Annotated in this window: 61 protein-coding genes (2 of these 61 running past the window's edge); 31 read left to right on the forward strand and 30 right to left on the reverse strand. The window is 60.6% G+C overall.

Translation table 11 applies throughout. The features are described 5' to 3' along the window. The 9 genes from mdcH to ACA059_RS29715 form a co-directional block, all read right to left on the reverse strand. On the reverse strand, positions 1 to 126 hold the 5' portion of the coding sequence (gene mdcH, locus ACA059_RS29675) for a malonate decarboxylase subunit epsilon (protein WP_497631948.1). It extends 786 nt beyond the left edge of the window; the window shows 126 of its 912 coding nt (coding positions 1-126); its start codon is at positions 124 to 126; the stop codon falls past the left edge of the window. Further along, entirely contained in the window at positions 123 to 743 is a 621-nt protein-coding gene (locus ACA059_RS29680) for a malonate decarboxylase holo-ACP synthase (protein ID WP_497631949.1), read from the reverse strand. Before ACA059_RS29680 ends, mdcH begins: the two co-directional genes overlap by 4 nt. Further along, complete coding sequence (mdcE, locus tag ACA059_RS29685) at positions 737 to 1540, reverse strand: biotin-independent malonate decarboxylase subunit gamma (protein WP_497631950.1); 804 nt, start codon at positions 1538 to 1540, stop codon at positions 737 to 739. Before mdcE ends, ACA059_RS29680 begins: the two co-directional genes overlap by 7 nt. Then, positions 1537 to 2379 carry a biotin-independent malonate decarboxylase subunit beta gene (locus ACA059_RS29690; RefSeq protein ID WP_497631951.1) on the reverse strand — a complete coding sequence of 281 codons (843 nt, stop codon included), beginning with the start codon at positions 2377 to 2379 and terminating at the stop codon, positions 1537 to 1539. The genes mdcE and ACA059_RS29690 overlap by 4 nt, the downstream gene beginning before the upstream one ends. Next, positions 2372 to 2671, reverse strand: coding sequence for a malonate decarboxylase subunit delta (locus ACA059_RS29695; RefSeq protein WP_497631952.1), 300 nt, complete (start codon positions 2669 to 2671; stop codon positions 2372 to 2374). Before ACA059_RS29695 ends, ACA059_RS29690 begins: the two co-directional genes overlap by 8 nt. Further along, the gene (locus ACA059_RS29700; RefSeq protein WP_497631953.1) at positions 2671 to 3546 is read right to left on the reverse strand and encodes a triphosphoribosyl-dephospho-CoA synthase; all 876 of its coding nucleotides are present in this window, start codon (positions 3544 to 3546) and stop codon (positions 2671 to 2673) included. Before ACA059_RS29700 ends, ACA059_RS29695 begins: the two co-directional genes overlap by 1 nt. Continuing rightward, on the reverse strand, positions 3546 to 5216 hold the full coding sequence (gene mdcA / locus ACA059_RS29705) for a malonate decarboxylase subunit alpha (RefSeq protein WP_134420658.1): 1671 nt from the start codon (positions 5214 to 5216) through the stop codon (positions 3546 to 3548). The genes ACA059_RS29700 and mdcA overlap by 1 nt, the downstream gene beginning before the upstream one ends. A 236-nt stretch (positions 5217 to 5452) precedes the next feature. Beyond that, positions 5453 to 5878 (reverse strand): hypothetical protein, encoded by a 426-nt coding sequence (locus tag ACA059_RS29710; protein WP_497631954.1) that lies wholly within the window; start codon positions 5876 to 5878, stop codon positions 5453 to 5455. Continuing rightward, entirely contained in the window at positions 5841 to 6470 is a 630-nt protein-coding gene (locus tag ACA059_RS29715) for a transcriptional regulator (protein ID WP_497631955.1), read from the reverse strand. Before ACA059_RS29715 ends, ACA059_RS29710 begins: the two co-directional genes overlap by 38 nt. Positions 6471 to 6942: 472 nt before the next feature. On the opposite strand from ACA059_RS29715, the gene ACA059_RS29720 reads away from it, so the two are divergent. Then, a complete protein-coding gene (locus ACA059_RS29720; protein ID WP_497631956.1) occupies positions 6943 to 7317 on the forward strand; it encodes a DUF6124 family protein in 375 nt (124 codons plus the stop codon). 114 nt (positions 7318 to 7431) lie between these two features. Here the strand turns inward: ACA059_RS29720 and ACA059_RS29725 are convergent, their stop codons facing one another. The 6 genes from ACA059_RS29725 to pilG all read right to left on the reverse strand — a co-directional run bounded on the left by ACA059_RS29725 (position 7432) and on the right by pilG (position 17401). Beyond that, entirely contained in the window at positions 7432 to 7887 is a 456-nt protein-coding gene (locus ACA059_RS29725; RefSeq protein WP_497631957.1) for a chemotaxis protein CheW, read from the reverse strand. Beyond that, positions 7880 to 13783 (reverse strand): Hpt domain-containing protein, encoded by a 5904-nt coding sequence (locus ACA059_RS29730; RefSeq protein WP_497631958.1) that lies wholly within the window; start codon positions 13781 to 13783, stop codon positions 7880 to 7882. The genes ACA059_RS29725 and ACA059_RS29730 overlap by 8 nt, the downstream gene beginning before the upstream one ends. A 37-nt stretch (positions 13784 to 13820) precedes the next feature. Further along, positions 13821 to 15878, reverse strand: a complete 2058-nt coding sequence (locus ACA059_RS29735) for a methyl-accepting chemotaxis protein (RefSeq protein ID WP_497631959.1) — start codon at positions 15876 to 15878, stop codon at positions 13821 to 13823. A gap of 136 nt (positions 15879 to 16014) precedes the next feature. Beyond that, the gene (locus tag ACA059_RS29740) at positions 16015 to 16563 is read right to left on the reverse strand and encodes a chemotaxis protein CheW (protein WP_497631960.1); all 549 of its coding nucleotides are present in this window, start codon (positions 16561 to 16563) and stop codon (positions 16015 to 16017) included. Between the two features lie 10 nt (positions 16564 to 16573). Beyond that, complete coding sequence (pilH, locus tag ACA059_RS29745) at positions 16574 to 16939, reverse strand: twitching motility response regulator PilH (RefSeq protein WP_008068134.1); 366 nt, start codon at positions 16937 to 16939, stop codon at positions 16574 to 16576. A 57-nt stretch (positions 16940 to 16996) separates the two neighbouring features. Continuing rightward, positions 16997 to 17401: a twitching motility response regulator PilG gene (gene pilG, locus ACA059_RS29750; RefSeq protein ID WP_008152601.1), complete on the reverse strand. Its 405-nt coding sequence runs from the start codon at positions 17399 to 17401 to the stop codon at positions 16997 to 16999. A gap of 234 nt (positions 17402 to 17635) precedes the next feature. Between pilG and gshB the strand changes: the two genes are divergently transcribed. The 7 genes from gshB to ACA059_RS29785 all read left to right on the forward strand — a co-directional run bounded on the left by gshB (position 17636) and on the right by ACA059_RS29785 (position 23595). Further along, positions 17636 to 18589, forward strand: a complete 954-nt coding sequence (gene gshB, locus ACA059_RS29755; protein WP_497631961.1) for a glutathione synthase — start codon at positions 17636 to 17638, stop codon at positions 18587 to 18589. Between the two features lie 77 nt (positions 18590 to 18666). Further along, on the forward strand, positions 18667 to 19566 hold the full coding sequence (locus ACA059_RS29760) for an energy transducer TonB (RefSeq protein ID WP_497631962.1): 900 nt from the start codon (positions 18667 to 18669) through the stop codon (positions 19564 to 19566). 134 nt (positions 19567 to 19700) lie between these two features. After that, on the forward strand, positions 19701 to 20273 hold the full coding sequence (locus ACA059_RS29765) for a YqgE/AlgH family protein (RefSeq protein WP_497631963.1): 573 nt from the start codon (positions 19701 to 19703) through the stop codon (positions 20271 to 20273). Beyond that, entirely contained in the window at positions 20273 to 20710 is a 438-nt protein-coding gene (ruvX, locus tag ACA059_RS29770; protein ID WP_005792259.1) for a Holliday junction resolvase RuvX, read from the forward strand. The genes ACA059_RS29765 and ruvX overlap by 1 nt, the downstream gene beginning before the upstream one ends. 81 nt (positions 20711 to 20791) lie before the next feature. After that, entirely contained in the window at positions 20792 to 21295 is a 504-nt protein-coding gene (gene pyrR / locus ACA059_RS29775; protein ID WP_033060467.1) for a bifunctional pyr operon transcriptional regulator/uracil phosphoribosyltransferase PyrR, read from the forward strand. A 27-nt stretch (positions 21296 to 21322) separates the two neighbouring features. Beyond that, positions 21323 to 22327 carry an aspartate carbamoyltransferase catalytic subunit gene (locus ACA059_RS29780; protein ID WP_007897943.1) on the forward strand — a complete coding sequence of 335 codons (1005 nt, stop codon included), beginning with the start codon at positions 21323 to 21325 and terminating at the stop codon, positions 22325 to 22327. Beyond that, positions 22324 to 23595, forward strand: a complete 1272-nt coding sequence (locus ACA059_RS29785; protein WP_497631964.1) for a dihydroorotase — start codon at positions 22324 to 22326, stop codon at positions 23593 to 23595. Before ACA059_RS29780 ends, ACA059_RS29785 begins: the two co-directional genes overlap by 4 nt. A gap of 94 nt (positions 23596 to 23689) precedes the next feature. Here the strand turns inward: ACA059_RS29785 and ACA059_RS29790 are convergent, their stop codons facing one another. Further along, positions 23690 to 24109 (reverse strand): NINE protein, encoded by a 420-nt coding sequence (locus tag ACA059_RS29790; RefSeq protein WP_497631965.1) that lies wholly within the window; start codon positions 24107 to 24109, stop codon positions 23690 to 23692. Between the two features lie 249 nt (positions 24110 to 24358). Here ACA059_RS29790 and ACA059_RS29795 point away from each other — a divergent pair, with 249 nt between their 5' ends. Further along, positions 24359 to 24979: a C40 family peptidase gene (locus ACA059_RS29795; RefSeq protein WP_415758757.1), complete on the forward strand. Its 621-nt coding sequence runs from the start codon at positions 24359 to 24361 to the stop codon at positions 24977 to 24979. A gap of 102 nt (positions 24980 to 25081) precedes the next feature. On the opposite strand, the gene ACA059_RS29800 is transcribed toward ACA059_RS29795, so the two are convergent. Next, positions 25082 to 26116 (reverse strand): type IV pilus twitching motility protein PilT, encoded by a 1035-nt coding sequence (locus ACA059_RS29800; RefSeq protein WP_497269035.1) that lies wholly within the window; start codon positions 26114 to 26116, stop codon positions 25082 to 25084. A 55-nt stretch (positions 26117 to 26171) separates the two neighbouring features. Here ACA059_RS29800 and ACA059_RS29805 point away from each other — a divergent pair, with 55 nt between their 5' ends. From ACA059_RS29805 to ACA059_RS29850, 10 genes are all read left to right on the forward strand, one after another. Beyond that, positions 26172 to 26858, forward strand: a complete 687-nt coding sequence (locus ACA059_RS29805) for a YggS family pyridoxal phosphate-dependent enzyme (protein ID WP_497631966.1) — start codon at positions 26172 to 26174, stop codon at positions 26856 to 26858. A gap of 35 nt (positions 26859 to 26893) precedes the next feature. Continuing rightward, positions 26894 to 27712 carry a pyrroline-5-carboxylate reductase gene (gene proC, locus ACA059_RS29810; protein ID WP_497631967.1) on the forward strand — a complete coding sequence of 273 codons (819 nt, stop codon included), beginning with the start codon at positions 26894 to 26896 and terminating at the stop codon, positions 27710 to 27712. A 10-nt stretch (positions 27713 to 27722) separates the two neighbouring features. Next, positions 27723 to 28313, forward strand: a complete 591-nt coding sequence (locus ACA059_RS29815; protein ID WP_017341276.1) for a YggT family protein — start codon at positions 27723 to 27725, stop codon at positions 28311 to 28313. 4 nt (positions 28314 to 28317) lie between these two features. Then, a complete protein-coding gene (locus ACA059_RS29820) occupies positions 28318 to 28614 on the forward strand; it encodes a DUF167 domain-containing protein (RefSeq protein WP_033060477.1) in 297 nt (98 codons plus the stop codon). A 288-nt stretch (positions 28615 to 28902) separates the two neighbouring features. Continuing rightward, the gene (metX, locus tag ACA059_RS29825; protein ID WP_497631968.1) at positions 28903 to 30045 is read left to right on the forward strand and encodes a homoserine O-succinyltransferase MetX; all 1143 of its coding nucleotides are present in this window, start codon (positions 28903 to 28905) and stop codon (positions 30043 to 30045) included. Positions 30046 to 30070: 25 nt separating this feature from the next. Beyond that, positions 30071 to 30691: a methionine biosynthesis protein MetW gene (gene metW, locus ACA059_RS29830; RefSeq protein ID WP_497631969.1), complete on the forward strand. Its 621-nt coding sequence runs from the start codon at positions 30071 to 30073 to the stop codon at positions 30689 to 30691. A 25-nt stretch (positions 30692 to 30716) separates the two neighbouring features. Beyond that, positions 30717 to 31151, forward strand: coding sequence for a DUF4426 domain-containing protein (locus ACA059_RS29835; RefSeq protein WP_497631970.1), 435 nt, complete (start codon positions 30717 to 30719; stop codon positions 31149 to 31151). After that, entirely contained in the window at positions 31148 to 31744 is a 597-nt protein-coding gene (gene rdgB, locus ACA059_RS29840; RefSeq protein ID WP_497631971.1) for an RdgB/HAM1 family non-canonical purine NTP pyrophosphatase, read from the forward strand. Before ACA059_RS29835 ends, rdgB begins: the two co-directional genes overlap by 4 nt. Continuing rightward, on the forward strand, positions 31741 to 32946 hold the full coding sequence (hemW, locus tag ACA059_RS29845) for a radical SAM family heme chaperone HemW (protein ID WP_497631972.1): 1206 nt from the start codon (positions 31741 to 31743) through the stop codon (positions 32944 to 32946). Before rdgB ends, hemW begins: the two co-directional genes overlap by 4 nt. 22 nt (positions 32947 to 32968) lie before the next feature. Further along, positions 32969 to 33292, forward strand: a complete 324-nt coding sequence (locus ACA059_RS29850; protein ID WP_033060485.1) for a DUF3392 domain-containing protein — start codon at positions 32969 to 32971, stop codon at positions 33290 to 33292. Positions 33293 to 33424: 132 nt separating this feature from the next. Here ACA059_RS29850 and trmB read toward each other — a convergent pair whose 3' ends face one another. From trmB to ACA059_RS29870, 4 genes are all read right to left on the reverse strand, one after another. After that, entirely contained in the window at positions 33425 to 34150 is a 726-nt protein-coding gene (trmB, locus tag ACA059_RS29855; protein ID WP_046053677.1) for a tRNA (guanosine(46)-N7)-methyltransferase TrmB, read from the reverse strand. Positions 34151 to 34159: 9 nt separating this feature from the next. After that, entirely contained in the window at positions 34160 to 34954 is a 795-nt protein-coding gene (locus ACA059_RS29860) for a thiazole synthase (RefSeq protein ID WP_008068101.1), read from the reverse strand. 60 nt (positions 34955 to 35014) lie between these two features. Continuing rightward, positions 35015 to 35215 carry a sulfur carrier protein ThiS gene (thiS, locus tag ACA059_RS29865; protein ID WP_008026157.1) on the reverse strand — a complete coding sequence of 67 codons (201 nt, stop codon included), beginning with the start codon at positions 35213 to 35215 and terminating at the stop codon, positions 35015 to 35017. Positions 35216 to 35385: 170 nt separating this feature from the next. Further along, positions 35386 to 35757, reverse strand: coding sequence for a DUF423 domain-containing protein (locus ACA059_RS29870; protein WP_497631973.1), 372 nt, complete (start codon positions 35755 to 35757; stop codon positions 35386 to 35388). A 74-nt stretch (positions 35758 to 35831) separates the two neighbouring features. On the opposite strand from ACA059_RS29870, the gene mtgA reads away from it, so the two are divergent. Beyond that, entirely contained in the window at positions 35832 to 36554 is a 723-nt protein-coding gene (mtgA, locus tag ACA059_RS29875) for a monofunctional biosynthetic peptidoglycan transglycosylase (protein ID WP_497631974.1), read from the forward strand. 148 nt (positions 36555 to 36702) lie between these two features. Here the strand turns inward: mtgA and rpoH are convergent, their stop codons facing one another. The 4 genes from rpoH to ftsY form a co-directional block, all read right to left on the reverse strand. Further along, positions 36703 to 37557, reverse strand: a complete 855-nt coding sequence (rpoH, locus tag ACA059_RS29880) for an RNA polymerase sigma factor RpoH (RefSeq protein ID WP_007897890.1) — start codon at positions 37555 to 37557, stop codon at positions 36703 to 36705. Positions 37558 to 37670: 113 nt separating this feature from the next. Next, positions 37671 to 38693, reverse strand: coding sequence for a permease-like cell division protein FtsX (gene ftsX, locus ACA059_RS29885; protein WP_008152652.1), 1023 nt, complete (start codon positions 38691 to 38693; stop codon positions 37671 to 37673). After that, the gene (ftsE, locus tag ACA059_RS29890; RefSeq protein WP_008152655.1) at positions 38690 to 39361 is read right to left on the reverse strand and encodes a cell division ATP-binding protein FtsE; all 672 of its coding nucleotides are present in this window, start codon (positions 39359 to 39361) and stop codon (positions 38690 to 38692) included. The genes ftsX and ftsE overlap by 4 nt, the downstream gene beginning before the upstream one ends. After that, positions 39358 to 40890, reverse strand: coding sequence for a signal recognition particle-docking protein FtsY (gene ftsY, locus ACA059_RS29895; protein ID WP_497631975.1), 1533 nt, complete (start codon positions 40888 to 40890; stop codon positions 39358 to 39360). The genes ftsE and ftsY overlap by 4 nt, the downstream gene beginning before the upstream one ends. A 344-nt stretch (positions 40891 to 41234) precedes the next feature. On the opposite strand from ftsY, the gene ACA059_RS29900 reads away from it, so the two are divergent. The 5 genes from ACA059_RS29900 (at position 41235) to ACA059_RS29920 (ending at position 46578) form a co-directional block, all read left to right on the forward strand. Then, on the forward strand, positions 41235 to 42590 hold the full coding sequence (locus tag ACA059_RS29900) for a M16 family metallopeptidase (protein WP_497631976.1): 1356 nt from the start codon (positions 41235 to 41237) through the stop codon (positions 42588 to 42590). Further along, positions 42583 to 44073: a M16 family metallopeptidase gene (locus tag ACA059_RS29905; protein ID WP_497631977.1), complete on the forward strand. Its 1491-nt coding sequence runs from the start codon at positions 42583 to 42585 to the stop codon at positions 44071 to 44073. Before ACA059_RS29900 ends, ACA059_RS29905 begins: the two co-directional genes overlap by 8 nt. Continuing rightward, positions 44073 to 44684, forward strand: coding sequence for a 16S rRNA (guanine(966)-N(2))-methyltransferase RsmD (gene rsmD / locus ACA059_RS29910; protein WP_033060498.1), 612 nt, complete (start codon positions 44073 to 44075; stop codon positions 44682 to 44684). Before ACA059_RS29905 ends, rsmD begins: the two co-directional genes overlap by 1 nt. 63 nt (positions 44685 to 44747) lie before the next feature. Then, on the forward strand, positions 44748 to 45746 hold the full coding sequence (locus ACA059_RS29915) for a hydrolase (protein ID WP_497631978.1): 999 nt from the start codon (positions 44748 to 44750) through the stop codon (positions 45744 to 45746). 4 nt (positions 45747 to 45750) lie between these two features. Next, positions 45751 to 46578: an AraC family transcriptional regulator gene (locus ACA059_RS29920; protein WP_497631979.1), complete on the forward strand. Its 828-nt coding sequence runs from the start codon at positions 45751 to 45753 to the stop codon at positions 46576 to 46578. Between the two features lie 85 nt (positions 46579 to 46663). Here the strand turns inward: ACA059_RS29920 and ACA059_RS29925 are convergent, their stop codons facing one another. Next, positions 46664 to 47518: a sulfurtransferase gene (locus ACA059_RS29925; protein ID WP_497631980.1), complete on the reverse strand. Its 855-nt coding sequence runs from the start codon at positions 47516 to 47518 to the stop codon at positions 46664 to 46666. Between the two features lie 44 nt (positions 47519 to 47562). Then, complete coding sequence (locus ACA059_RS29930; protein WP_497631981.1) at positions 47563 to 48234, reverse strand: TetR/AcrR family transcriptional regulator; 672 nt, start codon at positions 48232 to 48234, stop codon at positions 47563 to 47565. A gap of 146 nt (positions 48235 to 48380) precedes the next feature. Between ACA059_RS29930 and ACA059_RS29935 the strand changes: the two genes are divergently transcribed. From ACA059_RS29935 to ACA059_RS29955, 5 genes are all read left to right on the forward strand, one after another. Then, positions 48381 to 49811: a coniferyl aldehyde dehydrogenase gene (locus ACA059_RS29935; RefSeq protein WP_149628325.1), complete on the forward strand. Its 1431-nt coding sequence runs from the start codon at positions 48381 to 48383 to the stop codon at positions 49809 to 49811. A gap of 28 nt (positions 49812 to 49839) precedes the next feature. Next, the gene (locus tag ACA059_RS29940) at positions 49840 to 50385 is read left to right on the forward strand and encodes a twin-arginine translocation pathway signal protein (RefSeq protein WP_497631982.1); all 546 of its coding nucleotides are present in this window, start codon (positions 49840 to 49842) and stop codon (positions 50383 to 50385) included. A 153-nt stretch (positions 50386 to 50538) separates the two neighbouring features. Beyond that, positions 50539 to 52134 (forward strand): GMC family oxidoreductase, encoded by a 1596-nt coding sequence (locus ACA059_RS29945; protein WP_497631983.1) that lies wholly within the window; start codon positions 50539 to 50541, stop codon positions 52132 to 52134. Positions 52135 to 52249: 115 nt separating this feature from the next. Further along, a complete protein-coding gene (gene coaD, locus ACA059_RS29950) occupies positions 52250 to 52729 on the forward strand; it encodes a pantetheine-phosphate adenylyltransferase (RefSeq protein WP_008150570.1) in 480 nt (159 codons plus the stop codon). A gap of 137 nt (positions 52730 to 52866) precedes the next feature. Continuing rightward, entirely contained in the window at positions 52867 to 53118 is a 252-nt protein-coding gene (locus ACA059_RS29955) for a YfhL family 4Fe-4S dicluster ferredoxin (protein ID WP_038358877.1), read from the forward strand. Between the two features lie 93 nt (positions 53119 to 53211). On the opposite strand, the gene ACA059_RS29960 is transcribed toward ACA059_RS29955, so the two are convergent. The 3 genes from ACA059_RS29960 to ACA059_RS29970 are packed head-to-tail and all read right to left on the reverse strand — an operon-like array spanning position 53212 to position 55245. Further along, positions 53212 to 53535 carry a multidrug transporter gene (locus ACA059_RS29960; RefSeq protein WP_497269084.1) on the reverse strand — a complete coding sequence of 108 codons (324 nt, stop codon included), beginning with the start codon at positions 53533 to 53535 and terminating at the stop codon, positions 53212 to 53214. Positions 53536 to 53588: 53 nt separating this feature from the next. Continuing rightward, positions 53589 to 54401, reverse strand: coding sequence for a bifunctional DNA-formamidopyrimidine glycosylase/DNA-(apurinic or apyrimidinic site) lyase (gene mutM / locus ACA059_RS29965; protein ID WP_347802409.1), 813 nt, complete (start codon positions 54399 to 54401; stop codon positions 53589 to 53591). A gap of 28 nt (positions 54402 to 54429) precedes the next feature. Then, positions 54430 to 55245, reverse strand: a complete 816-nt coding sequence (locus ACA059_RS29970) for an HDOD domain-containing protein (RefSeq protein ID WP_497634748.1) — start codon at positions 55243 to 55245, stop codon at positions 54430 to 54432. A gap of 353 nt (positions 55246 to 55598) precedes the next feature. On the opposite strand from ACA059_RS29970, the gene ACA059_RS29975 reads away from it, so the two are divergent. Further along, positions 55599 to 55601, forward strand: partial view of a class I SAM-dependent rRNA methyltransferase gene (locus ACA059_RS29975; protein WP_046045202.1) — the 5' portion only. It continues 1194 nt past the right edge of the window; the window shows 3 of its 1197 coding nt (coding positions 1-3); its start codon is at positions 55599 to 55601; its stop codon lies off the right edge, out of view.

The raw sequence follows: 55601 nt of genomic DNA on the forward strand, positions 1-55601 counted from the left end.
AGAGTCCAGAAGAAAAGCGTCTTCCCCGAGGACTTCACTCGCCTCGATGACCGTCTCGCGAGGCAGACGATGGAGCATGCCCGGCTGCTGCGCGCCCTGGCCTGGGAACACCAGCAAACTGCTCACGCTGCTTGCTCCTGTGGATTCCACGGATCAATCACCAGAACAGCCTGACTCGCATTTTTCAGCAAAACCCGACGCGCAGAGCTGGCCCATTCGCGCAAGGCGACTGCACCGAATGGAGTCTGCAACTGCATGTCCACCGGACATACAGCGGCATCAAGTAGCTTCACAAATGATTGCGCTTGAGCACGGTCCATCGCTTGCGGTGCGCGCAAGATCAAGTCGAGATCGCTGCCCTCATGCAATGCCTGAAAACCGCTGGCCAATTCAAACCCGGCGCTGCCGCTGACACCCCAAACCCACTCACAGGAATCGAGCATCGGCCGCAGTTGATTGAGGGCGCGCACTGCCGGTAAATCCCGATCAATCGAGACATGGCAAAGCGCTTCCGGCCGGACTTGACGCTGGATTGCATCGACCGACATCACCGCTGCATAACGCTGCTCACGCAACCGTCCACGCACGCCGACCGCGATGTGATCCGCCGTGCTCAACGCACGCCGAACCACCACCGGTTGACCCGCACTGATCGACTCGATCACCCACGAAGGTGCATCCGCAGGCAACTGCTCCGGAGTCATCCCCCAGAGCAGGTCGTGGGCCAGAAGCGTGTTCACCACTGCTCTCTCAGCAATTGGCGAACCTGACTCGACGCCGCGCGGTTGCTCGCGCCCAAGCGGCTGCTCAGGTCTCGACCACTGGCGGCGACATCGCCAATCGCCTGGGTCAGGCATTCAGTCACCCGCGACAGATCCGCCGCCGTCGGCTGCTCGATCTGTTCCACCGACAAGGTTTCCCAAAGCAGTCCAAGGCTCGCGTAACTGTCGATGTCGTACGCCATCGGCGGCACGCTGGCGGCCAGTGCTTCGAGTTCTTCGACGCTGCGCAACGTCACCCGCGCCGCCGAAGCCTTGCCCATCGCGTGAACCATCACGCCCGGATCGCGCAGGGCGATCAGCCGATTGGCCTGATACCCATGAGCGAGAAACGCCCCGGACATCGCCTTGCCCACCAGCAACCCGATCACGGCATGGCCGGCCAGTCGGGCGCGAGCATAACTGTCCGCTGCACCGGCCAATGCCTGATGAATGCCGAGCGCTTCTTCGCGCCGACCGTAGGCCTGACTCGGCACATCGACGATGGCGATCAAGGCGCGTTTCTGCGGTTTATCCAGGTCAGCTGCGATGACTTCATCCACGGCTTTGGCCAGCCCCCAACCTTCCAGCAAACCGACCTCGCCATTGCGGGCACGGACGAAACGGTTATCGGGATCAGCCACCACCGCGATAAACCGAACAGGTTGGTCGCCCAACACACCATCAGCGACTTTCAACGAAGCGGGCAAACCATCAACCGGTTTCGCGCCCGCACTCAAGGCATTGAACCAGTTCAAACCTCTCAGGGAATACGAATTCATGAGCGCTCTCCTTGATACAGATCGCGAACCGTCGACGGCTCGATTTGCGGCTCGGCGTCCAGACGGGCCAACCGTTGCAGGAACCATTCGGCCTGACGGCTGCGTTGCTGTTCCGGCAAACCTTGCTTGAGCAATTCACTGACCTGCTGCTGAACCTGCGCCACGTCGTCAGCGACAAAACGATCCACCAGACCACTGGCGAAACGTTGCTCGCCACCGGTCAGGCTCCAGATGAAGGGACGATCACGGGAGTCGTATTCCTCAAGCCCGGCTTCCTGTTCGATCACTTGCGGACCGTTCAGGCCAAGCCGCGCTTCCTGAGTTACCAGCAAATAGCTGCACAACCCGGCGGCAATCGACATCCCGCCAAAGCAACCAACGCTGCCCGCGACCACACCAACCACTGGCTGGTACTGCCGCAGATCGACAATCGCCGCATGAATATCGGCAATCGCCGCCAGCCCGAGGTTGGCTTCCTGCAAACGCACGCCACCGGTTTCCAACAGCAACACGGCGCGGGTCGGAATGCCGTTGCGGTTGTCTTCGGCCGCCAGCTCCAGCGCACCGGCAATCTTCGCCCCGCCGACCTCACCGAGGCTGCCACCCTGAAATGCACCTTCGATGGCGGCGATCACCACCGGCAAACCGCCGATGCTGCCCTTGGCGATCACCACGCCGTCATCCGCTTGCGGCACCACACCCTGGCGCGAAAGCCATGGCGACATGACGCGCTGAAATGGGTCGAGCAGTTCGCGGAAGGTGCCGGCATCGAGCAAGGCTTTCGCCCGTTGCCGGGCGCCGAGTTCGACGAAGCTGTGTTTGTTGAGGAGATCAGTCATGGCCGATCTCCTCAAAGCCTTGTTCCAGACGCAAGCGCACCACGCCCGGTGTGGCGCCGAAATCGTGGATATCGATCGCCATCGCCAGCGGTGTCTGACCGTCGAACATCCGCGCGAACAGATGTTGCCAGCGTTGTTCGCTGCCATTGACCGAGGTCTGCACCTTGATCGTGAGCTTGCCGGCCTGTCCGGGTTCGATCAGCACTTCCAGATCGCCCGAGCCGACACAGCCCACCAGCGTCCGGCCGCGTGGCGGCTGCCCGGCGGGGAATTCAAAAGATAAGGTTTCCATCAGAAAGCTCCCTGGATGAGGCCGTCGCCAGACTCGATGCGGTCGATGAACAGGCAGGCGGCGAGCAAGTCAGCAGCACCACCGGGCGAGGCATTCAACGCGATGAGTTGTTGGTCAAGCTCATGCAAACGGCGGCGACCGGCGAGGCTGGCACTGCCGCCCGCATCGAGCACGGCTTGGGCGCCGAGTTGCATGGTCTGCAGGCCTTGTTCGCCGGCGCGGTAGAGCACGCAGGTGTCGGCCAGATTCGTCATGATCGCCAGCAAGGCATCGAGCCGAGCGTTCTGCTCGCCATGACCGGCGGCGCGGCTGCGTTTGAGTTGCGGCAGCGCACGTTGAATCACTGCTGGGAAGCCGAGCTGGGCTTCTTCACGGGCACCGCGTGCGCCGTAACGCTGGGCGACTTGCGCACCGTGGCTCAGAGGACGCGGCGCGTAACGGTCGTCGAGCAATGCCAGACGTGCAGCACGCAAAGTCACGGCGCTTGCCTTGGTATTCGTGGATTCCAACGCGGCAGCAGCGACCAACAGGCCCAACGCCCAAATTGCCCCGCGATGAGTATTCACACCGTTGGTGGTGGCGAGCATCACTTCCTCGCCTTCACGACCGATCAGGCCAATGGCTTCGCGCAGCGGCAGGCCGACTTCACCAAACGCGATGGCGGCCTCCGCCATTTCCTTGAACGCAGGCCACAGGGACAGCGCCGAAGCGTGCATCAGCCCGAGGTGCAAATCGGTGTGCGCGCCATTGCCACGACGGTCGACCAGCGCCGGTTTCGGCGACAGGTCCGCTTCGTCGATCAGTGCGTCCACGGCCAGATCCGCCAGCCGCTCAGCCAGGGACAGGGTTTTCGGTTGCAGGTTAAATGCGTGCATTACCAGCTCCTGAACTTGGCGGGCGGGTTGTAGAGGCCACCGGACCACTCGACCAGATCGGCCACGCTTTTGGCCGCCAGCAATTCGCGGGTGGCGTCGGTGCGGCGGATGCCGAGGTCTTCGGGCAAGGCGATCAGTCCTTCGCGGCGCATGCGTGCGGTGTCTTTCGGGTTGTGGCGCAAACCGATGACGGTGACTCCGGCGACGGCGGCGATCATCGCCTGCCGCTCTTCAAGGGAGCGGGCCTTGTACAAATAGGCGATGCCTTCTTCGGTCAGCAGGTGGGTGACGTCGTCGCCGTAGATCATGATCGGCGCCAGCGGCATGCCGCTTTTCCTCGCCACTTCCACCGCGTCGAGGGTTTCGACGAAGGTGGGTTTGCCGCCCTCCTGGAAGGTCTCGACCATTTGCACCACGAGTTTCTTGCCCCGCTCCAGCAGCGCTTCGGGCGCATCGTCATGGCGCATGTCGAGCCAGGCTGGGGTGCCGTGGCGACGGCCGCGCGGGTCGTGGCCCATGTTCGGCGCACCACCGAAACCTGCGAGTCGTCCGCGCGTCACGGTGGAGGAATGGCCGTCGCCGTCGACTTGCAGCGTCGCGCCAATGAACAGGTCCACCGCGTATTGCCCGGCCAGTTGGCAGAACATCCGGTTGGAACGCAGAGAGCCATCGCGGCCGGTAAAGAACACGTCGGGCCGAGCGGCGATGTAGTTTTCCATGCCCAGTTCGGTGCCGAAGCAATGCACGCTTTCGACCCAACCGCTTTCGATGGCCGGGATCAAGGTGGGGTGAGGATTGAGCGTCCAGTTGCGGCAGATCTTGCCTTTCAGGCCGAGGGATTCGCCGTAGGTCGGCAGGATCAATTCGATGGCGGCGGTGTTGAAACCGATGCCGTGGTTCAGGGACTGAACGTTGTGTTTTTCGTAGATCCCGCGGATCGCCATCATCGCCATCAACACGTGCACAGGCTTGATGTGGCGCGGGTCGCGGGTGAACAGCGGCTCGATATAGAACGGCTTGTCGGCCACCACCACGAAATCCACCCAGGAGGCAGGGATGTCGACGCGGGGCAACTCGCTGACATCGTCCACCAGTTGATTGACCTGGACGATGACGATGCCGTCGCTGAAGGCGGCCGGTTCGATCAATGCGGGCGTGTCTTCGGTGCTCGGGCCGGTGTAGATGTTGCCGGCACGGTCGGCCATGAAACCGGCCGAGAGCACGACGTTGGGAATCAGGTCGACCACCAGTCGCGCATAGAGCTCGATGTAGGTATGGATCGCACCGATTTCCAGCAGGCCGTCTTCCAGTAGCTGGCTGATGCGCAGGCTCTGGGTGCCGGCGAAAGAGAAGTCGAGCTTGCGGGCGATGCCGCGTTCAAACAGGTCCAGGTGCTCGGAGCGTCCGACGCTGGGCATGATCATGTGCAGGTCATGCAGCTTCGCTGGGTCAGCCTTGGCCAGGGAGCGGGACAGGAAATCCGCTTGCTTCTGGTTGTTGCCCTCCAGCACCACACGGTCGCCGGGCAGGATCAAGGCCTCCAGCGCCGCAACGATTTTGTCGGTGGGCAGGACCACACCGTCGGCGAGACCCCGTACCAGCTCGAGACGCCGCTGCTTTTCGCTGCGCCGCCGCGTCCATCGCGAGTCGGGGGATATTGTTGTTGTCATGACCACTCCACGGGTTCGCTGTCGTGGGAGTCACCTTAGGAGCGTTGGGTGGGGGGCATCAATCAAGCAGAGCGGTGAATCGTTACGGTGAGGCTAATGGTTGGTGAAGACGTGCGGTGACTGTTCCGGCCTCTTCGCGAGCAAGCCCGCTCCCACATTGGAATGCATACCCCTGTGGGAGCGGGCTTGCTCGCGAAGAGGCCAGAACAATCCCCGCAGTTTTCGATGACGGAGCATTACACTCCGGTCATCTGCTGCTGTACGCGAATCAGGAGCTGCATGGTGCTTTCCAATAGTTGCGCCAACAACGCCGGATCTTCATCCATATAGCCTTCGTACTCCGCCAGGTTTCGTCGCTCATGACACAGGGCGAATAGCCGAACCTGTACTTTGCCAATATCAGCTGTATGAATCAGGCACTGAAACACCAGATACCGCTTGTCTGAACGGTAGCCGCTCAAGCGAAGAGCCGTCAGTGCAAGGGCATGGGCAGCGTTGTAAGCCAGGTCGAAACGACTCGCGAAGGAAAGCGAAGACGTTTGCGCGTCTTTCAATCGATCCACAGCCGAACGCATGAGCCCTTCGCATTCCTTGCGATCCGGCGGCTCAGCTTTCAGTCCACCGCTACGTAACAGGTTTTCCAGGTTCTCGTTGCTGCCCATCCTTGGACTCCAAAGGGTTTCCCCCCATCAGGTTGATCTTGTCCTGCTGCGCTACCCGCACGACAAAACTATTTTCAGCCGCCAGTTTTGCGGCCCAGTCGTCGGGGGTGTAGAGCGTCGGGTTGAGGACGCGGCCCAACTGCTCCTCCGTCGGTATAAGCCGCTCCATCACTTCACTGTAGTGCAGGCCCTCGCCGATCAGCATGAGATCAATGTCACTGGATGCGTTTGCCTGATCCTTGGCGATAGAGCCATACACAAATGCCCAGGTGATCTGTTCGGCAAAGGGTTGGAGCGCTTGGCGCAGAGGCTCGGCAATACCAAAGGTTTTGCGGGCGATGCCCAGCAGTTCCGCATAGATCGGGCAGTCGGGATTGGCTTGATAGTGGGTCTGGTTGCCCTGACGGGTCATGGTCAGTACGCCTGCCCGCTGCAACCGATCCAGCTCGCGCATAAGGCTGCCTTTACCCACTTGAGCCCAGCGGGCGATCTCGTTGGCGTAAAAACTTCGGTCGGGTTTGCCAAACAACAGGCCCAGCACTTTTTGCTGGGTGGTGGTGAACAAGGCTTCGCTCAGTGACAGGTTTTTCACGGCAACGACCGATAAGTCCCAAAAAAGGAACGATAGGTCCCTTTTTGGGAATCTTCAACCTGATTGCAGAAACCTTTGTGGCGAGGGGGCTTGTCGGAAGGTCCGACAGTCTGAGGTTTTGTGTTTAAACATTTGTCCGCAGGAACGGTGTGAGGCTACGCAGTCTGGCGTCGCTGCCTACAGCAATGCCGGAACCCGCTGACTGGTGCGGTTTTGCGTTGATCTTTATCGTTTGGGGGTCGCTGCCAATTCAGCGATCGGGTCTGGAAAACCCGAAGAACAGGATCAATGCACATGACATAATGCGGCGCTTTTTTTGCTTCGTAGTTCTAAGTCATGGCGGCTGTGCGTGGGAGACCTTCGGGTCTGCCGGGTTTGATCCTTTCTCGGTTTTTCCAGTCCGCGTACAGCTGCCACCCTTTTCGTCTGGAAAACGAAAAACGGCAGCTCCATCACTACAAGGATCTTTGCCATGTTCAAACCAACTCCCAACCCGCCGGAAACCGACACCGGTTCCGAAGCATCCCTCGAAGCCGAGAAACTCAAGGAAGCCGCCGACCGCGTCTTTTCCTACTACTTCCCACCCCATGAAAAACCGGGCAAGCGCCGCAAACATCACCTCTTCAGCGTCTCCCCCGACATCGACACCGAAGCCCTTCTGGCCAATGCCTCCGAAGACCTGCTGTCCATCAGCGCCATTGCTGCCGATCTGGCGGACGATGTGGAAGGCTCACGCCGCTCTGTAGCCTTGGCACTCAGCCGGATGGCAGATGGCGTGCAGTTGTTGGTGGAGCGGGCGCTGGATCATCATGAGACGGCGCAGATGAAGGCTCAGGCCGGGGTTTAGCAGCCAGGGCTGTGATGAATTGAAGGCCGCCATCGCGAGCAAGCTCGCTCCCACAGGGTTTTTGTGTACGACGGAGATCCAATGTGGGAGCGAGCTTGCTCGCGATGGGGCCAGTCAGATCAACCCGGCACTTACGAGTAACTCCTCCAACCCCAACAAATCAGGCACCTTGGCCACTTGCTCCCCCACCTGCACCGCAGCCTGTTCCAGCGAGCACAACGGCACATCCACATAGCTCAACTGACTATCAAGCTTGTAAGACCGCGGAATCCCCTGCACCAGCAAGGCGATGAATTTCAAATCGGGCCGCCCACCGAGAGCATTGAGGATGACAATCCGCGCCCGCTCACCGATGACGATTTTTTGGCCGCACGCCGACTCGAAACTGAGCAACGGAATCTGCCGATTCCGCCACGTTACCCGCCCGAGGTACCACGGCGGAGTGTCGAGGTCGAAGGCGCTGGGTTGGTAATCAATGAGCTCCGCCACAGCGACATTGGGCAGGATCAGGTTGCGGTCGGCCAAGGGCAGCAACAGGCCGGTGAGGTTGCTGGTGCGGTGCTCAAGCATGGGTTTTGCTCCACAGGGCGATGCTTTCGAGCAGCACCGATTCCTGGTACGGCTTGCCAAGGTAGTCGTTGACGCCGATGGCCATGGCGCGGTCGCGGTGTTTCTGCCCGGTGCGGGAGGTGATCATGATGATCGGCAGGTGCTGCAGACGTTCGTCGGCGCGTACCTGGGTCGCGACTTCAAAACCGTCCATGCGCGGCATCTCGATGTCCAGCAGCATCAGGTCAGGCATGTGGTCTTCAAGCAGTAACATGGCGTCGACACCGTCCTTCGCGGTCAGCACGTTCATGCCATGGCGTTCCAGCAGACGGCTGGTGACCTTGCGCACGGTGACCGAGTCATCGACCACCAGCACCAGCAGCGGTTTATGCGGTTCGACCTCCGCCTCCTGAGTCGCTGACTGTTGCGGCACACGGGCCTGCATTGCGCGGATCGGCGCCAGCAAATCGAGAATCAGCACCACCCGCCCATCGCCGAGAATCGTGGCCCCGGACAACCCCTGCACCGCCGCAAATTGTGGGCCGAGGCTTTTGACCACGATCTCGCGAGTGCCAGCCATGGAGTCGACTTGCACCGCGATGTGCCGCTCGTTGCACTGCACCAGCAATACCGGCAGCGGTAGGCTTTGGCCCAGCAGTTTCGGACGGTGGCTGGTTTTCAGCAGTTCACCGAGGTAGCACAGTTCATAGTGTTGCCCGGCGTATTTGTAGGTCGGCGGATCGAGCCGGTAATGCCCTTCAAGCTCGTTGGGCAGCACGCGAACGATGCCATCGATGGTGTTCAGCGGGATCGCGTACTGATCATCAAAGCACTGCACCATCAGCGCCCGGTTAACCGACACGGTAAACGGCAGGCGAATCCGGAAGTGCACGCCCTGCCCCGGCACAGAGTCGATGCTCATGCTGCCGCCGAGTTGCCGGACTTCTTCGTGCACCACGTCCATGCCGACGCCGCGTCCGGAAATCTGGGTGATTTTCTCAGCGGTGGAGAACCCCGGTTGCAGGATGAATTGCAGCACATCGCGGTCGCTGATGTCGCTGTCCGAGGCCAGCAACCCGCGTTTGATCGCCTTGCGCCGCACCGCGTCCAGCGGCACGCCGGCACCGTCGTCGCGGATGTCGAAAATGATGTCGCCGCCCTCTCGCGACAGGTCGAGGGTGATTCGACCCTGAGCCGGTTTACCCGCCGCGATACGCACCTCGGCGGATTCCAGGCCATGATCCACGGCGTTGCGCAGCATGTGTTCCAACGGCGCGGCCATACGTTCGAGAACGTTGCGGTCCATCTCGCCTTCGGCATTGCCGACGATGAATTCCACGTCCTTGCCCAGTTCGCTGGAGACCTGCCGGACGATCCGCTTCAAGCGCGGCAGCATCCGCTCGAACGGCACCATGCGCGTGCGCATCAGGCCTTCCTGCAATTCGGTGTTGATGCGGCCCTGCTGTTGCAGCAGGTTTTCCGCGTCCTGATTGCGTCGGTCGAGGGTTTCCTTGAGGTCGAGCAAGTCGGAGGCGGATTCGAACAGCGCGCGCGACAGTTGCTGCAACTGTGAGTGGCGGTCCATTTCCAGCGGATCGAATTCTTCGTAGCCCAGGCGTTCGCCTTCGACTTGCTGGCGGCTGAGAATCCGCCCTTGGGTTTCCGTGTCGAGACGACGCAACTGGTCGCGCATGCGCTCGATGGTGGTTTCCATTTCGCTCAGAGTCACACGTGCATCGTTGACCTGTTGTTCGATCCGGCCACGGAAGATCGACGTTTCGCCGGCCAGGTTGACCAGATCGTCGAGCAGTTCTGCCGAGACCTTGACCATGTCTGCGCCGGCATCGGCCTGCGGTGCCGGCGTCTCGACTTTCGGCGTTGCGGACACCACGGCCGGTGCCGGTGCTTCGGGCACGGCCGGATGACTGAAGTTCTTGATCGCGTCGATCAGTTGATCGGCGGGCGGCAATGGCTGACCGGCACGGGTCGCGTCGAGCATCTGCGCCAGTCGGTCGTGGCTGCTTTGCAACAAGCCGAACAACGCGGCGGTGGGTTGCAACACGCCAGCGGATAGGCCTTCGTAGAGGAATTCCAGCTCATGGGCGAGGTCGCCAATCGGCGCGATTTCCACCATCCGCGCGCCACCCTTGAGGGTGTGCAAATCACGCAGCAGAGTTTCCACTTCCTGGCGATTCGACGGCTCGGCCTGCCAGCGCACCAGCGCCGCGCCGGAGTTTTCGATGATGTCGAAACCTTCCTCGAGGAAGATCTCCAGAAGCTCCGGATCATGCCCTGGTGAATCATCGGCCCGTGCCGGTTCGACCGTTTCAACAGCGCTGGCGTTGCCCTGGCGAAACTCGCGAATGGCCTCGATCAGCTCACCCGGATCGCCCAATGGCCGCTGGTTCTGCAACTGATCAAGCAGCTGCGCGAGTCGGTCATGGCTGTGTTGCAGCAGGTGCGCCAAGGCTTCGCTGTAGGTGTAACGGCGGTCCACCAGACCTTCGTAAAGGCTTTCCAGTTCATGGGCCAGCTCACCGACCGGTTCGACCTCGGCCATCCGCGCACCACCCTTGAGGGTGTGCAAATCTCGCTGCAACGACAACAGCGGCGCGGCGTTGTCCGGGTCGCTCAGCCAGCGTTGCAAGGCCTGACCGGCGCTCTCGAGGATATCCACCGCCTCTTCGAGGAAGATCGAAACGATCTCATCGTCCAGCTCAACCTGGGTCGCGGTCTGTTCGAGTTCGGCCGTGGCACTGCCCAGTTCCCGAATGCTCAACGTGCGGCTGCCATCGCTGCGAATCAGCCCCATCGCCGACGGATCCAGGCTCTCATCCAGCAATCCGCGCAAGGCCCGAATGCGTTCCGGTTGCGGGCTGACTTCCTGGCCGGCGGCCAGTTCGTCGAGCATGTTGATCAGCGCTTCATGGGCACTTTGCGCCTCATGGAAGAACGCCTCGCTGACCGCCAGACTGCTTTCTTCCACCGCGCCGTAGAGATCGAGCAAGGCTTCGCAGAGTTCGTCCACCGGATGCAGATCAGCCAGGTGCGCGCCTTCGCCTAGGGTGGTCAATTCGTCCAGCAATGCGCTGAGTTCCTGACGCTCGCCGGGATGTTGCTGCCAGCGTTGCAACAGGCTTTCGGCGTCCAGCAGGATGTCCATGCCTTTGGCGAGGAAGTTGTTGATCAGTTGCGGATCACGCTTGATGCGCAACCCGGTATTCGGTGTACTCAGGAGCGTTTCCAGCCGCTCGGCCAGCAACGCCTGGGTTCGCTCGATCAATGAGCGGGCGCCGGGAATCTGCGCCAGTGGATCACGCTTGAGCTGTCGCAAGCCGAGACGGAACAAGCCTTCGGCTTCGAGCAGCAGTTCGACTTCGTCCAGGTCGAGGGCGATCAGGTGCGCCTTGTACTCCCGGGCCAGATGATCCAGCGGTTTTGCCAGCTCGGCGATCGGCAATACGCCAGCCATAGAGGCGCTGCCCTTGAGCGTGTGCAGCGCCCGCTGCAACTCGTCGCTGGCCTGCAACGGCACGTGCTCGGCGGCTTTATCGAGGAAACGGTTGAGGCTGGCGAGATGGGTCTCGGCTTCCTTGCGGAAGATCTCCAGCAACAGTGGATCGAGGGCCGCCACATCTTGGGTATCTTCATCGCTGACAGGCGTATCGCCCTTGGCGAGCGCATGGGCGCGAGCAGCCAATTGGTCGACCTGGTTGCATTGGCGCTGGGCATTGGCGGCAAATTCGGCCACCAGCTTCGGCAGCAGGTCCAGGGCATCGCGAAGCAATTGTTGCACCGCTGCCCCTGGCGCAACGCTGCGTTCCAGCACGCGGTTGAGCAGGTTTTCCACCGCCCACGCCAGCTCGCCCAGCACCAGCGCACGGACCATCCGGCCACTGCCTTTCAAGGTGTGGAATGCCCGGCGCAATTCACTCAAGGCAGGTTTATCGTCGGGGTTAGCCGACCAGCGCGGCAGGTACTCCCGGAGGATTTCCAAGACTTCATCGGTTTCTTCGAGGAACACTTCCCGCAGCTCATCGTCCACCGGTTCTTCACCGGCGGGCGGCGGCAACAGGCTTCCCGGGGTCGTCAGGGCGGGCGGATTGACGGAGGACACAGGGCTGGCCAATACATCGGCCAGTGACTTGACGGTCTCAGGGTCGTCCAGTTCCTGCAGATCCTGCATGACCTGCGCTTCACTCGGGCTGAGCACATCTTCAAGCACCGGCACCTGCTGCTCGGGGAAAAAGCCGAGTGAGGCCAGGCTTTTTTCCGCGACGTCGAGCAACTTTTCGCCCGGCGCTTCGGGGTCGTCGCTGAGGCGCTCCAGGTAATACTCGATGCTGGTGATGACGTCGGCCAGGCTGTCCAGTTCCTGCCAGCCGGGATGATCCGGATCGAGCAGCAGGTGCTCGCGGATGAAGTGGTTGCACGTTTCGATCAGGCTCGCCGCACGGCTCAACGGAATCATCGCCAGCGCACCGCGCACTTGGGTCAGCAAGGCCGGCAATGGCTGCAAGTGCTGACGGTCCCAGTCGGCGTCGATGTAGTCGACGATCATGTCCTTGGCCTGTTGCAGGCAGATGCGCGCTTCCTTGATCACGATCTGATGGATCTGGGTCAGGTCGGTGGTCGGCAGGCGGCTTTCTTCCTGGCTTTCCGGCTCGACGGTGCCGACCATGCCGGCCAGCGTCGCTTCGACGTAGAGCAAGGCACCGGCGACGTCCATCAGGATCGCGTCGTTGGGCTCACGCTGGCCCTGGGCCAGGCTCAGCACCACCGCCAGTTGATCGATGATGACCTTGCGTGGCTGGCCGAAACCGAGCACCGCCAGGGTGTCGGCGATTTGCCGCAGGGGCGCCAGCAGGCTTTCGAGGTCCGAGGTGTGTTGGCGGTCGCTGCGCACGAACAGGTCCAGGCGTTCCTTGACCCGCACCAGCTCTTCACACAAAGCGGCCAACACCGAGCGCATGGCATCGCGGTCGGGACCGGCCAGCCGCGCTCGTTCTTCGTCGACCATCGCGCTGTCAGGTAGCGCGTCGTCCAGTCCGTAGCGATCTTTCATGGTCAGCATCTGCCCGGTGGGATGTTCGGCCTTGGCAATGTAGAACAGCAAACTCTTGAGCAACTCCAGCGGCGCCGGCTGATTGATTCCGGTTATGCCCTGTTCGAGCAGGCGCTTGAGCTCTTTGTCGGCGTCTTTGAATAGGCTGCGCAACGCCGGACTGTTGGCGATCGAGCCGCCGCGCATGCCTTCGACCAGCGCCGAGGCGACTTGCCACAACGGGCTCAAGGGTGCGTTGCCGCACAGCCCTTCGAGGCGCGCAAAAACCTTGGTCAGGTAACCGAGATTGGTTTCGCCGTCCTGCTCACGCAGCAATCCGACCAGGGCCATCTGCAACATCTGCCGCAACTTGCGCAGCACATTGGGTAGATCCGCCGGCTCCAGCAGCGCCAGCGACGCTTCGTCCAGGGGCGGCAGGTCCGGCAATTGCGGGCTGAACAGGCTGGTTTCCGACAACAGGCTTTCGCCACGGGCGCTGCGCAGATCGTTAATCAGCGGCAACACGACCAGAGGCAGGTCGCGGCGCGCACCTTGCACCCGATCAAGGTAAATCGGCAACTGCCCAAGGGCTTGCAGCAACAGGTGGAGCGTCTCATCGCGATGACTGACGCGGTTCTGTTGCAAGGCGATGGTCAGATGTTCCATCTCTTCGGCGAGCAGCGCCGCGCCGTAGAACTCGACCATCTGCAAACTGCCGTGAACCTGATGGACGCATGCCAGGCATTCACTGAGGGCGTGCGTCGCCTGCGGGTCATCAAGCAACGTTTCAATCGCCTGGTGAGCCACTTTCAGCGTTTCGGCAATCTCGCCTTTGACCCACTCGAGGGCCACATAGTCGTGCCGATCACCCATAACCACTCCACTCATAATTCGCGCGCCTCAAGGCGCATCACACTTTATCCACAGCCTGCGCCTTGGCGGCCGGCAAGGTGAAACCGGATACCGAACGCCGCAGCTGGCTGGCCATTTTCGCCAGGTTGCCAATGCTCTCGGCGGTGGCGGTGGAGCCGGACGAGGTCTGCGTGGTGATCTGCTGGATCACGTTCATCGTCAGGGAAATCTGACCGGCCGAGGACGTCTGTTGCTGCGCTGCGTTGGAAATACTCTGGATCAACGCGGCGAGGGTCTTCGACACGCCTTCGATTTCTTCCAGGGCCACCCCGGCATCCTGCGCCAGACGAGCGCCGCGCACCACTTCGGTGGTGGTCTGCTCCATGGAAATCACTGCTTCGTTGGTGTCGGTCTGAATCGCCCGCACCAGGATTTCGATCTGCCGGGTCGCGGCGGACGAGCGCTCGGCCAGCCGCTGGACTTCATCGGCGACCACCGCAAAACCGCGCCCGGCATCACCGGCCATGGAGGCCTGGATCGCCGCGTTGAGCGCGAGGATGTTGGTCTGATCGGCAATGTCATCGATCAGGCTGACAATGTCGCCGATTTCCTGAGAGGACTCGCCGAGGCGTTTGATGCGCTTGGCGGTGTCTTGAATCTGCTCGCGAATATTGTCCATGCCGTGGATGGTGTTGTGCACCACCTCATTGCCCTTGTTGGCGATTTCCACCGAGCGTTCGGCCACCGCAGAGGATTCGGCGGCGTTGGCCGAGACCTGATCGATGGACTCAGCCATGTCGTTGATCGCGGTGGAAGCTTCGGCAATCTGCTGCGCCTGATGCTCTGAAGCCTGGGCCAGGTGCATGGCGGTGGCCTGGGTTTCCTGCACGGCAGCAGCGACCTGACCTGCGGTGAGGTTGATGGTCGCCACCAGATCGCGCAATTGGTCCACGGAGTAATTGATCGAGTCGGCGATGGTGCCGGTGAAATCTTCGGTCACAGAGGCGGTTACGGTCAGGTCACCGTCCGCCAGGTCTTCGATCTCGTCGAGCAGGCGCATGATCGCGTTCTGGTTACGCTCGTTCTTCTCGGCCGTTTCGCGCAGTTGACGATTGGTTTCCCGGACCATCACCAGACCAATGAGGATGATTGACATCAGTGCCAACAGCCCCAGCACGTAGCCGCCAATGGTGTCGGTATTGCGCCCGCCGGCCAGGTTTTCGAAACCGCCGGCCAGGTGCGAGGCTTCCTCGAGCAGGGTCTGCGACAGGGTGAAAATATTGGTGGCCGATTCACGGACCTTGAACAGCTCCGGCGAGGTTTCGAGGATTTCATCCACCGAACCCGAGACGAATTCGAACAGCTCGGAAATCTCGATCAACCGCGCGCGAGCATCGCGGTCTTCAACCTGACTGACTTTCAGTGACGGATTGCCCTGGAGCATGCCGTTGAGCACCTGGCCGAATCGCGCCGCATCGCGACCGAAGGCGTCGGCGGCCTGCTGCGAGTTTTCATCACCGGACAGCACGGTGTTCACCGCACCGAGAATCCGCTCAGCCAACAGCGACTGACGCTGCGCCATGGCCACCTGCGCGGCCGGGGCACCGCGCTGGAGGAGCGTTTCGACGACTTTTTCGTACTCGACCTGCAACTGCGGCACGGTTTCGGCCAGGGTCGCGGCGACTTGGTGCAGCGACAGCACGGTCTGTTCGCTGGAGAGGATCGCGTCGGTGTTTTTCAGCAAGCGTTCCCAGTCCAGTTGCACGGCGCGCATTTCCGGGCGCACGGTGGACGGCGCCGGCGGCAGGCCGGTGGCGGGGTCGCCTTTCTTCAGATAGCCCCAGCGTTGGGCAAAGTCATTGCGCGCATCGCTCAGCAGTTTGAACGCCGCCGCCTTGCCGGCAGCCGCTTCGGTGGCGTTCTTGGCAATGCGCTGGGACAACACGCGCAGCTCACCGGCGTGGCCGATGTACTGTTTGTCGTACGTGGCCTGGGTGTTGAGGTACGCGAAGTTGGCGAACAGCAGCATGATGAAGACGATCAGCGCGATGAACAGCGCGATGATCTGTGACCGGCTGCGCGACCCTTCTGGCTTACCTGTTTTTGCTTTTATCATCGGTAACCAACACCCTTAAAGATTGCCGAAGAACCTGTGGGAGCGAGCTTGCTCGCGATAGCGGTGTATCAGTCGACATCAATGTTGGCTGTGAGTCCGTCATCGCGAGCAAGCTCGCTCCCACAGGGGGTCGCGTTTACACAGCGACGTGCATGAAGCTTTGGGACTGCACCAACGCAAACGGGCTGAACACCTGCCAGGTCTGCTCACGCTGAAACCGGCCTTTGATGAACGGTGCAATCGGACCGCTCAAGGTATCTACCGGCTCAAGACTGTCCTGGGCAAAGTGCTGCAAGCCGAAGACTTCATCGACCATCAACCCGGTAAACACGTCGTTATGCTCCACCACCAAGACCCGGCGCTGCTTGCGCACTGTTGACAGCTCATGCCCAGGCTCTTTACCAGAAAAGAAGCCGCACAAGTCGATGATCGGCAACAGACGCCCGCGCAGGTTGGCCACGCCCTTGACCCAGGGCCTGACCCCCGGCAACTGGGTGAACCGCGGCTCGTGCAACACTTCGCTGACTTCGCCCATGGGCGCAACGTACCAGTGCTCGCCCAGACGGAAGCCGATGCCGCTCCAGCTGTCTTGTCGGGTCGGCTGGGACGGCAAGTCCGCCGCCAGCAGACGACAACGCTGGTCGATCTGCAGCAGCAGTTCAAAAGCCGTCAGCGACTCGGTCATGGCCGGACGATCAACCGGCCAGCACGTTGTTCAGGGTCTTGATCAGGGTCTCTTCGTCGACCGGTTTGGTCAGGTAGTCCTTGGCGCCCTGGCGCGTGCCCCAGACCTTGTCGGTTTCCTGATCCTTGGTGGTGATGATGATCACCGGGATGTGCCCGGTTTCCGGGTCTTTGGTCAGCTGACGGGTCGCCTGAAAACCGTTGAGGCCGGGCATGACGATGTCCATCAGCACGGCGTCGGGTTTTTCCTGACGGGCCAGGGCCACGCCGTCGGCGCCGTTTTCGGCTTTCAACACTTCATGACCGTGCTTTTCCAGCATGCCGGTCAGTTTGTACATTTCGGTCGGCGAATCATCGACGATCAGAATACGTGCCATGGTCTTCCCCATTCTTGTCGACGCCGGGCCCGCTGGCCGAGCGTCACTGTGCGTGTCCTACTGCGGCAAAACAGCGGCGAAGCCCGGTACATGGGCCTGGATCGCGTTCAGCAGTTCTTCCTTGCTGAAAGGCTTGGTCAAAAACTGGTCGGAGCCGACGATGCGCCCCTTGGCCTTGTCGAACAGCCCGTCCTTGGACGACAGCATAATCACTGGCGTGGACTTGAACGCACTGTTGTTCTTGATTAAAGCGCAGGTCTGATAACCATCCAGACGCGGCATCATGATGTCGACAAAGATGATGCCGGGGTGATTGTCGGCAATCTTGGCCAGGGCATCGAAACCATCGATGGCCGTGATCACTTCACAACCCACGTTCTTCAACAGCGTTTCGGCGGTGCGGCGAATCGTTTTCGAATCGTCGATCACCATGACCTTCAAGGCGCTGGAATGCTGTTCCATAAATGCTCTGCCGTCGCCTTTGCGAATCAAATTGTCCATTTCCGATAACCGGAGGCTCGAAACCCTTGATGTTCAAGGGCCAGCGCGATATGGCAGCCTTTTTAGCACAGTCTCCAAAACCAATCTATCGGCCAACCCTGGCAGTGGTTTTTCCTTGACCGGGAACACACTCAGCGCCACTCTGACGCCACTTTTGCAGGTCACTGCGACCCACCCAATTTCGAGGAAAAACCCATGAGCGTTCGCGTCGGGATTGTCATGGACCCTATCGCCGGCATCTCCTATAAAAAGGATAGCTCGCTGGCCATGCTGCTGGCCGCACAGAAGCGCGGCTGGGAACTGTTCTATATGGAACAGGGCGATTTGTACCAGGCCGAAGGCGAAGCGCGGGCGCGGATGCGGCCGCTGAAAGTCTTCGCCAACCCGGAAAAATGGTTCGAACTCGAAGCCGAGACCGACGCGCTGCTGAGCGATCTGGACGTGATCCTGATGCGCAAGGATCCGCCGTTCGACATGGAATTCGTTTACTCCACTTACCTGCTGGAGCAAGCCGAACGCGCTGGCGTGCTGGTGGTCAACAAGCCGCAAAGCCTGCGTGACTGCAACGAGAAGCTGTTCGCCACGCTGTTCCCGCAGTGCACGCCGCCGACCATCGTCAGCCGTCGCCCGGACGTACTGCGCGAATTCGCCGATCACCACGGCGATGTGATCCTCAAGCCGCTGGATGGCATGGGAGGTTCATCGATTTTCCGTCACACCGCTGGCCACCCGAACCTGTCGGTGATCCTCGAAACCCTGACCCTGCATGGCGAACAGCAGATCATGATCCAGGGTTACCTGCCGGCGATCGTTGATGGCGACAAGCGCATCCTGATGATCGACGGCGAACCGGTGGATTACTGCCTGGCGCGAATTCCGGCCGCCGGTGAAACCCGTGGCAACCTCGCCGCCGGTGGCCGTGGCGAAGCCCGACCGCTGACCGAGAAAGATCGCTGGATCGCCGCCCAAGTCGGCCCGACCCTGCGCGAAAAAGGCCTGCTGTTCGTCGGCCTCGACGTCATCGGCGAGCATTTGACGGAAATCAACGTCACCAGCCCGACCTGCATTCGCGAGATTGATAACGCGTTTGGCACCGACATCGGCGGCCTGCTGATGGATGCCATCGATCAGAAGCTCAAGGCCCGTTGATATAGAACAGCCAAGAAACGACCAACATTGCGTTATCATCCGCGGCCTGTGAAAAACGCGATGTTGGTTTTTTTGTCATGACGCTCCCGTCCGATCTGCCCGCTGAACTCGCCCATCGTGGCGTGCGACCGGCCGATCGCCTCGGTTTTACCCTGTTTCTAGCGGCGCTGATTCACCTGGCCTTGCTGTTGGGCGTCGGCTTTACGATGGTCGAACCCAAGCAAATCAGCAAAACCCTGGAAATCACCCTCGCCACTTTCAAAAGCGAAAAGAAGCCTGAGAAAGCCGATTTCCTCGCTCAAGAGAATCAGCAAGGCAGCGGCACCCTGGATAAAAAGGCAATTCCCAAGACCACCGAGGTCGCGCCTTTCCAAGACAACAAAGTGCAGAAAGTCACGCCACCGCCGGCAGCCAAGCCTCAAGTGCAGGAGGCCGCACCGAAGGCCGCCGTGACGACCGTCGCGCCCAAGCCGAAAAAGGCCCCGGCCAAAACCGAAGAACCCAAGCCCGTCAACAAACCCGCAGTCGCCGCGCCGACGTTCGACAGTGAACAGCTGTCCAGCGACATCGCCAGCCTGGAAGCGGAACTGGCCAACGAACAACAGTTGTATGCCAAGCGCCCGCGCATCCATCGCCTGAGCGCCGCGTCGACCATGCGCGACAAGGGCGCCTGGTATAAGGACGAGTGGCGCAAGAAGGTCGAGCGCATCGGTAACCTGAATTACCCCGACGAAGCGCGACGCAAGCAGATCTACGGCAATTTGCGCCTGATGGTTTCGATCAACCGTGACGGTTCGCTCTTTGAAGTGCTGGTGCTGGAGTCATCCGGACAACCGCTGCTCGATCAGGCGGCGCAGCGCATCGTGCGGCTGGCGGCGCCGTTTTCACCGTTTACCGGGGATTTGTCGGATATCGACCGTCTGGAAATCATCCGGACCTGGAAGTTTGCTCGCGGGGACCGGTTGTCCAGTAATTAGCCGGAGAATCAAAAGATCGCAGCCTTCGGCAGCTCCTACAGGTGCCACATTCCAAGGTAGGAGCTGCCGAAGGCTGCGATCTTTTGACTTGCTTCAGCTTGTCAGTTTGCCCCTCCAACGCCACACTAGCGCTCATGAAGAACGTCAGCCCCAGCTACCTCAAGCATCAATTCCTGATCGCCATGCCTCACATGGTCGACCCGAACTTTGCGCACACCTTGACCTACATCGTCGAGCACACGGCCAATGGTGCCATGGGCCTGGTGGTCAATCGTCCGCAAGACCTCAACCTGGCCGATATCCTCGAACAACTGCGCCCCGACATCGAACCGCCGGTGCTCTGCCAGCATGTGCCGATCTTCATCGGCGGCCCGGTGCAGACCGATCGTGGTTTTGTTCTGCACCCCTCGGGGCAGAGTTATCAGGCCACCGTTGAGCTCGATGAGAAACTGGCCCTGTCGACCTCCCAGGACGTGCTGTTCGCCATCGCCGACGGCGTCGGTCCGGCGAGAAGCCTGATCGCCCTCGGATACGCTGGCTGGGAAGCCGGGCAGTTGGAAGCCGAACTGGCCCAGAATGCCTGGCTGACCTGCCCGTTCGATGCCGATATTTTGTTCAACACCAGCAGCGAACTGCGCCTGGAAGCAGCGGCCAAGCACCTGGGCGTCAATCTCAGCCTGCTGACCAGCCAGGCGGGACACGCCTGATGGCCCTGCGCCTGATTTTGGGTTTCGATTACGGCACCAAACAGATCGGCGTTGCGGTCGGCCAGGTGATTACCGGCCAGGCCCGCGAGCTGTGTACCTTGAAGGCACAAAACGGTATTCCCGACTGGAATCAGGTCGAAGCCCTGATTAAAGAGTGGAAACCCGATGCCGTGGTGGTTGGCCTGCCCTTGAACATGGACGGCACGCCGAGCGACATGTGCCTGCGCGCCGAGAAATTCGCCCGCCGCCTCAACGGCCGCTACAACCTGCCCTTCTATACCCACGATGAGCGCCTGACCACCTTCGAAGCCAAGGGTGAACGACGTGATCGTGGCGGACAAAAGGGCAGCTACCGCGACAATCCGGTGGACGCCATCGCCGCCGCCCTGCTGCTGCAAGGCTGGCTCGACGAAAACACCGCACTGTTCGAATCCTGAAGAGCCGCTGCAAGCGTCTCTCTTAGCTACAACCCGAGCCAACCCACGCACGCACCGGCTCGGGCCCAAGAAGGAGCAACCATGAGCCTGCCCAATCCCGTTGAACTGATCAGCCAGATGGCGACCCGGCTTGACGCCTATCTGGCCAAACGTGGCATCAGCGAACCGCGCTACATCGGCATTCGTACCGGCGGCGTCTGGGTCGCCCAGGCGTTGCTCGATGAACTGGGCAGCGATTCGCCCCTCGGCACCCTGGACGTCTCCTTCTACCGCGACGACTTCAGCCAGAACGGCCTGCACCCACAAGTGCGCCCGTCCGCGCTGCCGTTCGAGATCGAAGGCCAACACCTGGTGCTGATCGATGACGTGCTGATGAGCGGCCGGACCATCCGCGCCGCCCTCAATGAGCTGTTCGACTACGGCCGCCCGGCCAGCGTGACATTGGTGTGCCTGCTGGACCTGGACGCCGGCGAGCTGCCGATCCGCCCGAATGTGGTCGGCGCGACCCTGTCGCTGGCAGCCCACGAACGAGTGAAACTGTCCGGCCCGGAGCTCAAGCTCGAACTGCAAGACCTCGCCCTTTAATTCGCCCTATTGAGAGTCCCCCTCGCGATGACGCCTCTAGAAACCAAGCGCCCGCTGCAGCTCAATGATCAGGGCCAGCTACGCCACTTCCTCTCGCTCGACGGTTTGCGCCGCGAGCTGCTGACGGAAATCCTCGACACCGCCGACTCGTTCCTCGAAGTCGGCGCCCGGGCGGTGAAGAAAGTCCCGTTGCTGCGCGGCAAGACCGTGTGCAACGTGTTCTTCGAGAACTCCACCCGCACCCGCACCACCTTCGAACTGGCGGCCCAGCGGCTGTCGGCGGACGTGATCACCCTGAACGTGTCCACGTCGTCGGCAAGCAAGGGCGAAACCCTGCTCGACACCCTGCGCAACCTGGAAGCCATGGCCGCTGACATGTTCGTCGTGCGTCACGGTGATTCCGGCGCGGCGCACTTCATCGCCGAACATGTCTGCCCGCAAGTGGCGATCATCAACGGCGGCGACGGCCGTCACGCCCACCCGACCCAGGGAATGCTCGACATGCTCACCATCCGTCGGCACAAGGGCGGCTTCGAAAACCTTTCCGTAGCCATCGTCGGCGACATCCTGCACTCGCGGGTGGCGCGCTCGAACATGCTGGCGCTGAAAACCCTCGGCTGCCCGGACATCCGCGTGATCGCGCCGAAAACCCTGCTGCCGATCGGCATCGAGCAATACGGCGTGAAGGTCTACACCGACATGACCGAAGGCCTGAAAGATGTCGACGTGGTGATCATGCTGCGCCTGCAGCGTGAGCGCATGACTGGCGGCCTGCTGCCGAGCGAAGGCGAATTCTACCGCCTGTTCGGCCTGACCACCGCGCGCCTGGCCGGGGCCAAACCGGATTGCATCGTCATGCACCCGGGGCCGATCAACCGCGGCGTGGAGATTGAGTCGGCGGTGGCCGACGGCCCGCACTCGGTGATCCTCAACCAGGTCACCTACGGTATTGCGATTCGTATGGCCGTGTTGTCCATGGCCATGAGTGGGCAGACTGCCCAGCGCCAATTCGAGCAGGAGAACGCCCAGTGAAGCTCAGCATTCTCGGCGCCCGCGTCATCGATCCGGCCAGCGGCCTGGATCAAGTTACCGATATTCATATTGAAGCCTGCAAGATCATTGCCCTTGGCGCCGCGCCAGCCGGTTTTGTCGCCGTCGACACCCTCGACGGGAAAGGCCTGGTGGCCGCCCCTGGGCTGGTTGACCTGAACGTCGCCCTGCGCGAACCGGGCTACAGCCGTAAAGGTTCAATCGCCAGCGAAACCCGCGCCGCCGCAGCCGGTGGCGTCACCAGCCTGTGCTGCCCGCCGAAAACCAAACCGGTGCTGGACACCTCGGCCGTGGCTGAACTGATCCTCGACCGGGCCCGTGAGGCCGGCAACACCAAGGTTTTCCCGATCGGCGCCCTGAGCAAAGGCCTGGACGGCGAACAGCTGGCCGAACTGGTCGCCTTGCGCGATGCCGGTTGCGTGGCCTTCGGCAACGGCCTGGACAGCTTCCGCAACACCCGCACGCTGTGCCGGGCGCTGGAATACGCCGCAACATTCGACCTGACGGTGATTTTCAACTCTCAGGACCATGACCTGGCCGAAGGTGGCTTGGCCCACGAAGGCCCGACCGCCAGTTTCCTTGGTTTGCCGGGCATTCCCGAAACCGCCGAAACCGTGGCTCTCGCGCGGGATCTGCTGCTGGTCGAGCAAAGTGGCGTGCGCGCGCACTTCAGCCAGCTCACCAGCGCACGTGGCGTGGCCCTGATCGCTCAGGCCCAGGCTCGCGGCCTGCCGGTGACGGCCGATGTCGCCCTGTATCAGCTGATCCTGACCGACGAAGCGCTGATCGACTTCAGCAGCCTCTATCACGTCCAGCCGCCGCTGCGCACCCGCGCTGACCGCGATGGCCTGCGTGAAGCGGTGAAATCGGGTGTGGTCTCGGCCATCTCCAGTCATCACCAACCCCACGAGCGGGACGCCAAACTGGCGCCGTTCGGGGCCACCGAACCGGGCATCAGCAGCGTTGAGCTGCTGCTGCCGTTGGCGATGACGCTGGTGGAAGACGGTTTGCTGGACCTGCCAACGCTGTTGGCGCGTTTGAGCACAGGACCTGCCGAGGCATTGCGCCTGCCAGCGGGCAAACTGGCGGTAGGTGGACCGGCGGACATCGTGCTGTTCGACCCGGCGGCGTCGACCGTGGCCGGTGAGACCTGGCTGTCCAAAGGCGAAAACTGCCCGTTCATTGGCCACAGCCTGCCGGGCGTGGTGCGTTACACCCTGGTGGATGGACGGATTAGCCACCAGGCGTAAAAACGAAAAGATCGCAGCCTGCGGCAGCTCCTACACGGGAATATGCATTTCCCTGTAGGAGCTGGCGAAGCCTGCGATCTTTTGATCTTTGCTGTTATCTACTCTGGGCATTGCGAATCGATACCTGGTCATTCAGCGTCCAGAAGTCATACAGCACTCCCAGAAAGAACATCCCACCCGTCACCAGGTACAGCAACCCGCTGATCCACTTCCCCTGATACATCCGGTGCACACCGAACACCCCAAGAAACGTCAGCAGAATCCACGCAACGTTGTACTCAATGGGTCCGGAGTTAAAACGCAGGTCCGCTTCACGATCCATGGCCGGGATCAGAAACACGTCGATCAACCAACCGATACCCATCAAACCGAAGGTGAAGAACCAGATCGTCCCGGTCACCGGCTTGCCGTAATAGAAGCGATGAGCGCCGGTAAAACCCAAAATCCACAGCAGGTAACCGATCACTTTGCTGTGGGTATCTTGTTGCGGATCGGACTGTTGATAGGTGTTCATGAAGGTCCTCGTTTCACACGATAGATAAATATTGTTGAATTCTTTGTGACTTTTTTACAGGTGGCCGACGTATGGCATCTGCTACCTTGTGTCCCGTCAAAGCCTTATAGCACCTGACTTCTGTCCGACAATTGCGTCAATTTTCTGCTTATTTGGTTCCGTTGCCCGAAAGTTGAATCGACCAACGGCCTCGGAAGGGCCAAAAAAGCTGTTATAAAGTTGCGCGCTAACTTATATGAGCCTTGCCTAATGCGTCCATTTTTCAAGACATGGCTAACCATTTGCCTTTTGATGCCACTGGCCGCCCACGCCACCAATCGTGAGCAACGTCTTCCTAACGTTAATGGTTACACCCAGAAATCCCATGTTTCTGCTCCTTCGAGCAAAAACAAACAATCCGTAAAACGCGCTCCCCAGTTGAGCAGCAGCAAAAGCAGCCTGGTTCCGCCGATGGCGAGCAAGGAAAGCAGCAACGTGCTGAGCCGCGCCGTAAACGTCCTCGGTACACCCTACCGTTGGGGCGGCAGCAGCCCAAGTAAAGGGTTCGACTGCAGCGGCCTGGTAAAATACGCGTTTAATGACGCCACGTTTGACCTGCCGCGCACCTCCAACGCCATGGCCAGCGGTCATGGGGAGAAAGTCGATCGCAAGGATCTTAAGCCTGGCGACCTGATTTTCTTCAACATCAAGAGCCGTCGGGTCAATCACGTTGCCATCTACCTGGGCAACGACCGCTTCATCCACGCACCCCGTCGTGGCAAGTCGGTGACCATCGACACGCTGAAGAAACCCTACTGGGAAAGCCACTACGTGGTTGCCAAGCGGGTTATGCCGAAAGAGAAGAACACTCTGCAGGTTGTTCAGCGCTGATTTGAAGCAAGATCAAAAGATCGCAGCCTTCGGCAGCTCCTACACGGGACTATGCATTCCCTGTAGGAGCTGCCGAAGGCTGCGATCTTTTGCTTTTAAGCCTCAAAAACCATCTGGCGTGCGCGCCTTCTCCCGCGCATGCTCACGGCTGATCAAGCCCTTGGTCACCAGCTCCTTCAAGCACATATCCAGCGTCTGCATCCCCAGGTTTCCCCCTGTCTGAATCGACGAGTACATCTGCGCCACTTTGTCTTCGCGGATCAGGTTACGGATCGCTGACGTGCCGAGCATGATTTCGTGGGCCGCGATCCGCCCGCCGCCGATCTTCTTGACCAACGTCTGCGACACCACCGCCAGTAACGACTCGGACAGCATCGAACGAACCATCGACTTCTCGTCCCCCGGAAACACGTCCACCACCCGGTCGATGGTTTTCGCCGCCGATGTCGTGTGCAGCGTGCCAAACACCAAGTGACCGGTTTCGGCGGCGGTCAACGCCAGACGAATGGTCTCGAGGTCCCGCATTTCCCCCACCAGAATCACGTCCGGGTCCTCTCGCAGGGCCGAGCGTAGAGCCGTGGCGAAGCTGCGTGTATCGCGATGGACTTCACGCTGGTTGATCAAACATTTGCGCGACTCGTGGACGAACTCGATCGGGTCTTCGATGGTGAGGATGTGGTGATGACGATGGCTGTTGAGGTGATCGATCATCGCCGCCAGGGTGGTGGATTTGCCGGAACCGGTCGGACCAGTCACCAGCACCAGCCCCCGCGGCGCTTCGGTAATCTTGCGAAACACTTCCCCCATACCGAGGTCGTCCATGCTCAGGACCTTGGACGGAATGGTCCGGAACACCGCGCCAGCACCGCGATTGTGGTTGAACGCGTTAACCCGAAAACGCGCCACGCCGGGCACGTCAAAGGAGAAGTCGGTCTCCAGGTGTTTTTCGAAGTCCACCCGCTGCGTGTCGTTCATGATGTCGTAGATCAGCGCCTGCACCTGTTTGTGGTCCAGGGCTGGCAGGTTGATACGCCGCACGTCGCCGTCGACCCGAATCATCGGTGGCAGGCCGGCAGACAGATGCAAGTCGGACGCGCCCTGTTTCGCGCTGAAAGCCAGCAGCTCAGTGATATCCATAGCGTTCCTCAATTCCAGTAGAATGCCGCGAACCTTCAGCCGCCGGCGCCTCTTGATGTCCACGATAGCAGACAACATTGCTCAGGTTAGTTCACGCATCCGCGCTGCCGCCCTTGCCGCAAAGCGCGACGAAGACAGCGTCCAGCTACTGGCCGTGAGCAAGACCAAGCCCGCCGAAGCCCTGCGCGAAGCGTATGCCGCGGGGCTGCGCGACTTTGGCGAGAACTACCTGCAGGAAGCCCTGAGCAAACAGCTCGAATTGGCCGACCTGCCCTTGATCTGGCACTTCATCGGCCCCATTCAATCGAACAAGACTCGCGCTATTGCCGAGCACTTCGCCTGGGTGCATTCCGTGGATCGTTTGAAAATCGCACAACGCCTGTCCGAACAACGTCCTGCCGAGTTACCTCCACTGAACATCTGCATCCAGGTCAACGTCAGCGGTGAAGCCAGCAAGTCCGGCTGCACCCCGGCCGACCTGCCGGCCCTGGCCAATGCCATCAGCGAACTGCCGCGCATCAAGCTGCGTGGGCTGATGGCAATCCCCGAGCCGACTGACGATCGCGCCGCCCAGGATGCTGCTTTTGCTGCCGTACAAAGCCTGCAAGCCAGCCTGAACCTGCCGCTCGACACACTTTCCATGGGCATGAGCCACGACCTCGAGTCGGCCATCGCCCAAGGCGCCACCTGGGTCCGCATCGGAACGGCCCTGTTCGGCGCCCGCGACTATGGTCAACCCTGATCAATGGCTGACTCCTCTCTTTATAAGGACCTGACATGAGCAAGACTCGTATTGCCTTTATCGGTGCCGGCAACATGGCCGCCAGCCTGATCGGCGGCCTGCGCGCCAAAGGTCTGGACGCCGCGCAGATCCGCGCCAGCGATCCGGGCGCTGACACCCGCGCTCGCGTGAACGCTGAACACGGTATCGACGTGTTCGCCGACAACGCCGACGCCATCCAGGGCGCCGACGTCGTCGTACTGGCGGTCAAACCTCAAGCGATGAAGGCCGTCTGCGAAGCGCTTCGCCCAAACCTCAAGCCGAATCAACTGGTGGTCTCGATTGCGGCCGGCATCACCTGCGCCAGCATGAACAACTGGCTCGGCGCCCAACCGATCGTGCGTTGCATGCCCAACACCCCGGCGTTGCTGCGCCAGGGTGTGAGCGGCTTGTTCGCCACGGCTGAAGTGAACACCGAGCAACGCCAACAGGCACAAGAACTGCTGTCCGCCGTCGGCATCGCACTGTGGCTGGATGAAGAGCAGCAACTGGACGCCGTCACCGCCGTTTCCGGCTCGGGCCCTGCGTACTTCTTCCTGCTGATCGAAGCCATGACCGCCGCCGGCGTGAAACTTGGCCTGCCGCCGGAAACCGCTGCACAACTGACCCTGCAAACCGCTTTGGGCGCTGCTCACATGGCCGTGGCCAGTGACGTCGACGCTGCGGAACTGCGTCGCCGCGTGACGTCGCCTGCGGGCACGACGGAAGCGGCGATTAAGTCGTTCCAGGCCGGCGGCTTCGAAGCCCTGGTAGAAAAAGCACTCGGCGCCGCTGCGCACCGCTCGGCCGAGATGGCCGAACAACTGGGTCAATAAGGAGCCTTACATGATTGGATTGAACACTGCAGCGGTCTACGTGCTGCAAACCCTCGGCAGCCTGTACCTGCTGATCGTGCTGCTGCGCTTTGTGCTGCAACTGGTACGCGCGAACTTCTACAACCCGCTGTGCCAGTTCGCCGTGAAAGCCACTCAGCCGCTGCTCAAGCCATTGCGCCGGATCATCCCGAGCATGTTCGGCCTGGACATGTCCTCGCTTGTGCTGGCGATCCTCGTGCAACTGGCATTGATGGCCCTGACCCTGCTGCTGACTTACGGCACCACCGGCAACCCGCTGCAATTGCTGATCTGGTCGCTGATTGGCGTGACCGCACTGTTCCTGAAGATTTTCTTCTTTGCCCTGATCATCAGCGTGATCCTGTCGTGGGTCGCACCGGGCAGCCATAACCCTGGCGCCGAGCTGGTGAACCAGATCTGCGAACCGGCCCTGGCGCCGTTCCGCAAGATTCTGCCCAACCTAGGCGGCCTGGATATCTCGCCGATCCTGGCGTTCATGGTGCTCAAGCTGATCGACATGCTGGTGATCAACAACCTCGCCGCCATGACGATGATGCCGGAAATCCTGCGCCTGCTGATCTGACCCGGTGAGCTACTTTCGCTGGGACGGTGACGACCTGATTCTGGAGTGCCACCTGCAACCGGCGGCCCGCAGCGATGATTTCTGCGGGCTGCATGGGGATCGATTGAAGATTCGCCTGACCGCACCGCCGGTTGAAGGCAAGGCCAACGCGTATTTGATGGCGTTTCTGGCCAAGGCGTTTGGGGTGTCCAAGAGCCAGGTGAGTTTGATTAGCGGGGAGTTGAATCGGCAGAAGCGGGTGCGGATTTGCTCGCCGAAGAAGCTGCCGGATTTGCCGGGTTTGGTGCAGCGTTCGCTTTGATTGGGTGTCGCTTCATAAAGCCACCCCTCACCCCAGCCCTCTCCCCAGTGGGGAGAGGGGGAAAGGGAGCAGAACGGGGACTTTTCAGAACCTGAGTTCGACTCAGACTTTCAGGTCGATGTAACTCGAAAAAACAACTCGGTCAGTCCTCTCGCCCCTTTGGGGAGAGGGTTAGGGTGAGGGGTCGATCTCCAGCCGAACACCCATTTTCCAAACACCCCGGCCTTTGCTTGCCGCTAGCCACACTGGTCTTTAGACTTACGCCTCATTTCAACGAGAGCAGGGTCGATGCCAGCTGCCTTCCCCCCCGATTCTGTTGGTCTGGTGACGCCGCAAGTGGCGCACTTCAGCGAACCGCTGGCCTTGGCCTGCGGCCGTTCGCTCCCAGCGTATGACCTGATCTACGAAACCTACGGCACGCTGAACGCCGCGGCGAGCAACGCCGTGCTGATCTGCCACGCCTTGTCCGGTCATCATCACGCTGCCGGCTTCCACAGCCCCAACGACCGCAAACCCGGTTGGTGGGACAGCTGCATCGGCCCCGGCAAGCCGATCGACACCAACAAATTCTTCGTGGTCAGCCTGAACAACCTCGGCGGTTGCAACGGTTCCACCGGCCCGAGCAGCATCAATCCGGAAACCGGCAAGCCGTTTGGCGCCGACTTCCCGGTGTTGACCGTGGAAGACTGGGTTCACAGCCAGGCGCGCCTGGCAGACCTGCTCGGCATCGGCCAATGGGCCGCCGTGATTGGCGGCAGTCTCGGTGGCATGCAGGCGATGCAGTGGAGCATCACCTACCCAGATCGAATTCGCCACTGCCTGGCCATCGCTTCGGCCCCCAAGTTGTCGGCGCAGAACATCGCGTTCAACGAAGTGGCGCGCCAGGCGATCCTCACCGACCCCGAATTCCACGGCGGTTCGTTCCAGGAAGCCGGCGTGATTCCCAAGCGTGGCTTAATGCTGGCGCGGATGGTCGGGCACATCACGTACCTGTCCGACGACTCGATGGGTGAGAAATTCGGTCGGGGCCTCAAGAGCGAAAAGCTCAACTACGACTTCCACAGCGTCGAGTTCCAAGTCGAAAGCTACCTGCGTTATCAAGGCGAAGAGTTCTCCGGGCGCTTCGACGCCAACACGTACCTGCTGATGACCAAGGCGCTGGACTACTTCGATCCGGCGGCGAATTTCGACGATGACCTGGCGAAAACCTTCGCCAATGCCCAGGCCAAGTTCTGCGTGATGTCCTTCACCACCGACTGGCGCTTCTCCCCTGCCCGCTCGCGGGAACTGGTGGACGCGCTGATGGCGGCCAAGAAAGACGTCTGCTACCTGGAGATCGATGCTCCACAAGGCCACGACGCCTTCCTGATTCCGATCCCGCGCTACCTGCAGGCGTTCAGCAACTACATGAACCGAATTCCGCTTATATGAGCCGTTATCACTTGGGGAGAAAGCCATGAGAGCTGATCTGGAAATCATCCAGGAATGGATCCCCGCCGGTAGCCGCGTGCTCGACCTCGGTTGCGGCGACGGTGAGCTGCTGACCTGGTTGCGCGATAACAAGCAAGTCACCGGCTATGGCCTGGAAAACGACCCGGACAACATCGCCGAGTGCGTGGCCAAGGGCATCAACGTGATTGAGCAGGACCTGGACAAGGGCCTGGGCAACTTTGCCAGCAACAGCTTCGACGTCGTGGTCATGACCCAGGCGCTGCAAGCCGTGCACTACCCAGACAGAATCCTCGACGAAATGCTGCGCGTCGGTCGCCAGTGCATCATCACCTTCCCCAACTTCGGTCACTGGCGCTGCCGCTGGTACCTGGCGAGCAAGGGCCGGATGCCGGTGTCCGATTTTCTGCCGTACACCTGGTACAACACGCCGAACATCCACTTCTGCACCTTCGAAGACTTTGAAGAACTTTGTCGCGAACGTGAAGCGAAGGTCATTGATCGCCTTGCCGTGGATCAACAGCATCGGCACGGGTGGGCCAGTAAGCTATGGCCTAATCTGTTAGGTGAGATCGGTATTTACCGCGTCAGCAGCCCCGGGCTGCAGGATCACAAGATTGCGGTCTGACCACGACATTCCAAGGAGAACGATCATGGGTCGTCTAGCGCTGTTTGTACTTACTGCCTGCCTGAGCGTCACCGCCATGGCCGCCGACGTCATCAAAGGTGATCGTCAGGAAAAATTTGGCGATGTGACGGTGCACTACAACACCTTCAACTCCACCTTCCTGACACCGGATATCGCCAAAGCAGCCGGGCTGACGCGAAGCAAGAACCAGGGCGTGATTAACGTCTCCGTGCTCAAGGATGGCAAACCATTGACCGCTGAAGTCAGCGGATCGGTGAAGGACCTGACCAGCCAGACCGTACCGTTGAAGTTCAAACAGATCACTGAGCAAGGCGCGATCTACTACATCGCCCAGTTCCCGGTCGATCAGCAAGAAGTCCGCACCTTCGACATCAAGGTGCAGAACGGCGATAAAATCAACACCATCAATTTCAACCAAGAGCTCTTCCCCGGCGAATGATCAACTTCACGCAACTCGTACTGGCCAGCCACAACGCCGGCAAACTCAAGGAACTTCAGGCCATGCTCGGCGAGTCGGTGCAACTGCGCTCGATCGGCGAGTTCAGCAGCGTCGAACCTGAAGAAACCGGCCTGTCATTCGTCGAAAATGCCATCCTCAAGGCACGCAATGCCGCGCGCATCTCCGGCCTGCCGGCGCTGGCCGACGATTCGGGGTTGGCAGTGGATTTCCTCGGCGGTGCGCCGGGTATCTACTCGGCTCGTTATGCCGACGGCCAAGGCGATGCGGCGAACAACGCCAAACTGCTCGACGTATTGAAGGACGTGCCGGAAGCCGAACGCGGTGCGCAGTTCGTCTGCGTGCTGGCGCTGGTGCGTCATGCCGACGATCCGTTGCCGATTATCTGCGAAGGCTTGTGGCACGGACGAATCCTGCCAGCGGCCTGCGGCGAACACGGTTTTGGTTACGATCCGCTGTTCTGGGTGCCGGAGCGCGATTGCTCCAGCGCCGAGCTGAGCCCGAGCGACAAAAACCTCATCAGCCACCGCGCCCGTGCAATGGATCTGCTGCGCCAGCGTCTGGGCCTGAAATGATCCACGACTCATCCGCGTCGCCGCTGATCTTCGGCGGCGCCGCCCAATCGCCTCGGGCCGCGCTGCCTGTACTGCCGCCCCTGGCGCTGTACATCCATATCCCGTGGTGTGTGCGCAAATGCCCTTATTGCGACTTCAATTCCCACACCGCCAGCCCGGTGTTGCCGGAAGAAGAATATGTGGACGCGCTGCTGGCCGACCTCGATCAGGACCTGCATGCGGTTTACGGCCGTGAGCTGAGTTCGATCTTCTTTGGTGGCGGCACCCCGAGCCTGTTCAGTGCCGAAGCGTTGGGCCGCTTGCTCAAAGGCGTCGAGCAGCGCATTCCGTTCGCCAGCGACATCGAAATCACTCTGGAAGCCAATCCGGGGACGTTCGAGCAAGAGAAATTCGTCGCCTACCGGGCGCTGGGCATCAATCGCCTGTCGATCGGCATCCAGAGCTTTCAGGAAGAGAAACTCAAGGCCCTGGGGCGGATTCACAACGGTGACGAAGCGGTACGTGCCGCCGGCATGGCCCGTCAGGCCGGGTTCGACAACTTCAATCTGGACCTGATGCACGGCTTACCCGATCAGTCCCTGGACGACGCCCTGAGCGACCTGCGCCAGGCCATCGCCCTGAAGCCGACCCACTTGTCCTGGTATCAGCTGACCCTGGAGCCGAACACGGTGTTCTGGAACCAGCCGCCGACGCTGCCGGAAGACGACACGCTGTGGGACATTCAGGAGGCCGGTCAGGCGCTGTTGGCCGAGCACGGTTACGCGCAATACGAAGTCTCGGCGTATGCCCAGCCCGGCCGGCCGGCGCGGCATAACCTCAATTACTGGAGTTTCGGCGACTTCATCGGCATCGGTGCCGGGGCTCACGGCAAGCTCAGCCACCCGGACGGGCGCATCGTCCGTACCTGGAAGACCCGTCTGCCGAAGGACTACCTCAACCCGGCCAAAAGCTTCAAGGCTGGCGAGAAAGCCCTGACCAATGAAGAACTGCCGTTCGAGTTCCTGATGAACGCCTTGCGCCTGACCGAGGGCGTGGAATCGCGACTGTACCCGGAACGCACTGGGCTGAGCCTGGAAAGCCTCGCCGAAGGCCGCCGGGGCGCCGAACAAAGTGGCTTGTTGCAGGTCGAACCGTCACGTCTGGCGGCCACCGAGCGCGGACAACTCTTTCTCAATGACTTGCTGCAGACATTTTTGAGCTGATTTCAGCCTTAAGGGAAAACGAATGGATTTGATACTCGACCTGCTCGCCACCGCGTCCCGCTGGAGCCGTAGCAACCTGTCTGAAATCGCTCTGGCACTGGTGGGCTGTCTGCTAGTGCTGTTTGGCGCGGATATCAAAGGCTGGGTCGACGCACGTCTGGGCAGCATCGCCGGCGCCTTGCGCGTCCCGCTGATGGCCCTGTTGTGCATGGTCGGCAGCGGCGTGGCGCTGATCTATGCCACGCCGTGGATCATCAAAGGCCTGAGCCAGTTCAACAACTACAGCCTGGCGCCGGTGTTGTTGGTGGTGCTGGTGCTCATCGGTGTCGTCGCCGACCGCCGCTGACTTCAGCTACAACCGAAAACAACTGTGGGAGCGAGCTTGCTCGCGATGGCGGTGTAACAGTCAACATAGATGTTGAATGTTAGGGCCTCATCGCGAGCAAGCTCGCTCCCACAGTTTTTATTGCGTTACGGCTTAGGACTGTTTCTCGAACTTCAAATCCCACACGCCATGCCCAAGACGTTCGCCGCGGCGTTCGAACTTGGTGATCGGGCGCTCGGTCGGGCGCGGGACGCATTTGCCGTCTTCGGCCAGGTTGCGATAACCCGGCGCAACGTTCATTACTTCCAGCATGTACTCGGCGTACGGTTCCCAATCGGTGGCCATGTGCAGCACACCGCCGACCTTCAACTTGCTGCGCACCAGTTCAGCGAACGACGCCTGAACGATACGGCGCTTGTGGTGGCGGCTCTTGTGCCACGGGTCCGGGAAAAACAGCATCAGGCGATCAAGGCTGTTGTCGGCCACGCAGCGGTTGAGCACTTCGATCGCGTCGCAATCGTAGACGCGCAGGTTGGTCAGGCCCTGAGTGAGCACGCCATTGAGCAGCGCGCCAACACCCGGACGGTGCACTTCCACGCCAATGAAATCCTGTTCCGGCGAGGCAGCGGCCATTTCCAGCAGCGAATGGCCCATGCCGAAACCGATTTCCAGCGAGCGCGGCGCCGAACGACCGAACACTTGGTCGAAATCCACCGGCGCATCGGCCAGCGGCAGGACGAACAGAGGCGTGCCCTGCTCCAGACCTTTTTGCTGGCCTTCGGTCATGCGCCCGGCGCGCATCACAAAGCTCTTGATGCGGCGGTGTTGGCGCTCTTCGCCTTCTTCCGGCTGGATAGGCGTTTCGTTTGATTCAGTCATCAATGGCTCTTACTTGATCAGACCATCCAGCGGCGAGGAGGCGCTGGCATAGAGTTTTTTCGGCATGCGGCCGGCGAGGTAGGCCAAACGACCTGCAACGATGGCGTGTTTCATGGCTTCAGCCATCATGATCGGCTGCTGGGCATGAGCGATGGCCGAGTTCATCAGCACCGCTTCGCAACCCAGCTCCATGGCGATGGTGGCGTCGGAGGCGGTACCGACACCGGCGTCCACCAGCACCGGGATCTTGGCTTCTTCGAGGATGATCTGCAGGTTGTACGGGTTGCAGATCCCAAGGCCTGTGCCGATCAGACCGGCCAGCGGCATCACCGCGATAACGCCGATTTCCGCCAATTGGCGGGCGATGATCGGATCATCGCTGGTGTAGACCATCACGTCGAAACCTTCCTTGACCAGCACTTCGGCGGCCTTTAGGGTTTCGATCACGTTGGGGAACAGGGTTTTCTGATCCGCCAGCACTTCCAGCTTCACCAGGTTGTGACCACCGAGCAGCTCACGGGCCAGGCGGCAGGTGCGCACAGCCTCGGTAGCGTCGAAGCAACCAGCGGTGTTAGGCAGGAAGGTATAGCGATCCGGCGACAGGACTTCGAGCAGGTTCGGTTCGCCCGGGTTCTGGCCGAGGTTGGTGCGGCGCACGGCGAAGGTGACGATCTCGGCACCCGAGGCTTCGATGGCCAGGCGGGTTTCTTCCATGTCGCGGTACTTGCCGGTGCCTACCAGCAAACGCGACTGGTAAGTACGACCGGCCAGGACGAAGGGCTTGTCGCTACGAACGATGCTCATGGGAAATCCTCTGTAGGGGTGAGGTTCTTGCAGAATTCTGTGCCCTTGCGGGCCGGACGACTAGCCGCCGCCGATGGCGTGTACCACTTCGACGGAATCGCCGTCGTTCAGCGTGGTGTCAGCGTGCTGGCTGCGCGGGACGATATCCAGATTGAGTTCGACCGCCACCCGGCGTCCGGTCAGTTCCAGACGGGTCAGCAGGGCCGCAACGGTTTCACCGTCGGGCAGTTCAAGGGATTCGCCGTTCAACTGAATGCGCATACCGAATGCCGCCATCATTTTTAGGGGCTGGCATTCTAGCCCGATCGGTCAGGCTGACCCAAGCCATTCGTCTTGAAATGCGATCCTGTAGGAGCTGCCGCAGGCTGCGATCTTTTGGTCTTTAAAAGAGCAAGATCAAAAGATCGCAGCCTGCGGCAGCTCCTACAAGGTCAGCTCAACCGCCAGGCGGCAAGCCCCAGGCAGAACCAGCCGACCAGAAATGCCAGCCCGCCGAAGGGGGTGATGATCCCAAGCTTGCTGACGCCGGTCATGGTCAGCAGGTAAAGACTGCCGGAAAACAGCAGTATGCCAATGACAAACGATGCACCCGCCCACGTGATCAGGCGACCGGAAATCTGCGTGGCCAGCAGTGCAACGCCCAGCAAAGCCAAGGTGTGCACCAATTGGTAAGTCACGCCGGTGTGGAAAATTGCCAAGTACTCGGGCGTCAGACGGCTTTTCAAGCCATGGGCGGCAAACGCGCCAAGGGCAACGCCGGTGAAGCCGAAAAAAGCGGCCAGCATCAGAAAGCCACGCAGCATGAAGAACTCCAGTCAGACTCGATCCACAGGGTCTGTATAATGGCCCGCTCAACGGGTTCGGCCAAGCCATCTCTATGCTGCGTTTATTTTTGCGACGATTCACGAAGGCCCTGCTCTGGTTCGCGGGTGGCAGCGTATTGCTGGTGCTGATCTTTCGCGTGGTACCGCCACCGGGAACCGCGCTGATGGTCGAGCGCAAGGTCGAATCCTGGTTCGACGGCGAGCCAATCGACCTGCAACGCACTTGGAAACCCTGGGATGAAATTTCCGATGACCTGAAACTCGCAGTGATTGCGGGCGAGGATCAGAAATTCCCGGAGCACTGGGGTTTTGACTTTGGCGCGATCCAGGCCGCACTGGCCCACAACGAACTCGGCGGATCGATTCGCGGCGCCAGCACCCTGAGTCAGCAGGTCTCTAAGAATCTGTTTCTGTGGTCCGGCCGCAGCTGGCTACGCAAAGGCCTGGAAGCCTGGTTTACCGGGCTGATCGAAGTGTTCTGGCCCAAGCAGCGAATTCTTGAGGTCTACCTCAACAGCGTTGAGTGGGATGACGGTGTGTTTGGCGCTGAAGCAGCAGCCAGGCATCACTTTGGTGTCGGCGCTAAATCGCTGTCTCGGCAGCAGGCGAGTTTGCTGGCCGCCGTATTGCCAAATCCACGAGTGTGGAGTGCCGGCCATCCGACCAACTATGTCGCGCGGCGAGCCGGATGGATTCGGCAGCAGATGAGTCAGTTAGGCGGTGACAGCTATCTGGTGGGGCTCAACGATTCGCGACGGGCGCCTTGGGCTCAATAACGCTTAACAGCAAAAGATCGCAGCCTTCGGCAGCTCCTACAGGGGAGCGCGTACACCTGTAGGAGCTGCCGAAGGCTGCGATCTTTTGATCTTCAAACAAAAACGCCCCGATCAATGATCGGGGCGTTTTTTTGTGCTTGAGCTGCGGTTAGGCGGCGATCGACAACTTGAGCTTGTTCATCGCGCTCTTCTCGAGCTGACGAATACGCTCGGCCGACACGTTGTACTTCTGCGCCAGGTCGTGCAGCGTGGCTTTTTCTTCTGCCAGCCAGCGCTGGTAGAGGATGTCACGACTGCGGTCGTCCAGCACTTCAAGCGCTTCGTGCAGGTTGTGGTTCGAGTTGTCGCTCCAGTCAGCATCTTCCAGTTGCCGGGCCGGGTCGTACCGGTGGTCTTCCAGGTAGTTGGCCGGCGATTGGAATGCACTGTCGTCGTCCGCTTCCGCGGCCGGGTCGAAGGCCATGTCATGGCCGGTCAGGCGACTTTCCATCTCACGCACTTCCCGAGGCTCTACACCGAGGCTTTCCGCCACACGATGGACTTCCTCGTTGTTCAGCCACGCCAGACGCTTCTTCTGGCTGCGCAAGTTGAAGAACAGCTTGCGCTGGGCCTTGGTGGTCGCGACTTTCACAATGCGCCAGTTGCGCAGGATGAACTCGTGGATTTCCGCCTTGATCCAGTGCACCGCAAAGGACACCAGGCGTACACCCATTTCCGGGTTGAAGCGCTTCACGGCCTTCATCAGGCCGACGTTGCCTTCCTGGATCAGGTCAGCCTGAGCCAGACCGTAGCCGGAATAGCTACGGGCGATATGTACAACAAAACGCAGGTGGGCGAGCACCATCTGCCGAGCCGCCCCCAAATCCTGCTCATAATAGAGACTCTCGGCCAGTTCGCGCTCCTGCTCCGGCGTCAGCAATGGAATGCTGTTCACGGTGTGCACATAGGCCTCCAGGTTCGCACCCGGGACCAGAGCATATGCAGGTTGCAAAGAATTGGTCATACGAAAAAACCTCCGACTTACATAACTCGTGCAGTTCAGCACTGCGAAAATTGACCGGAAACCGAAAGACAAGTTCCCATAAACGCTGAAAGGTCAATACGAGCAAAATGATACTACTTAGGCGCAAGCTCCCTCAGGTGGCGTGCGACTGCAATCCATGCACCGATATACCCCAACAGCACCGCGCCAAGCAAGAGAGACAGACCGTCGGCAACTGGCACTCCGGCCAGCGCGAAATCACTGCCGTACAGACCGGCCAGCCCAACCACTGCGTCGTTCAGCCAATCAAGGCCGAACGCCAATACGCCCCAGGAAAGAATCCCCGCACCGAAGCCATAAAGCGCACCCATGTACAGAAAGGGCCTGCGCACATAGCTGTCAGTGCCGCCGACGAGTTTAATCACTTCTATCTCTGTGCGGCGGTTTTCAATATGAAGACGAATGGTATTGCCTATCACCAAAAGTAATGCAGAAACCAAAAGCACGGTCAGACCGAAGACAAAACGGTCACCCAGCTTGAGGATGGCTGCCAGACGCTCGACCCAGACTAGATCAAGTTGCGCCTGTTGTACCTTGGGCAACTCGGAAAGTTTTTGTCGTAATGCTTCAAGCGCCGGCTTGTCGACTTCGTTCGGCGTCACCAAAACCACGCCCGGCAGCGGGTTTTCGGGCAGCTCCTTGAGCGCCTCGCCCAAACCGGACTGCTGCTGAAACTCTTCCAGCGCCTGATCGCGGCCGACATATTCAGCATCAGCTACGCCAGGCATGCCTTTGATCTGCTCGCGCAACGACTCGCCTTCAGCGGGGCTGGCCTCGATTTGCAAATACAGGGAAATCTGCGCCGCACGCTGCCAGGAGCCGCCGAGACGCTCGACATTACTTAGCAAAAGTGACAGGCCCATCGGCAAACTCAGGGCAACCGCCATCACCATGCAGGTGAAGAAGCTACCGATTGGCTGCTTGCCCAAACGACGCAAGCTATCGAGCAGGCTGGCGCGATGACTCTCGACCCAAGCGCGGAACAGTGTGGCGAAATCCGGGCCGTCATCATCGTCGCGTTTTTTCTTCTGCGGCTGCTGGTCGGCGGCCTTCGGGGCCACGCGCTCGGAAACCTTGGGGCTGCGTGTCGCACTCATACACCGGCCTCCCCGTCACCGATCAATCGGCCGCGTTGCAGGGTCAGCATGCGGTGACGCATGCGGGCGATCAGTGCCAGGTCGTGACTGGCAATCAGCACGCTGGTGCCCAAACGATTGATGTCTTCGAACACGCCCATGATTTCTGCCGCCAGACGTGGATCGAGGTTACCGGTCGGTTCGTCCGCCAGCAGCAAGGCCGGGCGGTGAACGATGGCGCGGGCGATGCCGACGCGCTGTTGTTGACCGGTGGACAGGTCGCCAGGGTACAAGTCGGTCTTGTCCGACAGCGCCACGCGCTCGAGCGCCGAATCCACGCGCTTGGCGATCTCGGCCTTGGACAACCCAAGGATCTGCAAGGGCAGCGCGATGTTGTTGAACACCGTGCGATCGAACAGCAGCTGGTGATTCTGGAACACCACGCCGATTTGCCGTCGCAGGTAAGGAATCTGTGCGTTGCTGATGGTGCTCAGGTCTTGCCCGGCCAGCAGCAATTTGCCGGTGGTCGGACGCTCCATCGCCAGCAGCAGGCGCAACAAGGTGCTTTTACCGGCGCCAGAGTGCCCGGTCACAAATAAAAACTCGCCCCGACGGACTCGAAAGCTCAGCTCATGCAAGCCGACGTGACCGTTCGGGTAGCGCTTACCGACCTGTTCGAAACGAATCATGAACGCTCCCGCTCGGCAAACAATGCCTGGACAAAGGGTTCTGCTTCAAAAGTACGCAAATCATCGATGCCTTCACCGACGCCGATGTAGCGAATCGGCAGGCCAAACTGCTTGGCGAGGGCGAAAATCACCCCGCCTTTGGCGGTGCCATCGAGCTTGGTCAGCGCCAGGCCGGTCAGTTCGACGGTCTGGTTGAATTGTTTGGCCTGGCTGATCGCGTTCTGCCCCGTACCGGCATCAAGCACTAACAGCACCTCGTGAGGCGCGTCGGCGTCGAGTTTGCTGATGACCCGGCGAACCTTCTTCAACTCTTCCATCAGATTGTCTTTGGTATGCAGGCGACCGGCGGTGTCGGCGATCAGCACGTCGATGCCGCGGGCCTTGGCCGCTTGCACGGCATCGAAGATAACCGAAGCCGAGTCAGCGCCGGTGTGCTGGGCGATGACCGGGATCTTGTTGCGCTCACCCCAGACCTGCAATTGTTCGACGGCGGCGGCGCGGAAGGTATCGCCGGCCGCGAGCATGACTTTCTTGCCTTCGAGCTGCAGCTTCTTCGCCAGTTTGCCGATGGTGGTGGTCTTGCCGGCACCGTTGACGCCGACGACCAGGATTACGAAAGGCTTGGTCTGCGAGGTGATTTTCAGCGGTTGCTCGACGGGCTTGAGCATCGCTGCCAGTTCCGCTTGCAGGGATTTGTACAGCGCATCGGCATCGGCCAGTTCTTTACGGGCGACCTTCTGGGTCAGATGCTGAATGATCACCGACGTCGCCTCGACGCCAACGTCGGCGGTCAGCAGGCGGGTTTCGATGTCTTCGAGCAGCTCGTCATCGATGATCTTCTTGCCTAGGAACAGGCTGGCCATCCCTTCGCCGATGCTGGCGCTGGTCTTGGACAAGCCTTGTTTCAGGCGGGCGAAGAAACCGGCTTTGGTTTCTTCTGTACGCGCGGGCTCGGCAGGCGCTTCGACCGGAACGACAGGTGCGGCGGCAACGCGAGCGACGACCGGTGCCGGCGCTTGAACAACCGGGGCAACCGGAACAGCCGGGGCAGCCGGGGCAACGAATGCGGGCACCACAGGCTCTGGAGCAACCGGTTCAGGCTCGGCCACCACCACTGGCGTGACAACCGGCTCAACCACTGGTGGCTGAACGGGCTCAGGAGCAAATGCAGTCGGCGCTGGAATCGGCGGCGTAACGTGCGGCGCCAGCTCATCTTCAACCAATGCCACCGGTTCTTCCGCCACGGGCAACGTCAGCCACGGCTCGGCAACGGGTGTCAGCGGCACCTGGGCCACGACTTCGGCGACGACATCTGGCTCAGGCTCGGCGACCGGTTGCAACACCGGCTCGGCGATCGGCAGGACAATCGGCGCAGGCTCTTCTTCTATTACCGGCGCAGGCGTTGGCTCAGGAAGTGGCTGTGGCTGTTCGACGACGGGTTCCTGCGGCTTTTTGCGCAGCCATCCGAACAGGCTTTTCTTCTCGCCAGCCGCAGCTGGGGCTTTCTTGTCGTCGTTGGAACCAAACATGGAGGACGGCTATCTCACGGTAGCGACGCGCCAAAGGGCGCCTCGGCAAATAAATATTCGATGCAGAACAGACTGCGATTGACCCAGCTTGTTCACGCGCAACATTTTGTCGAGGTGCAAACAGCACCTAAAAGGTCGACTAATACGAAGGACTGGAACGGCATCGTCGGCGAAAACGCAGAGTTTAGCTGACAAACTCAAAGCTTTAGCCGTAAACCCAAACAACCTGCTGACCGATCAAAGGCCTGATAGGCGTGGCCGCCAGTAAAACGGATCAGTATCCTAGCACCCTCTCGCCCGCCGACGCTAAGACCAAGCGGGCAGCCCCAAAGGTTTAAAAACGAATGAATGCTCTAGCCCGCCGCGCTGCAGGCCTGCTGCTCAGCACAGTTTGTCTGCCCCTCTCGGCCCTGGCTGCCGATCCACAACCCACCCACGAATTCACCCTCGATAACGGCCTGAAGGTCGTCGTGCGCGAAGACCATCGTGCGCCGGTGGTGGTTTCCCAAGTCTGGTACAAGGTCGGCTCCAGCTACGAGACCCCGGGTCAGACCGGTTTGTCCCACGCTCTGGAACACATGATGTTCAAGGGCAGCGAGAAAGTCGGCCCCGGCGAAGCGTCGCTGATCCTGCGCGACCTCGGCGCCGAAGAGAACGCGTTCACCAGCGATGACTTCACGGCGTATTACCAGGTGCTGGCCCGCGACCGTCTGGGCGTGGCCTTCGAGCTCGAAGCCGACCGCATGGCCAGCCTGCGCCTGCCGGCCGACGAGTTCGCCCGCGAGATCGAAGTCATTAAAGAAGAACGTCGCCTGCGCACTGACGACAAGCCGATGTCCAAGGCCTACGAACGCTTCAAGGCTATGGCTTACCCGGCCAGCGGTTACCACACGCCGACCATCGGCTGGATGGCTGACCTGGACCGCATGAAAGTCGAAGAGCTGCGCCACTGGTACCAATCCTGGTACGTGCCGAACAACGCCACGTTGGTAGTGGTGGGCGACGTGACCCCGGACGAGGTCAAAACCCTGGCCCAGCGCTATTTCGGCCCGATCGCCAAACGTGATGTGCCGCCAGCGAAAATCCCGCTGGAACTGGCCGAACCCGGCGAGCGGCAGATCACCCTGCACGTCCAGACCCAACTGCCAAGCCTGATGCTGGGTTTCAACGTGCCAAGCATCGCCACCGCCGAAGACAAACGCTCGGTCAATGCCTTGCGCCTGATCTCCGCCTTGCTCGACGGCGGCTACAGCGGCCGTATCCCGACGCAATTGGAGCGGGGCGAAGAGCTGGTGTCCGGCGGTTCGTCGAGTTACGACGCCTATACCCGTGGCGACAGCCTGTTCACCTTGTCGGCAACGCCCAATACCCAGAAAAAGAAAACCATGGCTCAGGCTGAAGCTGGCCTGTGGAAGCTGCTCGAACAGCTGAAAACCACCGCGCCGTCCGCTGAAGAACTGGAACGCGTCCGCGCGCAGGTCATCGCTGGCCTGGTTTACGAGCGTGACTCGATCACCAGCCAGGCCACCGCCATTGGCCAACTGGAAACCGTCGGTCTGTCGTGGAAACTGATGGACACCGAACTCGCCGAGTTGGAAAGCGTGACCCCGGAAGACATCCAGAAAGCCGCCAAGCTGTATTTCACCCGCGAACGTCTCAGCGTCGCCCATGTATTGCCAGAGGAGACGACTCATGAGTGAGCGTAAAAAACCGCGCCTGGCCCTGATGGGCCTGATCGCTGTCGCCTTGATCGGGTCTGCCGCGTTTTACTTTTCAAAGACCGACGAATCCAAGGCCAGCGAAGCCCTCGACAAGGCCAAGGCCAGCCAGAAGCTGCAATCGCTGGCCGAACTCGACGGCAAAGCGCCAAGCCACCGCACCCTGGACGTGCAGACCTGGAAAACCGCCGAGGGCGCCAAGGTGCTGTTCGTTGAAGCCCGGGAGCTGCCGATGTTCGACATGCGCCTGATCTTCGCCGCCGGCAGCAGCCAGGACGGCGACGCACCTGGTCTCTCCATGCTGACCAACGCCATGCTCAACGAAGGTGTGGCCGGCAAAGATGTCGGCGCCATCGCTCAGGGCTTCGAAGGCCTGGGAGCAGACTTCGGCAACGGCGCGTTTAAAGACATGGCACTGGCTTCCCTGCGCAGCCTCAGTGCCGCGGACAAACGCGAACCGGCCCTGAAGTTGTTCTCTGAAGTCATCGGCAAACCGACCTTCCCGGCCGATTCCTTCGCGCGCATCAAGAACCAGATGCTTGCCGGTTTCGAATACCAGAAGCAGAACCCGGGCAAACTGGCGAGCCTGGAGCTGATGAACCGTCTGTATGGCGATCATCCGTACGCGCACTCCAGCGACGGCACGGCGAAAACCGTTCCGGCCATCACACTGGCTCAACTGAAAGCGTTCCATGAGAAAGCCTACGCGGCTGGCAACGTGGTGATTGCGCTGGTGGGCGACCTGTCTCGCACCGAGGCCGAAGCGATTGCCGCACAAGTCTCCAGCGCGCTGCCAAAAGGCCCGGAGCTGGCGAAAATCCCGCAACCGGAGGAACCGAAAGCCAGCATCGGCCACATCGAGTTCCCGTCCAAGCAGACCAACCTGATGCTCGCGCAATTGGGCATCGACCGTGACGACCCGGACTACGCGGCACTGTCCATGGGCAACCAGATTCTTGGCGGCGGTGGTTTCGGTACACGACTGATGAGCGAAGTGCGCGAGAAGCGCGGCCTGACTTACGGCGTCTATTCGGGCTTCACCCCGATGCAGGCTCGCGGTCCGTTCATGATCAACCTGCAAACCCGCGCCGAGATGAGCGAAGGCACGCTGAAACTGGTGCAAGACGTGCTCGCCGACTACCTTAAAACCGGCCCGACCCAGAAAGAACTCGACGACGCCAAGCGTGAACTGGCTGGCAGCTTCCCGCTGTCCACCGCCAGCAACGCCGATATCGTCGGCCAACTCGGCGCCATGGGTTTCTACAACCTGCCGCTGAGTTATCTGGATGACTTTATGCGCGAGTCCCAGAGCCTGACGGTCGAGCAGGTCAAAACCGCACTGAACAAACACTTGAGCACGGACAAAATGGTCATCGTCAGCGCTGGCCCGACCGTGCCGCAAAAGCCGTTACCGGCCCCAACTGATAAACCTGCCGAGCAACCGCTCGGGGTTCCGGAGCATTAATGGCCACTCGTCCAAAAAAACCCGTACACAACGTCCATAACGGCGTGAATCAACTGCGCATCATCGGCGGTGAATGGGGCAGTCGAAAGCTGAGCTTCCCGGATGCACCGGGCTTGCGCCCTACCCCGGACCGGGTGCGTGAAACCCTGTTCAACTGGCTCGCGCCGTACGTTGCCGGGGCCAAAGTGCTTGATCCGTTCGCCGGCAGCGGCGCGTTGTTCCTCGAAGCCTTGTCCCGTGGCGCAGCCATGGGTCAGGCGCTGGACGCCAGTAACATCGCGGTCGCCAGCATCAAGGAGCATCTGGGCACACTGCGCTGCACCACCGGCCAGATTCAGACCGCCGATGCCCTGCGCTACCTGGAAACCCAGACAGCGACTGCTTACGACCTGGTGTTCCTCGACCCGCCGTTCAACCAGAACCTGTTGCCGGGCGTTTGCGCATTGCTTGAAGAACGTCAGTGGCTGGCCGATGAAGCCTGGATCTACACTGAAAGCGAGAATGCGCCATCGAGCCTTGGCTTACCAGGCAACTGGCGCCTGCACCGGGAGCAGAAATCCGGGCGGGTGTATTACGCGTTGTGGCAACGTATGGCAGAGATTGCCGGTTAAACAACCGGCCTGAAAAAGGTGCGCGCCTCAAGCGAGGCTCGCACCGCTGCATCGAGAACCATCGTGTCCCATCCGTCAGAACGCTTCACCCCCGCCTTCGGCCTCGGCAACCCGCACTTGCAAACCTTGTGGGGACCGCTGTGGCGCAAAACCACACACATTGAACGCCAACGCGAACGCTTGTGGCTTGAGGATGGCGATTTTCTCGATCTCGACTGGCACGGCCCGCACAGCGCCAGTGCGCCACTGGTATTGGTGTTGCACGGCCTGACCGGCTCTTCAAATTCGCCTTACGTGGCCGGGGTGCAGAAAGCACTGGGAGCCCAAGGTTGGGCCAGCGTCGCACTGAACTGGCGCGGCTGTTCGGGCGAGCCAAATCTGTTGCCGCGCAGCTACCATTCCGGCGCCAGTGAAGACCTGGCCGAAACCATCAAACACCTGAAAGCCCAACGACCGCTCGCGCCGTTGTATGCGGTCGGCTATTCCCTGGGTGGCAATGTGTTGCTCAAGCACTTGGGCGAATCCGGCAGCAATAGTGGCGTGGTCGGTGCGGTGGCGGTGTCGGTGCCGTTTCGTCTCGATCAATGCGCCGACCGTATCGGCCAGGGTTTCTCGAAGGTCTATCAGGCGCATTTCATGCGCGAGATGGTGGCCTACATTAAAAACAAGCAGCGCCAGTTCCAGCACGATGGGCGCGAGGAAGGTCTGGCGGCATTGGCCGCGCTGGGCTCGCTGGAGAACATGCGCACGTTCCGGGATTTCGATGGCCGGGTCACCGCGCCGCTGAACGGTTTCGTCGATGCCAAGGATTACTATCAACGCGCCTCAAGTCGCTATTTCCTCGGCGAGATTCGTACGCCGACCCTGATCATTCAAGCGGCCGATGACCCGTTTGTATTTCCTCATAGCCTGCCGCAAGCTGACGAATTGTCCGCTTGCACTCAATTCGAGTTACAGACCAAGGGGGGGCATGTCGGCTTCGTCGATGGCTCGTTCAGGCAACCGGGCTACTACCTGGAACGCCGCATCCCGCAGTGGCTGACCGCCGTGGGTCGCCAGTAAGGCCATGGACGTCGATCAGGGCGAGTCGATCCGATTCTGGCAAACAGCGCCACTGGCCGGTGTCGAGTTATTGTCCGCGCGCTACATCGAACACCGTTTCGCGCCCCATGTGCATGACGGTTACGTGATCGGCATGATTATGGCCGGCGCCCAACGCTATCGCTATCGCGGTGCCGAACACCTGGCCGGTAGCGGCACGCTGGTGCTGATCAATCCAGACGAACTGCACACCGGCCATAAAGGCACGGAGGATGGTTGGTTGTACCGGGCGTTTTATCCCGACACCGGGCAGATTCTGTCGCTACTCGATGAACTGGAACTGCCGACCAACGTCTTGCCAGCATTTGGCGCGACGCTGTATCGCGATCCGGATCTGGTGGAGGGTTTCTGCCAACTGCATCGTCTACTGGAAAGTCCGTCCACTGCCTTGCAACAACAAACGGTCTGGCGGGAAATGATGCTGTTGCTACTGCAACGGCACGCTGCCGTGCCGATTGCAGGCAAGCCGGGCAAGGAACATCGGGCGGTGACACTGGCCAAGGATCTGCTGCAAGCACAATTGGCGACGCCGCCCTCGCTGGAAGAACTGGCAGCGGCGGTCAACCTTTCGCCCTTCCACTTCGCCCGGGTGTTCCGCCGCGCCACTGGCATGCCGCCACACACCTGGCTGATGCAGCAGCGCATCGCTCGGGCGCGGGCGCTGTTACAGAATGGTTGCTTGCCGCTGGAAGTGGCGACGCAGTTGGGGTTTGCTGACCAGAGTCATCTGAGCCGGCAGTTCAAGCAGGTTTACGGTGTCGGGCCGGGCGCGTATCGCAGCGCCCGGCTTTAGAATCAAAAGATCGCAGCCTGCGGCAGCTCCTACAGGTGTACACATTCCACTGTAGGAGCTGCCGCAGGCTGCGATCTTTTGATCTTCATTCGCCGATGGCGATGCCATGCGCAGGATCGTTGATCCACTCGCTCCATGAACCGGCATACAACGATCCCAACGGATAGCCGGCCAGACACAACGCAAACAGGTTGTGACAGGCCGTCACGCCAGAACCGCAGTACGCCACCAGATCGGTCGGCGAACGATCACCGAGCTTCTCGGCAAAACGCTGCTTGAGCTGATCCGCCGGCAGAAAACGCCCGTCGCTGCCCAGGTTGTCGGTGAACGCCGCGCATTGCGCGCCGGGGATGTGTCCGGCAATCGGGTCGATCGGTTCAACTTCGCCCTTAAAACGCGGCAATCCGCGGGCATCGAGCAAGGTCAGCTCGGGCTGGCCGAGACGTTGCTGGAGCTGTTCGGCGCTCAAGATCAGCGCGTTGTCCGGCGTCCCCGTGAAGGTGCCCCGTTCAATCTGCGGCGCATCAAGACTCAGGGGCAAACCGGCCGCGTGCCAGGCCTTGAGTCCGCCATCCAGAATAAACACGCCGTCACGCTTGCCCAGCCAGGCCAGCAACCACCAGGCCCGCGCCGCGTAGGCACCCGGGCCGTCGTCGTACAAAACCACATCGCTGTCGGCGTTGACGCCCCAGGCTTGCAGACGCTCGATCAAGTCTTCAGGTTCAGGCAACGGATGGCGCCCGGTCACCCCCTTGATCACTGTCCCGCTCAAATCACGCTCAAGATCGGCAAAGCTCGACTCGGCAATATGCCCTTCGGCATAGCTGCGCTGACCGTAATCCGGGTCCTCGAGGGCAAAACGACAATCCAGAATCACCAGCCCCGGCTGCTCCTTTTTCAGGTCCAACGCTTGCGGGCTGATCAGTTGCGCAATGGGCATAACGGGCTCCTGTGATTGGGCGATATTTGATCCTACTGCACTTTCTATCCCACTTCTTCCAGCGCTTGGGCCAGCGGCACGTAAAACTCCTCGTACAGCGCATTCACCGCGTCGCGAGACTGATCCGTGACAAAACCGGCCTCAAGCACCAGCACCTGATACACGCCACGTTTAATGGCCTGTTCGCTCAGGTGATTGGAATTTTCACGGGTGGTGCAGAGAAAACGCACCCAGGACGTCAGGATGATCCAGGCGTTGAGCGTCAGGGATTCGATTTGAACCTTGTCCATTTGCAGGATGCCGGCCTCGACGAAGCCCGCGTAGATGTGCGTGCCATGGATCAGACAACGTTGGGAAAAGCGCCGATAACGGGCGGCCAGCTCCGGATCACTGTCGAGCAAGTGCTCCAGATCGCGGTGCAAAAACCGGTAGCGCCACATGGCGGCCAGCAATTCCTGAAGGTAGAAGCGCTTGTCTTCGACCGTGGCGGCACGGCCCTGGGGCGGGCGCAGGAAGCTGTCCACCAGGCTTTCGTACTCACTGAACAGCACGGCGATGATCGCCTGCTTGTTGGGGAAGTGGTAGTACAGGTTGCCCGGGGAAATTTCCATGTGGGCAGCAATGTGGTTGGTGCTGATGCTGCGCTCACCCTGCTGATTGAACAGTTCCAGGCTGTTCTGCACGATGCGCTCGCTGGTTTTGATCCGAGGGGCCATGGCTTGGGCTTTAATTCAGAATGCGTTGACCGGCATCTTACGACCTAACCGCGAGTGGATAAAACAAAGCTGCGCCAGGATGTCATTTGACTTTCTAGAGCATGGACTCTAAAACGTCCCTAATTACAATAAATCCGGAGCCGACCATGACTGCTGACATCGCCTACCTGCAGAACCTGCAGCAGCCCCTGGAAGAGCTCCAGACCCTGTTCGACGCTCAACGTGCGGCGTATGCCGCCAACCCGATGCCGCCCGCCGCCCAGCGCCAGCAATGGCTAAAAGCCCTGCGAGACCTGTTGAGCAATGAGCGCCAGGCACTGATCGACGCCATCAGCCAGGATTTCAGCCATCGCAGCGCCGATGAAACCCTGCTCGCCGAACTGATGCCCAGCCTGCACGGCATTCACTACGCCAGTCAGCACCTCAAAGGCTGGATGAAGGCGTCGAAACGCAAGGTCGGGGTTGCCTTTCAACCCGCGGCGGCCAAAGTCATTTATCAACCGCTGGGCGTGGTCGGGGTGATCGTGCCGTGGAACTACCCGCTGTATCTGGCCATAGGGCCATTGGTAGGCGCGTTGTCGGCAGGCAATCGGGTGATGCTCAAGCTCAGCGAATCAACTCCCGCCACCGGTTTGTTGCTCAAGGAACTGCTGGGCCGAATTTTCCCGCAAGACCTGGTCTGCGTGGTACTGGGCGAAGCCGATATCGGTGTAGCGTTCTCCAGATTGCGTTTCGATCACCTGCTGTTCACTGGCGCCACCAGCATCGGCAAACACGTGATGCGTGCGGCGGCGGAGAACCTGACCCCGGTGACCCTCGAACTCGGTGGCAAGTCCCCGGCCATTGTGTCGCGCGACGTGCCGCTCAAGGATGCTGCTGAACGCATCGCCTTCGGCAAGACACTCAACGCCGGACAGACCTGCGTGGCCCCGGACTATGTGCTGGTACCGGAAGATCGCGTCGGAGCTTTCGTCGAAGCCTATCGTCAGGCGGTTCGCGGGTTTTATCCGACCTTGACCGACAACCCGGACTACACCGCGATCATCAATGACCGGCAATTGGCGCGCCTCAACGGCTACATCAGCGACGCCACCAGCAAGGGCGCCCTGCTGATTCCGTTGTTCGACAAGGGCCAGGGGCGTCGCATGAGTCACAGCCTGCTGCTCAACGTCAGCAACGACATGATGGTGATGCAGGACGAAATCTTCGGTCCGCTGCTGCCGATCGTTCCCTACAAGGATCTGGATCAGGCCTTTGCCTACATCAATGAACGACCCCGTCCGCTGGCCCTGTATTACTTCGGCTACGACAAGCGTGAGCAACACCGCGTACTTCACGAGACCCATTCCGGCGGCGTGTGCCTGAACGACACCCTGCTGCACGTCGCTCAGGACGACATGCCATTTGGCGGTATCGGCGCCTCGGGCATGGGCCATTACCACGGCCACGAAGGTTTCCTGACCTTCAGCAAAGCCAAAGGTGTGCTGATCAAACAGCGGTTCAATGCGGCGAAATTGATCTACCCGCCGTACGGCAAATCCATTCAGAAGCTGATTCAGAAGCTGTTTATCCGCTAACGATCATCCCCTTCGGGTAATAACAATAATGAGCCCAAGCCTGTCCGATACACCCGCGCTGTCACGCCGCGGCTTGCTTAAATTCAGCCTCGGCGCCAGCGCTTTTCTCGCCACCGCCGGTTTGGGAGCGAGCCTCAGCGGCTGCTCATCGAGCGTACCGGCCAGCGGTTTCGCGATCCTGCGCAGCGGTGACTTGCTGTTTTTGCGGGCACTGATTCCGGTGATGCTCGACGGCGCTGTGGCCGTCGAAAAAATGCCAGCAGCCGTCGCTGGCACCCTTCAAACCCTGGATAACAGTCTGAATCACCTGTCGCCGGAAATGCTCAAGCTCACCCGGCAGTTGTTCGATGTGCTGGGAATGAGCATCACCCGCGGACCACTGACCGGGATCTGGGGCAATTGGGAAAACGCCAGCAGCGAGGAGATCAGGCACTTTATGGATCGCTGGGAAAACAGCTCGCTGAGTTTGCTACGCATGGGCCACAGCTCATTGCTGCAACTGGTGATGATGGCGTGGTACAGCCGGTCGGAGTCGTGGGCGCATTGCGGGTATCCCGGGCCGCCCACTGTCTGAAACCGTGGCGACCCTATCGCGGGCAAGCCACGCTCCCACAGGGTTTGAGTCGTTCACAAAAGGGTGGCCCCCCTCAAATCCTGTGGGAGCGAGCTTGCTCGCGATGGCGTCAGACGCCCCACCATCACATTCAAGATAAAAAGAGAACTGAAGATGCCCGTACCCGATCCGTTCCGCGAAGGCATGACCCGTGGCTGGAAAACCTATAACGGTTCACAACTGACCCAGGACCTGACCCTCGAAGCGGACGTGGCGATTATCGGCAGCGGCGCGGGCGGCGGCACCACCGCCGAAATCCTCAGCGCCGCGGGCTACAAGGTGTTGCTGATCGAGGAAGGCCCGCTCAAGACCAGCAGCGACTTCAAGATGCTCGAAGACCAGGCCTACACCAGCCTCTATCAGGAAGGTATCGGCCGCATGAGCAAGGACGGCGCAATCACCATCCTTCAGGGCCGGGCGGTGGGCGGCACCACACTGATCAATTGGACCTCAAGTTTTCGCACGCCGGACCCGACCCTCGACCACTGGGCCAAGGAACACGATGTCAAAGGCCACACGCCGGCCGAGATGGCGCCGTGGTTCGAGAAAATGGAACAACGCCTGGGCGTCGCCCCCTGGATGATCCCGCCCAACGCCAACAACGACGTAATCCGCAAAGGCTGCGAAAAACTCGGCTACGCCTGGCATGTGATCCCGCGCAACGTGCGTGGCTGTTGGAACCTGGGCTACTGCGGCATGGGTTGCCCGACCAACGCCAAGCAATCGATGCTGGTCACGACCATCCCGGCGACTCTGGAAAAAGGGGGCGAGTTGCTCTATCTGGCTCGCGCCGAAAAGCTCTTGATCAGCGGCGACAAGGTCACGGGCTTGCATTGCGTAGCGATGGACGACCGTTGCGTCGCACCTACCGGACACACGATCACGGTCAAGGCGCGGCATTACGTGTTGGCCGGCGGCGGGATCAATAGCCCGGCGTTGCTCATGCGCTCCGAGGCGCCCGATCCGCACAAACGGCTGGGTAAACGGACTTTTCTACACTTGGTGAACATGTCGGCCGGGCTGTTCGACGAGGTGATCAACCCGTTTTATGGCGCACCACAGTCAATCTATTCCGACCATTTCCAATGGCAGGACGGCACCACCGGAAAAATGTCTTACAAACTCGAAGTGCCGCCGCTGCACCCGGCACTGGCCACGACCCTGCTCGGCGGTTTCGGCAAGGAAAACGCCCAACACATGGAAAACCTGCCCCACACCCACGCCATGTTGGCGTTGCTGCGGGACGGTTTTCACCCGGACAGCCCCGGCGGCAGCGTCGAGTTGCGCGGTGACGGCACGCCGGTGCTCGACTATCAGGTTTCACCCTATGCCTGGGACGGGTTGCGTCGGGCGTTCCACAGCATGGCCGAGATCCAGTTCGCGGGCGGTGCCCATGCGGTAATGCCAATGCACGCCGACGCTCGCTACGTGAAAACCCTGGCCGAAGCGCGCACGCTGATCGACGGCCTGAGCCTTGAGCTGTATCGCACACGCCTGGGCAGTGCCCATGTGATGGGCGGTTGTGCCATGGGTGAAGACCCGAAAAACGCCGTGACCGACAGCCTCGGCCGGCATCATCAGTTAGGCAACCTGTCGATTCATGATGGCTCGCTGTTCCCCACCAGTATTGGCGCAAACCCGCAATTGTCGGTCTACGGGCTGACGGCGCAGCTGGCAACTTCTTTGGCCGAACGTTTGAAAAACCCATGAAAATGGAGAATATTCCAATCGTCTATAGTGCTTTCTTACCCAAAAGGCGACTTGGCCGACCGGGAAGGCTGCGATACCATCCGACTCCCCAACGGACTCCCGCCAGGACGACGCGATGAACCGAGTGTTGTACCCAGGTACCTTCGACCCTATTACCAAGGGCCATGGCGATCTGGTCGAACGCGCCGCGCGCCTGTTCGATCATGTGATCATCGCCGTCGCCGCCAGCCCGAAGAAAAACCCGTTGTTTCCCCTGGAACAGCGTGTGGCGCTGGCCCGCGAGGTCACTAAACATCTGCCCAACGTTGAAGTCGTCGGCTTCTCGACGTTGCTGGCGCACTTCGCCAAAGAGAAGAACGCCAACGTGTTCCTGCGTGGTTTGCGTGCGGTGTCGGACTTCGAATACGAATTCCAGCTGGCCAACATGAACCGTCAGCTGGCGCCGGATGTGGAAAGTCTGTTTCTTACCCCGTCCGAGCGTTATTCGTACATTTCCTCGACGCTGGTCCGTGAAATTGCAGCCCTGGGCGGTGATATCACCAAGTTCGTCCACCCTGCGGTGGCGGACGCCCTGAACGAACGCTTTAAAAAGTAGGAGCTGCCGTAGGTTCGGGCCGCGTTCGGACGATCTTTTCCCCTTGATCGCGCCCGCGTGCACTGCGGGCGCCAATGCGGCACAATTGTGCGCATTGGTTTATTGCGCCCGGGCCTTCCGCCCGGGCTGGAGTTAGCATGTCCCTGATCATCACCGACGATTGCATCAACTGCGACGTCTGCGAACCCGAGTGTCCGAACGCCGCCATTTCCCAGGGCGAAGAGATCTACGTGATCGACCCGAACCTGTGCACCCAGTGCGTCGGCCACTACGACGAACCTCAGTGCCAGCAAGTGTGCCCGGTGGATTGCATTCCGCTGGACGAGGCGCATCCGGAGACTGAAGAGCAGTTGATGGAGAAGTACCGGATCATTACCGGTAAGGCTTGAGGGCCCCAAAAGATCGCAGGCTTCGCCAGCTCCTACATGGAATTGCATTCCCCCTGTAGGGGCTGGCGAAGCCTGCGATCTTTTGATCTTGATTCACTCCCGCTGCTCAAACCCTTCTCCGATACACCCCAGACACCGCACGAACGCCGCTTTCGCCGGGTCGACCACCAACGCCTGCCCCGCATCGCCGACGCCGCCGCCCAGCGCGGTAAACGGCAACGACACCACAAACACTCCGGCACCAATCACCGTCGCCACGACCAGCAAAGGTCGGGCAATCAGCAAATCGCCGATCATGGCGTACGCCGGGGGATTCTGGATGGTGTAACGCGGGTCGCCGCTGCCCGTGTTTGCTGCCAGCGCTGGCGCACCGACGCTCAGCAGCAAAACGACGACAACGGTTCGAAACAGGTTCATGGCACGGTCCTTGGGCTAGGCAGTCAGAACACTGACTATAGACCCTGGGCGTTTCAGCTCTGACAACGCGGGCAAAAGACGCTGGCGCGCTGCCCGAGCTTCACTTCTCGCAACTCCGTGCCACAAACCTTGCAGGGCGCACCGCCACGGCCGTACACGAACAGTTCCTGCTGGAAATAACCCGGCTGACCGTCACCGCCGATAAAGTCGCGCAGTGTGGTGCCGCCGCGCTCGATAGCGGCCGCCAGGATACGTTTGATCTCGATCGCCAGTTTCAGATAACGCGCCCGAGAGATACTTTTGGCCTCACGACGCGGGTCGATACCGGCGGCGAACAACGCTTCGGTGGCGTAGATATTGCCCACGCCGACCACCACCGCGTTGTCCATGATGAACGGTTTGACCGCCATGGATCGCCCGCGGGACTGCTGGAACAGGCGTTCCCCGTCGAACAGGTCGGTCAACGGCTCCGGCCCCAGGCGAATCAACAACTCGTGGTTGAGCGGATCGAGGCTCCAGAGCATCGCGCCAAACCGTCGCGGGTCGGTGTAACGCAGGGCCAGACCGGATTCCAGCTCGATGTCCACATGCTCATGCTTGGCCACCGGCGTGCCGACTTCCACCAGACGCAGATTTCCCGACATCCCCAAATGGCTGATGAGCGTGCCGACTTCGGCATTGATCAGCAGGTACTTCGCGCGTCGCTCCACCAGCACGATGCGCTGGCCAGACAGCCGCACATCCAGGTCTTCGGGAATCGGCCAGCGCAAGCGCCGCTCACGCACGATCACCCGGCTGACGCGCTGGCCTTCCAGGTGTGGCGCAATCCCGCGGCGGGTGGTTTCGACTTCAGGCAGTTCCGGCATGGTGCTCTCGAATCAGGCTGTGCAACGCTCAACGGTGAGCGCCAAGGTCGCGAATCGTTTGTTTGAGGGTCTCGAAGTCGTAGTCCGAGAGGCCGACATAATCGAGAACCAGCGGTGCGATGCTGTTCCACTCGTGGTCATCACGCTGGTTGCCCAGCACCCGGTAGGACGCACAAATGTGCTCGGCCATCTTCAGGATCGCCAGCAGGTTTTTCAGCTGACTGTTGCGCGACGACTCATCGCTGAAGATCGCCAACGCATTGTGGTGATTAGCGATGGCGGCGGTCACATGCTCCGGCAGGCGCCAGGATTTGGCGGTGTAATAACCCACCACCGCATGATTGGTATTGAACACCCGATTCTCAGTGTCCACCACCCGACATTCGGCGCTGGCACTGGCGTAGGCTTCTTCCAGAACGGTCATGTAGTTGGGGAAACGCTGGAGCATCAGCGGCACGCCGCAGTCATGGAACAGACCCAGGGCGTACGCTTCATCGCCGGCCTGGGCGCCGATGCGCTTGGCCAGGGTCAGGCAGGTCATCGCCACGTCCTGAGCGGTATCCCAGAAACGATTCAAGGTGACGATGGTGTCGTCGTTCATCTCGCCCTTGATCGACTGCGCGTTGATCAGGTTGATGATCGAGCGGCTGCCCAGCAGGTTCACCGCGCGCTGAATCGAAGCGATCTTGTTGCTCAAGCCGTAATACGGCGAGTTGACGATTTTCAACAAGGCGCCAGAGAGGCCCGGGTCCTGGGAGATCAGCTTCGCGATCACCTCCAGATCCGGATCGGGCATGTACTGTTCCATCTGCAAATCCACCATGATCTGCGGCTGGGCCGGCACGCTGATGCCTTGCAGGGACTGTTGAATCTGTTCGGTAGTCAGCTCTGGGGACATAAGTACACACTCTGGGACAGGCGGCGATTCTAACCCTTATAAAGTTGGATCCGACACACCCGTCGGTATGTCATCGAAATTTCACAGGTGCGCGCCCTTGTGGCGAGGGGGTTTACCCCCGTTCGGCTGCGAAGCAGTCGTAGATTCGCCAAACGCGGTGTATCTGTTGAATCGATATTGTTGGTTTCGGGGCCGCTTCGCGCCCCAACGGGGGTAAACCCCCTCGCCACAGGTCTATCCGCCAAACCGTGGCCGTGCGCAACACGCTATACTCCCGCTCTTTTTTCCGGAGCGACGTCATG

It is taken from the genome of Pseudomonas sp. LBUM1647 (assembly GCF_059716175.1).

Coding starts and splice junctions, on each gene's coding strand:
- ACA059_RS29955 (WP_038358877.1), top strand. CDS start 52,867: ATGTCCCTGATCATCACCGACGATTGCATCAACTGCGACGTCTGCGAA.
- ACA059_RS29920 (WP_497631979.1), top strand. CDS start 45,751: ATGGACGTCGATCAGGGCGAGTCGATCCGATTCTGGCAAACAGCGCCA.
- ACA059_RS29740 (WP_497631960.1), bottom strand. CDS start 16,563: ATGACCGAGTCGCTGACGGCTTTTGAACTGCTGCTGCAGATCGACCAG.
- rdgB (WP_497631971.1), top strand. CDS start 31,148: ATGATCAACTTCACGCAACTCGTACTGGCCAGCCACAACGCCGGCAAA.
- ACA059_RS29905 (WP_497631977.1), top strand. CDS start 42,583: ATGAGTGAGCGTAAAAAACCGCGCCTGGCCCTGATGGGCCTGATCGCT.
- ACA059_RS29945 (WP_497631983.1), top strand. CDS start 50,539: ATGCCCGTACCCGATCCGTTCCGCGAAGGCATGACCCGTGGCTGGAAA.
- ACA059_RS29930 (WP_497631981.1), bottom strand. CDS start 48,234: ATGGCCCCTCGGATCAAAACCAGCGAGCGCATCGTGCAGAACAGCCTG.
- proC (WP_497631967.1), top strand. CDS start 26,894: ATGAGCAAGACTCGTATTGCCTTTATCGGTGCCGGCAACATGGCCGCC.
- ACA059_RS29735 (WP_497631959.1), bottom strand. CDS start 15,878: ATGATAAAAGCAAAAACAGGTAAGCCAGAAGGGTCGCGCAGCCGGTCA.
- ftsE (WP_008152655.1), bottom strand. CDS start 39,361: ATGATTCGTTTCGAACAGGTCGGTAAGCGCTACCCGAACGGTCACGTC.
- pilG (WP_008152601.1), bottom strand. CDS start 17,401: ATGGAACAGCATTCCAGCGCCTTGAAGGTCATGGTGATCGACGATTCG.
- trmB (WP_046053677.1), bottom strand. CDS start 34,150: ATGACTGAATCAAACGAAACGCCTATCCAGCCGGAAGAAGGCGAAGAG.
- ACA059_RS29765 (WP_497631963.1), top strand. CDS start 19,701: ATGAAGAACGTCAGCCCCAGCTACCTCAAGCATCAATTCCTGATCGCC.
- mdcA (WP_134420658.1), bottom strand. CDS start 5,216: ATGACAACAACAATATCCCCCGACTCGCGATGGACGCGGCGGCGCAGC.
- pilH (WP_008068134.1), bottom strand. CDS start 16,939: ATGGCACGTATTCTGATCGTCGATGATTCGCCGACCGAAATGTACAAA.
- ACA059_RS29860 (WP_008068101.1), bottom strand. CDS start 34,954: ATGAGCATCGTTCGTAGCGACAAGCCCTTCGTCCTGGCCGGTCGTACT.
- ruvX (WP_005792259.1), top strand. CDS start 20,273: ATGGCCCTGCGCCTGATTTTGGGTTTCGATTACGGCACCAAACAGATC.
- ACA059_RS29940 (WP_497631982.1), top strand. CDS start 49,840: ATGAGCCCAAGCCTGTCCGATACACCCGCGCTGTCACGCCGCGGCTTG.
- thiS (WP_008026157.1), bottom strand. CDS start 35,215: ATGCGCATTCAGTTGAACGGCGAATCCCTTGAACTGCCCGACGGTGAA.
- ACA059_RS29795 (WP_415758757.1), top strand. CDS start 24,359: ATGCGTCCATTTTTCAAGACATGGCTAACCATTTGCCTTTTGATGCCA.
- ACA059_RS29935 (WP_149628325.1), top strand. CDS start 48,381: ATGACTGCTGACATCGCCTACCTGCAGAACCTGCAGCAGCCCCTGGAA.
- mutM (WP_347802409.1), bottom strand. CDS start 54,401: ATGCCGGAACTGCCTGAAGTCGAAACCACCCGCCGCGGGATTGCGCCA.
- hemW (WP_497631972.1), top strand. CDS start 31,741: ATGATCCACGACTCATCCGCGTCGCCGCTGATCTTCGGCGGCGCCGCC.
- ACA059_RS29800 (WP_497269035.1), bottom strand. CDS start 26,116: ATGGATATCACTGAGCTGCTGGCTTTCAGCGCGAAACAGGGCGCGTCC.
- ftsX (WP_008152652.1), bottom strand. CDS start 38,693: ATGAGTGCGACACGCAGCCCCAAGGTTTCCGAGCGCGTGGCCCCGAAG.
- ACA059_RS29695 (WP_497631952.1), bottom strand. CDS start 2,671: ATGGAAACCTTATCTTTTGAATTCCCCGCCGGGCAGCCGCCACGCGGC.
- ACA059_RS29710 (WP_497631954.1), bottom strand. CDS start 5,878: ATGGGCAGCAACGAGAACCTGGAAAACCTGTTACGTAGCGGTGGACTG.
- rsmD (WP_033060498.1), top strand. CDS start 44,073: ATGGCCACTCGTCCAAAAAAACCCGTACACAACGTCCATAACGGCGTG.
- metX (WP_497631968.1), top strand. CDS start 28,903: ATGCCAGCTGCCTTCCCCCCCGATTCTGTTGGTCTGGTGACGCCGCAA.
- ACA059_RS29850 (WP_033060485.1), top strand. CDS start 32,969: ATGGATTTGATACTCGACCTGCTCGCCACCGCGTCCCGCTGGAGCCGT.
- ACA059_RS29900 (WP_497631976.1), top strand. CDS start 41,235: ATGAATGCTCTAGCCCGCCGCGCTGCAGGCCTGCTGCTCAGCACAGTT.
- coaD (WP_008150570.1), top strand. CDS start 52,250: ATGAACCGAGTGTTGTACCCAGGTACCTTCGACCCTATTACCAAGGGC.
- ACA059_RS29725 (WP_497631957.1), bottom strand. CDS start 7,887: ATGCTTGAGCACCGCACCAGCAACCTCACCGGCCTGTTGCTGCCCTTG.
- ACA059_RS29870 (WP_497631973.1), bottom strand. CDS start 35,757: ATGCTGCGTGGCTTTCTGATGCTGGCCGCTTTTTTCGGCTTCACCGGC.
- ACA059_RS29925 (WP_497631980.1), bottom strand. CDS start 47,518: ATGCCCATTGCGCAACTGATCAGCCCGCAAGCGTTGGACCTGAAAAAG.
- ACA059_RS29700 (WP_497631953.1), bottom strand. CDS start 3,546: ATGCACGCATTTAACCTGCAACCGAAAACCCTGTCCCTGGCTGAGCGG.
- ACA059_RS29960 (WP_497269084.1), bottom strand. CDS start 53,535: ATGAACCTGTTTCGAACCGTTGTCGTCGTTTTGCTGCTGAGCGTCGGT.
- metW (WP_497631969.1), top strand. CDS start 30,071: ATGAGAGCTGATCTGGAAATCATCCAGGAATGGATCCCCGCCGGTAGC.
- mtgA (WP_497631974.1), top strand. CDS start 35,832: ATGCTGCGTTTATTTTTGCGACGATTCACGAAGGCCCTGCTCTGGTTC.
- ACA059_RS29790 (WP_497631965.1), bottom strand. CDS start 24,109: ATGAACACCTATCAACAGTCCGATCCGCAACAAGATACCCACAGCAAA.
- ACA059_RS29835 (WP_497631970.1), top strand. CDS start 30,717: ATGGGTCGTCTAGCGCTGTTTGTACTTACTGCCTGCCTGAGCGTCACC.
- pyrR (WP_033060467.1), top strand. CDS start 20,792: ATGAGCCTGCCCAATCCCGTTGAACTGATCAGCCAGATGGCGACCCGG.
- ACA059_RS29815 (WP_017341276.1), top strand. CDS start 27,723: ATGATTGGATTGAACACTGCAGCGGTCTACGTGCTGCAAACCCTCGGC.
- ACA059_RS29720 (WP_497631956.1), top strand. CDS start 6,943: ATGTTCAAACCAACTCCCAACCCGCCGGAAACCGACACCGGTTCCGAA.
- ACA059_RS29690 (WP_497631951.1), bottom strand. CDS start 2,379: ATGACTGATCTCCTCAACAAACACAGCTTCGTCGAACTCGGCGCCCGG.
- ACA059_RS29780 (WP_007897943.1), top strand. CDS start 21,323: ATGACGCCTCTAGAAACCAAGCGCCCGCTGCAGCTCAATGATCAGGGC.
- ftsY (WP_497631975.1), bottom strand. CDS start 40,890: ATGTTTGGTTCCAACGACGACAAGAAAGCCCCAGCTGCGGCTGGCGAG.
- gshB (WP_497631961.1), top strand. CDS start 17,636: ATGAGCGTTCGCGTCGGGATTGTCATGGACCCTATCGCCGGCATCTCC.
- mdcE (WP_497631950.1), bottom strand. CDS start 1,540: ATGAATTCGTATTCCCTGAGAGGTTTGAACTGGTTCAATGCCTTGAGT.
- rpoH (WP_007897890.1), bottom strand. CDS start 37,557: ATGACCAATTCTTTGCAACCTGCATATGCTCTGGTCCCGGGTGCGAAC.
- ACA059_RS29760 (WP_497631962.1), top strand. CDS start 18,667: ATGACGCTCCCGTCCGATCTGCCCGCTGAACTCGCCCATCGTGGCGTG.
- ACA059_RS29805 (WP_497631966.1), top strand. CDS start 26,172: ATGTCCACGATAGCAGACAACATTGCTCAGGTTAGTTCACGCATCCGC.
- ACA059_RS29730 (WP_497631958.1), bottom strand. CDS start 13,783: ATGGGTGATCGGCACGACTATGTGGCCCTCGAGTGGGTCAAAGGCGAG.